This is a genomic window from Muriicola sp. Z0-33, from assembly GCF_026126425.1.
Taxonomy (GTDB): domain Bacteria; phylum Bacteroidota; class Bacteroidia; order Flavobacteriales; family Flavobacteriaceae; genus JAFMPW01.
This window is the reverse complement of record NZ_JAFMPW010000007.1, coordinates 1-57,671: the sequence shown is the minus strand read 5'-3', so window position 1 is coordinate 57,671 and position 57,671 is coordinate 1. Positions and strand designations below refer to the sequence as shown.

The 57,671-nt window shown below is 39.8% G+C and carries 52 protein-coding genes (1 of these 52 running past the window's edge); 22 read left to right on the top strand and 30 right to left on the bottom strand.

The window, feature by feature from the left end:
• The 5 genes from rplC to rpsL all read right to left on the bottom strand — a co-directional run.
• Window positions 1–368, bottom strand: the 5' portion of a protein-coding gene (rplC, locus tag J1G40_RS11080) for a 50S ribosomal protein L3 (protein ID WP_265242706.1). It extends 250 nt beyond the left edge of the window; only the first 368 of its 618 coding nucleotides appear in the window; the start codon lies at window positions 366–368; its stop codon lies off the left edge, out of view.
• A gap of 158 nt (window positions 369–526) precedes the next feature.
• Complete coding sequence (rpsJ, locus tag J1G40_RS11075) at window positions 527–832, bottom strand: 30S ribosomal protein S10 (RefSeq protein WP_007094989.1); 306 nt, start codon at window positions 830–832, stop codon at window positions 527–529.
• A 13-nt stretch (window positions 833–845) separates the two neighbouring features.
• Window positions 846–2,972, bottom strand: a complete 2,127-nt coding sequence (gene fusA / locus J1G40_RS11070) for an elongation factor G (protein WP_265242705.1) — start codon at window positions 2,970–2,972, stop codon at window positions 846–848.
• A 9-nt stretch (window positions 2,973–2,981) separates the two neighbouring features.
• Complete coding sequence (rpsG, locus tag J1G40_RS11065) at window positions 2,982–3,458, bottom strand: 30S ribosomal protein S7 (protein WP_265242704.1); 477 nt, start codon at window positions 3,456–3,458, stop codon at window positions 2,982–2,984.
• Between the two features lie 39 nt (window positions 3,459–3,497).
• Window positions 3,498–3,872, bottom strand: a complete 375-nt coding sequence (gene rpsL, locus J1G40_RS11060) for a 30S ribosomal protein S12 (RefSeq protein ID WP_138853415.1) — start codon at window positions 3,870–3,872, stop codon at window positions 3,498–3,500.
• Between the two features lie 537 nt (window positions 3,873–4,409).
• Here rpsL and J1G40_RS11055 point away from each other — a divergent pair.
• The 4 genes from J1G40_RS11055 to J1G40_RS11040 all read left to right on the top strand — a co-directional run bounded on the left by J1G40_RS11055 (window position 4,410) and on the right by J1G40_RS11040 (window position 11,687).
• Window positions 4,410–7,637 (top strand): SusC/RagA family TonB-linked outer membrane protein, encoded by a 3,228-nt coding sequence (locus tag J1G40_RS11055; RefSeq protein WP_265242703.1) that lies wholly within the window; start codon window positions 4,410–4,412, stop codon window positions 7,635–7,637.
• A gap of 12 nt (window positions 7,638–7,649) precedes the next feature.
• Complete coding sequence (locus tag J1G40_RS11050) at window positions 7,650–9,299, top strand: SusD/RagB family nutrient-binding outer membrane lipoprotein (RefSeq protein WP_265242702.1); 1,650 nt, start codon at window positions 7,650–7,652, stop codon at window positions 9,297–9,299.
• A 12-nt stretch (window positions 9,300–9,311) separates the two neighbouring features.
• Window positions 9,312–10,175, top strand: a complete 864-nt coding sequence (locus J1G40_RS11045) for a hypothetical protein (RefSeq protein ID WP_265242701.1) — start codon at window positions 9,312–9,314, stop codon at window positions 10,173–10,175.
• A 150-nt stretch (window positions 10,176–10,325) separates the two neighbouring features.
• Entirely contained in the window at window positions 10,326–11,687 is a 1,362-nt protein-coding gene (locus J1G40_RS11040; protein WP_265242700.1) for an aryl-sulfate sulfotransferase, read from the top strand.
• Window positions 11,688–11,704: 17 nt separating this feature from the next.
• Here J1G40_RS11040 and J1G40_RS11035 read toward each other — a convergent pair whose 3' ends face one another.
• On the bottom strand, window positions 11,705–13,579 hold the full coding sequence (locus J1G40_RS11035) for an FG-GAP-like repeat-containing protein (RefSeq protein WP_265242699.1): 1,875 nt from the start codon (window positions 13,577–13,579) through the stop codon (window positions 11,705–11,707).
• A gap of 83 nt (window positions 13,580–13,662) precedes the next feature.
• Here J1G40_RS11035 and rlmB point away from each other — a divergent pair, with 83 nt between their 5' ends.
• A complete protein-coding gene (gene rlmB / locus J1G40_RS11030; protein WP_265242698.1) occupies window positions 13,663–14,397 on the top strand; it encodes a 23S rRNA (guanosine(2251)-2'-O)-methyltransferase RlmB in 735 nt (244 codons plus the stop codon).
• A gap of 19 nt (window positions 14,398–14,416) precedes the next feature.
• Here rlmB and J1G40_RS11025 read toward each other — a convergent pair whose 3' ends face one another.
• Window positions 14,417–15,157, bottom strand: coding sequence for a rhomboid family intramembrane serine protease (locus J1G40_RS11025; RefSeq protein ID WP_265242697.1), 741 nt, complete (start codon window positions 15,155–15,157; stop codon window positions 14,417–14,419).
• A gap of 158 nt (window positions 15,158–15,315) precedes the next feature.
• Here J1G40_RS11025 and J1G40_RS11020 point away from each other — a divergent pair, with 158 nt between their 5' ends.
• The gene (locus J1G40_RS11020; RefSeq protein WP_265242696.1) at window positions 15,316–16,593 is read left to right on the top strand and encodes a replication-associated recombination protein A; all 1,278 of its coding nucleotides are present in this window, start codon (window positions 15,316–15,318) and stop codon (window positions 16,591–16,593) included.
• Here the strand turns inward: J1G40_RS11020 and J1G40_RS11015 are convergent.
• The 6 genes from J1G40_RS11015 to J1G40_RS10990 form a co-directional block, all read right to left on the bottom strand.
• A complete protein-coding gene (locus J1G40_RS11015; protein WP_265242695.1) occupies window positions 16,590–17,519 on the bottom strand; it encodes a hypothetical protein in 930 nt (309 codons plus the stop codon). The genes J1G40_RS11020 and J1G40_RS11015 overlap by 4 nt on opposite strands.
• Window positions 17,520–17,532: 13 nt before the next feature.
• On the bottom strand, window positions 17,533–18,987 hold the full coding sequence (locus tag J1G40_RS11010; protein WP_265242694.1) for a DUF5723 family protein: 1,455 nt from the start codon (window positions 18,985–18,987) through the stop codon (window positions 17,533–17,535).
• Entirely contained in the window at window positions 18,984–19,535 is a 552-nt protein-coding gene (locus J1G40_RS11005; protein WP_265242693.1) for a hypothetical protein, read from the bottom strand. The genes J1G40_RS11010 and J1G40_RS11005 overlap by 4 nt, the downstream gene beginning before the upstream one ends.
• 85 nt (window positions 19,536–19,620) lie before the next feature.
• A complete protein-coding gene (locus tag J1G40_RS11000; RefSeq protein WP_265242692.1) occupies window positions 19,621–20,310 on the bottom strand; it encodes a YjjG family noncanonical pyrimidine nucleotidase in 690 nt (229 codons plus the stop codon).
• Entirely contained in the window at window positions 20,303–21,550 is a 1,248-nt protein-coding gene (locus tag J1G40_RS10995) for a polysaccharide deacetylase family protein (protein ID WP_265242691.1), read from the bottom strand. Before J1G40_RS10995 ends, J1G40_RS11000 begins: the two co-directional genes overlap by 8 nt.
• A 220-nt stretch (window positions 21,551–21,770) precedes the next feature.
• Window positions 21,771–23,129 (bottom strand): UDP-N-acetylmuramate--L-alanine ligase, encoded by a 1,359-nt coding sequence (locus J1G40_RS10990; RefSeq protein WP_265242690.1) that lies wholly within the window; start codon window positions 23,127–23,129, stop codon window positions 21,771–21,773.
• 101 nt (window positions 23,130–23,230) lie between these two features.
• Here J1G40_RS10990 and J1G40_RS10985 point away from each other — a divergent pair, with 101 nt between their 5' ends.
• Genes J1G40_RS10985 through J1G40_RS10975 form a run of 3 tightly spaced genes read left to right on the top strand, consistent with a single transcriptional unit; the run spans window position 23,231 to window position 25,192 of the window.
• Window positions 23,231–24,061: a class I SAM-dependent methyltransferase gene (locus J1G40_RS10985; RefSeq protein WP_265242689.1), complete on the top strand. Its 831-nt coding sequence runs from the start codon at window positions 23,231–23,233 to the stop codon at window positions 24,059–24,061.
• A 2-nt stretch (window positions 24,062–24,063) separates the two neighbouring features.
• On the top strand, window positions 24,064–24,381 hold the full coding sequence (locus J1G40_RS10980) for a cupin domain-containing protein (protein WP_265242688.1): 318 nt from the start codon (window positions 24,064–24,066) through the stop codon (window positions 24,379–24,381).
• Window positions 24,382–24,406: 25 nt separating this feature from the next.
• On the top strand, window positions 24,407–25,192 hold the full coding sequence (locus J1G40_RS10975) for an SDR family oxidoreductase (protein ID WP_265242687.1): 786 nt from the start codon (window positions 24,407–24,409) through the stop codon (window positions 25,190–25,192).
• A 314-nt stretch (window positions 25,193–25,506) separates the two neighbouring features.
• Here the strand turns inward: J1G40_RS10975 and J1G40_RS10970 are convergent, their stop codons facing one another.
• Genes J1G40_RS10970 through J1G40_RS10955 form a run of 4 tightly spaced genes read right to left on the bottom strand, consistent with a single transcriptional unit; the run spans window position 25,507 to window position 28,807 of the window.
• Entirely contained in the window at window positions 25,507–26,034 is a 528-nt protein-coding gene (locus tag J1G40_RS10970; RefSeq protein ID WP_265242686.1) for a DUF4136 domain-containing protein, read from the bottom strand.
• Window positions 26,035–26,091: 57 nt separating this feature from the next.
• Window positions 26,092–27,093 (bottom strand): GTPase ObgE, encoded by a 1,002-nt coding sequence (obgE, locus tag J1G40_RS10965; protein WP_265242685.1) that lies wholly within the window; start codon window positions 27,091–27,093, stop codon window positions 26,092–26,094.
• A 41-nt stretch (window positions 27,094–27,134) separates the two neighbouring features.
• Window positions 27,135–27,656: a GNAT family N-acetyltransferase gene (locus J1G40_RS10960; RefSeq protein ID WP_265242684.1), complete on the bottom strand. Its 522-nt coding sequence runs from the start codon at window positions 27,654–27,656 to the stop codon at window positions 27,135–27,137.
• Window positions 27,657–27,685: 29 nt separating this feature from the next.
• Entirely contained in the window at window positions 27,686–28,807 is a 1,122-nt protein-coding gene (locus tag J1G40_RS10955; RefSeq protein WP_265242683.1) for an adenylate kinase, read from the bottom strand.
• A 135-nt stretch (window positions 28,808–28,942) separates the two neighbouring features.
• On the opposite strand from J1G40_RS10955, the gene J1G40_RS10950 reads away from it, so the two are divergent.
• The 3 genes from J1G40_RS10950 to J1G40_RS10940 all read left to right on the top strand — a co-directional run bounded on the left by J1G40_RS10950 (window position 28,943) and on the right by J1G40_RS10940 (window position 32,750).
• Window positions 28,943–30,097, top strand: a complete 1,155-nt coding sequence (locus J1G40_RS10950; RefSeq protein WP_265242682.1) for a 5-(carboxyamino)imidazole ribonucleotide synthase — start codon at window positions 28,943–28,945, stop codon at window positions 30,095–30,097.
• Window positions 30,098–30,175: 78 nt separating this feature from the next.
• Complete coding sequence (gene purE / locus J1G40_RS10945; RefSeq protein WP_265242681.1) at window positions 30,176–30,667, top strand: 5-(carboxyamino)imidazole ribonucleotide mutase; 492 nt, start codon at window positions 30,176–30,178, stop codon at window positions 30,665–30,667.
• 55 nt (window positions 30,668–30,722) lie between these two features.
• Window positions 30,723–32,750 carry a M3 family metallopeptidase gene (locus J1G40_RS10940; protein ID WP_265242680.1) on the top strand — a complete coding sequence of 676 codons (2,028 nt, stop codon included), beginning with the start codon at window positions 30,723–30,725 and terminating at the stop codon, window positions 32,748–32,750.
• A 14-nt stretch (window positions 32,751–32,764) separates the two neighbouring features.
• Here the strand turns inward: J1G40_RS10940 and J1G40_RS10935 are convergent, their stop codons facing one another.
• On the bottom strand, window positions 32,765–33,196 hold the full coding sequence (locus J1G40_RS10935) for an FKBP-type peptidyl-prolyl cis-trans isomerase (RefSeq protein WP_265242679.1): 432 nt from the start codon (window positions 33,194–33,196) through the stop codon (window positions 32,765–32,767).
• Between the two features lie 104 nt (window positions 33,197–33,300).
• The gene (locus J1G40_RS10930) at window positions 33,301–33,660 is read right to left on the bottom strand and encodes a rhodanese-like domain-containing protein (RefSeq protein WP_265242678.1); all 360 of its coding nucleotides are present in this window, start codon (window positions 33,658–33,660) and stop codon (window positions 33,301–33,303) included.
• A 72-nt stretch (window positions 33,661–33,732) separates the two neighbouring features.
• Here J1G40_RS10930 and J1G40_RS10925 point away from each other — a divergent pair, with 72 nt between their 5' ends.
• Both J1G40_RS10925 and J1G40_RS10920 read left to right on the top strand, forming a co-directional pair.
• Window positions 33,733–34,293, top strand: coding sequence for a sigma-70 family RNA polymerase sigma factor (locus J1G40_RS10925; RefSeq protein WP_265242677.1), 561 nt, complete (start codon window positions 33,733–33,735; stop codon window positions 34,291–34,293).
• Complete coding sequence (locus J1G40_RS10920) at window positions 34,290–34,517, top strand: hypothetical protein (protein WP_265242676.1); 228 nt, start codon at window positions 34,290–34,292, stop codon at window positions 34,515–34,517. The genes J1G40_RS10925 and J1G40_RS10920 overlap by 4 nt, the downstream gene beginning before the upstream one ends.
• On the opposite strand, the gene J1G40_RS10915 is transcribed toward J1G40_RS10920, so the two are convergent.
• A complete protein-coding gene (locus tag J1G40_RS10915) occupies window positions 34,514–35,338 on the bottom strand; it encodes a hypothetical protein (RefSeq protein ID WP_265242675.1) in 825 nt (274 codons plus the stop codon). The two genes, J1G40_RS10920 and J1G40_RS10915, sit on opposite strands and share 4 nt — an antisense overlap.
• Before the next feature lie 132 nt (window positions 35,339–35,470).
• Here J1G40_RS10915 and gcvP point away from each other — a divergent pair, with 132 nt between their 5' ends.
• The 4 genes from gcvP to J1G40_RS10895 all read left to right on the top strand — a co-directional run bounded on the left by gcvP (window position 35,471) and on the right by J1G40_RS10895 (window position 41,005).
• Window positions 35,471–38,326 carry an aminomethyl-transferring glycine dehydrogenase gene (gcvP, locus tag J1G40_RS10910; protein ID WP_265242674.1) on the top strand — a complete coding sequence of 952 codons (2,856 nt, stop codon included), beginning with the start codon at window positions 35,471–35,473 and terminating at the stop codon, window positions 38,324–38,326.
• A 162-nt stretch (window positions 38,327–38,488) separates the two neighbouring features.
• Window positions 38,489–39,547, top strand: coding sequence for a 3-oxoacyl-ACP synthase III family protein (locus J1G40_RS10905; protein WP_265242673.1), 1,059 nt, complete (start codon window positions 38,489–38,491; stop codon window positions 39,545–39,547).
• Window positions 39,548–39,551: 4 nt separating this feature from the next.
• Complete coding sequence (locus J1G40_RS10900; protein ID WP_265242672.1) at window positions 39,552–40,076, top strand: methyltransferase; 525 nt, start codon at window positions 39,552–39,554, stop codon at window positions 40,074–40,076.
• 77 nt (window positions 40,077–40,153) lie between these two features.
• Window positions 40,154–41,005 carry a glycosyltransferase gene (locus tag J1G40_RS10895; RefSeq protein ID WP_265242671.1) on the top strand — a complete coding sequence of 284 codons (852 nt, stop codon included), beginning with the start codon at window positions 40,154–40,156 and terminating at the stop codon, window positions 41,003–41,005.
• On the opposite strand, the gene pafA is transcribed toward J1G40_RS10895, so the two are convergent.
• Window positions 40,997–42,670, bottom strand: a complete 1,674-nt coding sequence (pafA, locus tag J1G40_RS10890) for an alkaline phosphatase PafA (RefSeq protein ID WP_265242670.1) — start codon at window positions 42,668–42,670, stop codon at window positions 40,997–40,999. The genes J1G40_RS10895 and pafA overlap by 9 nt on opposite strands.
• A 112-nt stretch (window positions 42,671–42,782) precedes the next feature.
• On the opposite strand from pafA, the gene J1G40_RS10885 reads away from it, so the two are divergent.
• Both J1G40_RS10885 and J1G40_RS10880 read left to right on the top strand, forming a co-directional pair.
• On the top strand, window positions 42,783–43,520 hold the full coding sequence (locus J1G40_RS10885) for an MlaE family ABC transporter permease (protein ID WP_265242669.1): 738 nt from the start codon (window positions 42,783–42,785) through the stop codon (window positions 43,518–43,520).
• A complete protein-coding gene (locus tag J1G40_RS10880) occupies window positions 43,520–44,287 on the top strand; it encodes an ABC transporter ATP-binding protein (protein ID WP_265242668.1) in 768 nt (255 codons plus the stop codon). Before J1G40_RS10885 ends, J1G40_RS10880 begins: the two co-directional genes overlap by 1 nt.
• On the opposite strand, the gene J1G40_RS10875 is transcribed toward J1G40_RS10880, so the two are convergent.
• The 9 genes from J1G40_RS10875 to porV all read right to left on the bottom strand — a co-directional run bounded on the left by J1G40_RS10875 (window position 44,284) and on the right by porV (window position 53,875).
• Window positions 44,284–45,750, bottom strand: coding sequence for a DUF389 domain-containing protein (locus J1G40_RS10875; protein ID WP_265242667.1), 1,467 nt, complete (start codon window positions 45,748–45,750; stop codon window positions 44,284–44,286). The two genes, J1G40_RS10880 and J1G40_RS10875, sit on opposite strands and share 4 nt — an antisense overlap.
• A gap of 2 nt (window positions 45,751–45,752) precedes the next feature.
• Window positions 45,753–46,829: a mannose-1-phosphate guanylyltransferase gene (locus J1G40_RS10870; RefSeq protein ID WP_265242666.1), complete on the bottom strand. Its 1,077-nt coding sequence runs from the start codon at window positions 46,827–46,829 to the stop codon at window positions 45,753–45,755.
• Between the two features lie 6 nt (window positions 46,830–46,835).
• Window positions 46,836–47,435, bottom strand: a complete 600-nt coding sequence (locus tag J1G40_RS10865) for a SprT-like domain-containing protein (protein WP_265242665.1) — start codon at window positions 47,433–47,435, stop codon at window positions 46,836–46,838.
• 68 nt (window positions 47,436–47,503) lie between these two features.
• The gene (locus J1G40_RS10860; RefSeq protein ID WP_265242664.1) at window positions 47,504–48,184 is read right to left on the bottom strand and encodes an SDR family NAD(P)-dependent oxidoreductase; all 681 of its coding nucleotides are present in this window, start codon (window positions 48,182–48,184) and stop codon (window positions 47,504–47,506) included.
• Window positions 48,184–49,275 (bottom strand): M28 family metallopeptidase, encoded by a 1,092-nt coding sequence (locus J1G40_RS10855; RefSeq protein ID WP_265242663.1) that lies wholly within the window; start codon window positions 49,273–49,275, stop codon window positions 48,184–48,186. Before J1G40_RS10855 ends, J1G40_RS10860 begins: the two co-directional genes overlap by 1 nt.
• 11 nt (window positions 49,276–49,286) lie before the next feature.
• Window positions 49,287–50,924 carry a pyruvate dehydrogenase complex dihydrolipoamide acetyltransferase gene (locus tag J1G40_RS10850; RefSeq protein WP_265242662.1) on the bottom strand — a complete coding sequence of 546 codons (1,638 nt, stop codon included), beginning with the start codon at window positions 50,922–50,924 and terminating at the stop codon, window positions 49,287–49,289.
• Between the two features lie 4 nt (window positions 50,925–50,928).
• A complete protein-coding gene (gene pdhA, locus J1G40_RS10845; protein WP_265242661.1) occupies window positions 50,929–51,927 on the bottom strand; it encodes a pyruvate dehydrogenase (acetyl-transferring) E1 component subunit alpha in 999 nt (332 codons plus the stop codon).
• Between the two features lie 235 nt (window positions 51,928–52,162).
• Window positions 52,163–52,645 carry a cytidine deaminase gene (gene cdd / locus J1G40_RS10840; protein WP_265242660.1) on the bottom strand — a complete coding sequence of 161 codons (483 nt, stop codon included), beginning with the start codon at window positions 52,643–52,645 and terminating at the stop codon, window positions 52,163–52,165.
• A gap of 84 nt (window positions 52,646–52,729) precedes the next feature.
• A complete protein-coding gene (porV, locus tag J1G40_RS10835; RefSeq protein ID WP_265242659.1) occupies window positions 52,730–53,875 on the bottom strand; it encodes a type IX secretion system outer membrane channel protein PorV in 1,146 nt (381 codons plus the stop codon).
• 463 nt (window positions 53,876–54,338) lie between these two features.
• On the opposite strand from porV, the gene gldJ reads away from it, so the two are divergent.
• Both gldJ and J1G40_RS10825 read left to right on the top strand, forming a co-directional pair.
• Window positions 54,339–56,006: a gliding motility lipoprotein GldJ gene (gldJ, locus tag J1G40_RS10830; RefSeq protein WP_265242658.1), complete on the top strand. Its 1,668-nt coding sequence runs from the start codon at window positions 54,339–54,341 to the stop codon at window positions 56,004–56,006.
• A gap of 310 nt (window positions 56,007–56,316) precedes the next feature.
• Entirely contained in the window at window positions 56,317–57,591 is a 1,275-nt protein-coding gene (locus J1G40_RS10825) for a UDP-N-acetylmuramoyl-tripeptide--D-alanyl-D-alanine ligase (RefSeq protein WP_265242657.1), read from the top strand.
• Window positions 57,592–57,671: the final 80 nt, after the last annotated feature.

Here is a 57,671-nt window from a genome sequence, read left to right as displayed (position 1 = left end):
CTTTTGACTACCCCCTGGAAACCTTTCCCTTTAGAGGTTGCAGACACATCTACAAATTCTCCTTCCTGGAACAGATCTGCACCAAGCGTATCACCTAATTTATGTTCACCTTCAAAATCACGGAATTCAACGACTTTCTTTTTAGGAGAAGCACCTGCTTTCTTAACATGACCCATCTCGGCCTTGTTTGCACGTTTTTCTGCCTTGTCATCGAAACCGAGCTGAAGGGCATTGTACCCGTCTACCTCTTCGGTTCTGACTTGGGTAACTACACATGGGCCAGCTTCAATCACAGTACATGGAATATTCTTTCCATTGTCATCGAAAATGCTGGTCATGCCTACTTTTCTTCCTATTAACCCAGACATACTTATTATTGATTATTAATTATTATTCTTTACTTATTTATTTAACAAAAAAACAGGGTCAAAAATAATTCGACCCCGAATCTATTTTTGTTACCGTTTTTCCTTTGCGAAACGCTCCGGACATGTCTTTGAAAGCACCGCTTTCAAATGCAATGCTATCAAACTTTTATCTCTACCTCAACACCTGAAGGAAGCTCTAACTTCATCAAAGCATCAATGGTTTTAGATGAAGAGCTATAAATATCCAATAGTCTTTTATAAGAACTAAGCTGGAATTGCTCTCTGGATTTTTTGTTCACGTGTGGCGAACGCAAAACCGTAAATATCTTTTTATGCGTTGGTAAAGGAATTGGCCCTGTAACCACTGCACCGGTAGTTTTTACCGTCTTTACAATCTTCTCGGCAGATTTATCTACCAAATTGTGATCGTAAGATTTTAGTTTTATTCTGATTTTTTGACTCATCTTCCTAAAATTTTTAAGCGGTTACTCCTTTTGCTGCTTTTACTACTTCTTCTGCAATATTAGATGGCGTTTCTGCGTAGTGAGAAAATTCCATTGTAGAAGTTGCTCTACCCGAAGACAAAGTCCTCAGCGCCGTTACATATCCAAACATTTCAGATAGTGGCACGTCGGCTTTTATCACCTTAGAACCAGCTCTGTCATCCATATTGTTAACCTGCCCTCTTCTTCTGTTAAGGTCACCAACTATATCACCCATATTCTCCTCGGGAGTTAGCACCTCAAGTTTCATAATGGGCTCCATCAACACGGCTCTTGCAGCTTTAGCAGCTTCTTTATAACCAATTTTGGCCGCCAGTTCAAATGAAAGTGAATCAGAATCCACAGGGTGGAAAGAACCGTCTTTCAACGTAATCTTCATACTGTCCATTTCAAACCCGGCTAAAGGTCCGTTCTTCATCGCCTCTTTAAAGCCTTTCTCTACAGAAGGAATGTATTCTCTAGGAATATTTCCTCCTTTGATCTTGTTTTCAAATTCCAATCCTGGCTTATCATCTTCTGCCGGTTCCATCGTAAATACGATATCGGCAAATTTACCTCTACCACCGGTTTGCTTCTTATATACCTCTCTGTGATCTGCACTTCTTGTAAGTGCTTCCTTGTATTCTACCTGAGGTTGCCCCTGGTTGACATCTACCTTAAATTCTCTCCGCAGACGATCTACAATAATATCGAGGTGAAGTTCTCCCATTCCGGAAATAATCGTTTGACCAGAAGCCTCATCTGTTTTAACCTGGAAAGTAGGATCTTCTTCGGCTAACTTAGCCAATGACATCCCTAATTTATCCACATCAGCCTTAGTCTTAGGCTCCACGGCAATACCGATTACAGGATCTGGAAAATTCATACTTTCCAAAATAATCGGATGCTTTTCAGAACTTAGTGTATCTCCGGTCTTAATGTCTTTAAAACCAACAGCTGCACCAATATCTCCTGCTTCTATATGATCTATCGCATTCTGTTTATTAGAATGCATTTGATATATTCTTGATATTCTCTCCTTGTTTCCAGATCGGTTGTTTAACACATACGAACCTGCATCCAATCTTCCTGAATACGCTCTGAAAAATGCCAAACGACCAACAAAAGGGTCAGTAGCAATTTTAAATGCAAGGGCAGAAAATGGCTCCTTTACATCTGGCTTTCTTGAGATAGGCTCATCTGTATTTGGATCTGTTCCTACAATAGCCTCCTTATCCAAAGGAGATGGAAGGTACCTGCAAACTGCATCTAAAAGAAACTGAACTCCTTTGTTCTTAAATGAAGATCCGCAAATCATGGGTATGATGCTCATATCCATTACTGCGGCCCTTAATGCTGCATGCACTTCTTCCTCAGTAATAGAATCTTCATCCTCAAAGAATTTCTCCATAAGGTTTTCGTCGTATTCTGCAACTGCCTCAATAAGTGCGGCCCGGTATTCTTTTACCTCGTCTACCATTTCGGCCGGGATATCAACCTCATCAAAGGTTGCACCCATATTTTCCTCATGCCATACAATTGCACGATTCTTAACAAGATCTACAATACCTTTAAAATCAGCTTCATCACCAATTGGCAAAACAATAGGTACAGCATTGGATTTCAACATATCCTTAACCTGCTTGCACACCATTAGGAAATTAGACCCTTGTCTGTCCATCTTATTTACAAAGCCCATTCTTGGAACTTTGTAATTGTCTGCCAGTCTCCAGTTGGTCTCGGACTGAGGTTCTACCCCATCTACCGCAGAAAAAAGGAAAACCAAACCGTCCAATACTCTTAATGAACGATTCACTTCAACCGTAAAATCAACGTGACCCGGAGTGTCAATAATATTAAAGTGGTAAGGCTTAGACGCCTCTACCTTTTTTCCATTGTCAGTAGGGAAATCCCAAGTACATGTAGTTGCAGCGGAAGTAATGGTTATACCTCTTTCCTGCTCCTGCTCCATCCAGTCCATAGTTGCAGCCCCATCATGCACTTCACCAATCTTATGACTTACTCCCGTATAATATAGAATACGTTCTGTAGTGGTAGTTTTTCCCGCGTCAATATGCGCAGCAATACCTATATTTCTTGTAAATTTTAAATCTCTTGCCATCTCTAAAAATTAAAACCTAAAGTGTGAGAATGCTTTATTTGCTTCGGCCATCTTGTGGGTATCTACTCTTTTCTTAACTGCAGCACCTTCTTCTTTGGAGGCAGCTAGAATTTCAGCAGCTAATTTTTGCGCCATGGATTTTTCATTCCTTTTACGCGAAAAGCTAATTAGCCATTTCATGGCTGTAGATATTTTTCTGTCTGGCCTGATCTGCATAGGAATCTGGAATGTAGCACCACCAACCCTTCTACTTCTCACCTCAACATGAGGCATAACATTGGATAATGCATCCTTCCAAAGTTCAAGAGCAGTTTTCTCTTCATCAGTTTTCTTTTCGTCTACAATATCTATTGCATCATAAAAAACTTTGAAGGCTACAGATTTTTTACCATCCCACATCAACATGTTCACGAAACGTGTAACCAGTTGATCATTAAATCTGGGATCTGGTAGTAAGGGCCTTTTTTTTGCCTGTCTTTTTCTCATTTCTTCTTAAATTGAAACAAAGCTATACTTTGTCTTTAATTATTTTTTAGGGCGTTTTGCTCCGTATTTAGACCTTCTCTGAGTTCTTCCTGCAACACCTGCTGTGTCTAAGGCACCTCTCACGATATGATATCTAACTCCTGGCAAATCTTTCACCCTTCCGCCTCTAACCAATACTATCGAGTGCTCCTGCAAATTGTGACCCTCTCCGGGAATGTACGCGTTTACCTCTTTCCCATTTGTTAACCTTACCCTTGCAACTTTACGCATTGCAGAATTTGGTTTCTTGGGAGTAGTAGTATAAACCCGGGTACAAACCCCTCTTCTTTGAGGGCACGAATCCAAAGCAGCCGATTTACTCTTCTTGGTAATTGTGGTTCTTCCTTTTCGTACTAATTGTGAAATTGTTGGCATACTATTATATATGTATAAAATCTACCCTTGTTTAAGGGCTGGCAAATGTAGTAATTATATATAATAATTCAAATGGTTACTGGTTAATTTTATTGATTTTTTAATATGAAGAAGTTCAGGCCCGGTTTTACCCCTCAAAAGTTGCCTTTTTATACCTTAATATATATAGTGCGCAATTCCTATATACCAGCCCGCACCATGTAAGTGCAGTACAACATCTTTATACCGGAATACTGCTTTGGCGAGTTGCCCTTGGCAGATTGGAACAGCCAGCCAGTTTTACCGGTTGAATATTTCTATAATATTCGCTTGCGTCATTTTTAGGTTTTGCGCCCAATTATTAAGTATTCTTATAATAATATTTAAATAAATTAAGGATAGTCTATCCTTTTAACACAAACACCATATAATTTCATAACAATAGCCTTTGGAATTGTTTATTTTCTTCAATTCTTTCTTAAAGTTTTATTAAAATAAGTTTGGATTATTAACATGAAATTAAGATTTTCGCTATTAGCTAATTCAAATAATCATAAAATGAGAACAAATTTAAATGGAATCCTGACGCTATTCCTGGCGTTTTTTGTGCATATATCTTTTGCACAGGAGAAGACGATTTCAGGTACGGTTACAGACCAGCAAGGTCTGCCTTTACCTGGTGTTAATATCGTCGTAGAGGGTACAACTACAGGTACTCAAACAGATTTCGACGGAAATTATGCAATTAATGCAAGTGCAGGCCAAGTATTGCTCTTCTCTTACATTGGTCAGAAAGACGAGAGACGAACAGTTGGTGCTGAAAACACCATTAATCTGCAAATGACCGAAGATGCGCAAGCGCTGGAAGAGGTGGTGGTAACTGCCCTGGGTGTAAAAAGAGAGCAAAGATCTCTTGGATACTCCATTGCCAAAGTAGATGGCGATGAGGTAACCCAAAGGCCGGAAGCTGATGTTGCAAGGTTGCTTTCAGGCAAAGCAGCAGGTGTAAATATTACTTCATCCAATGGTTTATCGGGATCTTCCACAAACATTATTATTCGTGGATTTACATCAATTACCGGTTCTAACCAGCCACTTTTTGTTGTTGATGGGGTTCCGTTTGGTAGTGATACCAATAATAATGAAGCCTTTTTTGACAATGCGACAGAATCCAGTAGATTCTTAGACCTGGATCCAAACAACATTGAAAACATTAACGTGTTAAAAGGATTAAGTGCAACCTCCCTTTACGGTAACAGGGGTAGAAACGGGGTGATCCTGATTACTACCAAAAATGCTAAAGAAGGAGCAGGTAAGACAACCGTGTCTATTAGTTCTTCTATTTTCTATAGCAATCCGCACTTACCAGATTACCAAAACGACTATGGAAATGGTTTTAACCAGGAATTCGGATGGTTCTTTAGTAACTGGGGACCAAGATTTGGAGACACCAATCCAAACATCTGGACAGGGTATCTTAGTAGTATAAAAGGCGGGCAGGTATTTTTAAATCACCCATTTGCCTCTAACCAAATACCATCTTATGCAACGGGTTATGAAGACCTGAGAGATGGTGAATATGAGTATAAGCCCTATAACAGTGTTCCTGAATTCTTCCGAACGGGAGTATTTACCAGCCAGTCTATTGGCTTAAACGGTGGTGACAGTGATTATAGCTATAATGTGACGTATTCCAGAGTTGAAGACAAAAGTTTTGTTCCTGGAAACTCTCTTAATAAAAATAACTTTGGTGTAGGTGGTTCTGCCAAGATGGGCAAACTAACTGTGAACGCCGGTATTAATATAGCACTTACTGATCTTAAAAGCCCGCCCGTTGCCGCTTCCAGGGGTAGTGGGGTTAACGGTGATGGAGCTTCTATCTTCGGGGACTTAATGTATACTCCCAGAAGTGTGGACCTCTCTGGTATACCTTTCGAAAGAATTACCGATGGAGGAAACCTTTATTACAGGGAATCTAACAGTATTCAAAACCCACGCTGGACGGTTAAGAATTCTAAAACCGGCCAGAAGGTAGACCGTTTCTTTGGAAACTTCAACATGACCTATCAGTTATCCGATAATCTGAACGCCAATTACAGATACGGTATTGATATTTATAATGAAAGTTCGTTCTACGGACAGAATGCTGGTGGACCTGATGGTAATGCATTAGGATTGTACCGAACTCAGTCTATAAGAAATGCGATTAAGGATCATAACTTTACCCTTAATTACGATAAAGATCTTACAGATGATCTAAATCTAAAGGTGATTGTTGGGGCCAACGCCAACTCCGTTCTTTTTGAGAGAGATGGTTTGGAGAGTAACAGACAGATTGTATTTGGAGTGTTAAAGCACTGGAACTTTACCGATGTTTCCTCTACAAATTCATTTAATGAAATAAACTTCCAAAGAACCGCTAAAAATAATACGGTTGGTTTCTTTGGGGATATCACCTTAGGGTATAAGAACTATTTATACTTAAACGGTGCGGTAAGAAGGGACTGGACTTCCACTCTTGAAAGCGACAATAATGCTATTACCTACCCATCTGCTAGTGTTTCTTTTATTGCAACCAATGCTTTTGAGCAGATTAGATCTGATAAATGGGGATTAAACGATCTTAAGATTAGATTTGGATATGGTTCCTCAGCAGGTTTCCCGGATGTATATAGTACAAGGAATACATTATCCTTAAGCGGAAGATCTTTTGTTAAGGAAGACGGTTCTGTAGTATCTGCAAATACAACTTCCGATATTCTTGGTAACCCAGCGCTGAAACCAGAAACGGTATCAGAATTAGAATTGGGTATAGACGCCAGATTACTTGATAGAAGACTGGGGATTAACGCCAGTATCTTTAAGAGAAAGACTGAAGACTTAATTACAAATAAGGATTTAGATCCATCTACAGGATTTACAAATTCTACACTTAACGGAGGAGATTTGGAAGTGAAAGGTGTAGAAGTTGATTTGGATGTTGATGTATTTAGAAGCCAGACAAGAGGATTTGCATGGAATACCAATATTAATTTCTATGCTGATGAATCACTGGTAACCAGATTACCAGAAGGGATAGATCAGATCATCATTGGGAACTTCTTTAATGCTGATGCAAAAAATGCCGCCATTGTAGGGAAACCATTTGGGGTATTAATTGGAGATGCCGTACGTAGAGATGCAGACGGGAATAAGATCATAACAACCAGTAACGGTTTCTATGATTTTGATCCGGATGACACGGTAATTGGAGATCCAAACCCAGATTGGACATCAAGTCTGACAAATACCTTTAAGTTTAAAGGATTTTCCTTATCCGCGCTACTATCTTACCGCCATGGTGGAGATATTTACTCTAAAACTGCTGTAACGCTCCTTAGTAGAGGTGTAATAGATTTTCCTTTTGACAGACTTGGAAGTTTTGTACTTCCAGGAGTTGGAGCTGACGGCTCACCAAACACCACTCAAATTGGTGCATCTGATATCGCATTTGAAAACTGGTTAGGTGGAGATGAGTTCGAAATTTGGGACGGTTCTACCTTAAGACTAGCAGAAGTAAGTGTTGGGTACGAATTAAGCTCAAAGGCATTAGAAAAGACTCCTTTTACTTCAATGTCCTTTAAAGTATCAGGAAGCAATTTATGGTATAAAGCCTTCAATTTCCCCGATGGAACAAATATTGACACCAATACCCTGGCCAACGGAGTAGGAAATAATATTGGATTGGAATACTTTTCTGGTCCAAGTTCTAGACGATACGGATTTAGTGTAAAAGCTTCTTTTTAAAAAAATACAACTATGAATAATATAAAAAATAAAATAACGATCGGAATCACAATGGTATCCCTCCTGTTTGGAGTAGGATCTTGTGAAACCCTGGAATTAGAATTATTGGATGATCCCAATGCTCTGAATTCAAGCAATGCCTCTCCGGATTTCTTCGTTAGCCAGATACAATTAAGTTTAAAAGACTTCTTTTTTGAAGTTACGGAACCGGGGCAGGAACTGACAAGAATGGTTCATATGTTTGGCCCATTGTACCAAAATGCATATGCTCCGAGTGATTTTGATACCGCCTGGACCATTGCTTATGCAGAAATTATGGCCGATGTAAGAAGTCTTAGGCCCGTGGCTGAAGAACAGGAGCTCTATACCCACATTGCTATTGGAGAAATAGCCGAGGCCTATGTAATTACAACCCTGGTAGATTTTATGGGTGATATTCCTTATTCTGAAAGTAATGATGGTGTAACCTTTAACCCGGTTGCAGATTCGGGAGCCAGCGTTTATGCTAATATGTTGACACTGTTGGATGCGGCCATCGCAAATCTAAACAGAAGTGAAACAAGGCTTCCAGCAGAGGATTTCTTTTACGGGGGTGATGAGGATAAGTGGATAGCTTTGGCAAATAGTTTAAAAATTAAGATCCACCTACAACAAAGATTGGTAGAGCCTGCGCAATCAGCTGCCGGGATAAATGCCATTGTTGCCAGTGGTGATTATATCACCGATAGCGACGGGGATTTCACTTTCCGCTTTGGTACAACAGATACCAATCCGGATAGCAGACATCCTATCTTTGCAAGAAACTTTACAGAAAGTGTAGGGGTAACAGACTATATGTCTAATCATTTTATGAACCTGCTTTTAAATGAAAAAGCAAGTCCGGATCCTAGAACACGTTATTACTATTACAGACAAAGAGCTACTAATGCTCAGAACACTGTAGAACAGGATTGTGTGGGTACATTACCTCCGGCCTGGTATGGTTTTACCATTCCTTACTGTAATTTAGACGGGAATCCCGGTTACTGGGGTAGAGATCACGGTTATGAATTAGGTATCCCACCAGATACGGGAATTAGAGCCACATGGGGTTTATATCCTGTTGGGGGTAACTTTGATGCCGATAATTTTGAACCAATTCCAGATAGAAATATCGGAACCGTTGGAGCTGGTTTTGAGCCAATTATGCTTTCGAGTTTTGTTGATTTCATGCTGGCAGAAGCTGCATTGGAATTAGGTACCAGTGGTAATGCGAGAGCCTATTTAGAAAGTGGCATCAGAGCAAGTATGGATAAAGTTACGAACTTTAGAACAGACCTGGTTGATGAAACGTTTGCAGCTACCGCTGCAGAGATCGATGCCTATGTAGATGAAGTTTTGGCAAGTTTTGATGCTGCAAGTGCTGATGATCAGCTAAACATCATTATTGAGGAATACTTTATTGCCTTATATGGCAACGGAGTTGAAGCATATAACTCTTACCGAAGAACTGGGAAACCAGATGACCTGCAACCCTTACTTCGTGAAGATACAGACAGGTTCTTACGTTCTTTCCTGTATCCTGATGTATATGTTAACCAGAATATTAATGCCTCTCAAAAGCCGGATGTTTTCCAAAAAGTATTTTGGGACACCAACCCGGACAATGGTTTTATTAACTAAAAAATTAATGCGATGAAAAAACTATTATCAATTTTAATGTGTGGCGCTGTCTGCTTTACATTTCTCTCCTGTGAGGACGAGGATAAAGACAGGCTAGATTTAGGTCTTATAACCACTGGCGCTATCTTAAGGACGCTTTCGAATAATAGCGCTACTGTGGATAGAAGTAACCCTGCTTCCTCAACGATGGGAGCTAAGGTGCAATTCGATGATTTTCTCAACGACGACACCTTAGAGTCTGTAGATGTATTTATTGAATTTATAGATACTACGCCGGATGAGAATTTTGAAGTTCAGACGGTACCAGAAGTATTGTTTACTAATATTCCTGGAAGTGCATTTGAAATGGAAGACAACCAACCCACTTATACTTTTGAAGTAAATATGGGAGAGGCCCTTACCGCACTTGGAATCACAATAGATGACCTTTACGGAGGTGATGTATTTATCCTTAGGTTAGCACTAAAAACTACCAATGGAGAAACCTTTACTTCTACAAACGTAGGTAATGCAATTGCCACAAGTTCTGCATTTCAGTCGCCGTTCAGATATTCTGCAGCGGTAGTATGCCCTCCTTTAGCAGGAGACTGGATACTAGATATGCAGGATTCTTATGGTGATGGCTGGAATGGCGCAAAAATGTCTGTTACTGTTGGAGATACTACTACAGATTATACTGTACAGGCTAGTGAAGCAACGGTTACCATTACTGTACCTGCAGGTAGTTCTGCTTTGGTATTTAATTATTCACCTGGAGATTGGGAGAGTGAAGTCACCTGGCAAATTACATCACCACAAGGTGAAGTAGTTGCTGATGAAGGACCAGATCCACCAACCGGGCCTGTTACATTAACTTTAGATTTTTGTACACTTTAAAGCTTAAGTAATTGAATCTTGATATGAAAAGAGTCCTGGGATAATTATCCAAGGGCTCTTTTCAGCTTTAAAGCTGTCTTAACTATCCCTATATACAAAGAGATAGATAACAGCCATTTTTACTATCTTTACATCCCAAATTCATTAAAGATGAGTTTTAAAAAAATTTGCTATTATTTACTGTTCCTTTTACTATTTCAGTGGTCCGTATCGTGTAATAATGATGATGACGCAAGCCTTGTTGAGGTTGTGGACGAATCGGAAACCGATGATGACGACCCTGATACGGAAGAGGAGAACGAAAACGAGAACGAAAATGAAGACCCGGATTCTGAGTCTCCGGTAGAATTCCTGAACAGCGAACTGGTTTATGACGGTTATGTACTTATCAATGATGCTGCCGCCAACAGTGTTTATTTAATGAACAAAGAAGCCGCACTGCTCTATGAATGGCCCTTGAATGATCAACGCCTCGGAAATGATGCTTTTCTTCTAGACAGTGGCCTTTTACTGGCCAACCTGGAAGTAGATGATTCTACTATTGGCTTTGGAGGTGTAGGAGGAAAATTGGCCCTCTTAGACAAAGATGGAATAGCCGAATGGGAATTTGTGTATTCTTCTGATGACTATATTCTTCATCACGATGCCGTAGCATTGCCCAATGGCAATATCATATCTATAGTTTGGGATAGAAAAACTGCTGAAGAAGCCGGTTTAGCCGGGTATTCAATGGAAATGGAGGTTTTTCCCGAAAGAATTATTGAAGTGAACCCCAATACAGATGAAATTGTATGGGAATGGCATTCCTGGGATCACCTTATCCAGGACAACGACATGAGCAAAGATAATTTTGGAGTGGTAGCAGACAACCCTCAATTAATTGATCTGAACTTTAATTCAAGGGAAGATGGGGATATTATGCATGCGAACGGAATTAATTACGATGAAGTAAATGATGTTGTTTACCTAAGTGTAAATTTTTATCACGAAGTCTGGGTAATAGATCATAGTACTTCTTCAGAAGAAGCTGCCACCTCTTCTGGTGGAAATTACGGTAAAGGCGGAGATTTAATTTATAGATTTGGGAACCCAATGGCCTATGACAACCCTGTTGGCGAACGATTGTTTTACAATAACCACTTTCCCAATTTACTTAGTGGTGAAGATGAAGGTAAAATGTTGATTTTTACCAATGGAAATGGCTTTGAGCAATCTACGGTCTATGAATTTGAGCTCCCGGCAAATCTTTCATTGGCCCCTAATACCGATAATGAGCCAAAAGTTATCTGGAGTTTTACAGACCCCGACTTGTATTCCGAAAAAGTCTCCGGTGCGGTTAAACTACCCAATAACAACGTATTAATAACAGAAGGGGATTTTGGTGTCTGGGAGGTAACCCAGGCAGGTGAAGTTGTATGGAAATACAGTACTCCGGGATTTTACTGGAGGGCGTATCACTATGAAAAAGAAGCTCCTGAAATTCTTTCGTTAGATCTTAATCCGATTCCTTAGTTACAGGAATTCATGTATTAGCGTCTTATCAACTTACTTGTAGTGGTGCTTTTATTGTCTGTTAAGCGCACTAAATACACCCCACTTGTTAATTGATGGAGATTTAGGTCCGGTGCTTTATCATCAACTGTCTGGGACATTACTTTTCTTCCCTGAAGATCAAATACCTCTGCTTTAAGGGTGCCATTATCTTGCTGACGGCACATCCGAAAATTACCATCTCTGGACGGGTTTGGAAAAAGTAATATCGCCTTCCCCTGACATTTTTGAACTTCTTCCTCTATTTGTTCACTTTCTTCTTCCCCGGCAGGAGGGTCTTCTGTATTTTCTTCCGTTTGGTCCGGAGTTTCTTCTTCTGATGTCTCCTCGGAAGTTTCCTCCTCAGGGTCCTCTTCGGGTTCTTCAGGAGGGCTGGCGCCATCGATTACCATTTCTACAGCTTCCCCACTACCTTCTAAAATACTGTAGTTCTTGTTGGCCGCTACCTCTTCAATCATATCTACTACGCCACTTAACCAGGTTACTTTAATATAGTCTGCCTTAGGTGCCTGCTTCAAGCCAAAAAACTCATAGCCCGAATTCTGTCCCAGATAACCCTCCCCGCATAGGGTATATCGATACTGCAACTGGCCATTTGCGAACATTTCTATCTTACTTCCTATACCCGCTTTATTGCTCTGGGTACCTTCAAGCCTTATTTTTAACCAGTTGTTATTATTGGATGAGACATTCTTCCAAAGGAAATTATCTTCAGAATCATTCATTACAATAATATCCGCATCACCATCATTATCCGCATCCCCTATGGCATTTGCAAAACTTCTGCGGGTATCTCCATCCATACCAATATTAGACCGGATATTAAACAGCCCATTAGAGTTCTCATAGAAAGCAGCCGACAATCTTCCATCTGATCCTGTAGGCATTCCGCTCACATAAAGATCAAGATCCGCATCATTGTCTGCATCCAGATAAACAGCCCCCCATCCAACACTATAAAAAGCAGTTCCTAATTCTTCTGCTACATTAGTAAAGGTACCATCTCCATTATTGCGGAAATGATAATTTCCCTCCGAGGTATTAGTAACATAAATATCTAACCATCCATCTGCATTATAATCACTAATGGTGGTAGACATGGCATCTATGATTACTCCGGTACCACTGGCAGCTGAGACATCCTCAAAGGTTAGATCCCCGTTGTTCTTATATAATTTATTAGACTTGGTGTATTTGTCGTTTGAAACATATATGTCCTGATCGCCGTCATTGTCATAATCAAAAAATGAAGCGCAAAATGAAAGGTCATTTCCCAGGTAAAGTCCGGCGCTTTCCGTAATATCGGTAAAGAAGCCATCTGTATTGAGATAGAGGTAATTTCGTTGGTTTTTTGTGAGTACATCGCGGTGGCTGAGAAAGGCATCGAGATCGCCGTCATTATCAATATCTCCAAATGCCGCACCATAGGTATACAAATTTTCCTGGTACAATCCGGAAGACATGGTAATATCCTTAAAAATCATGTTTCCATTATTCTCGTATAATTTGTTCAGCCCGGTTATACTTGTAGCAAAAAAATCATAGTCCCCGTCATTATCATAATCTACCCATAGTACCTGTTTAGTTTCGAAGGTGTCATTGATACCCAGGTCTACACGGTCATACTTTACTCCATTATTTCTATAAAAATGAGTTTCTTCACCCTCGGTTGTGGCATATGTAATATCATCCAGACCGTCATTATCAAAATCCCAAAAGGAAACCCCACCACCTAAATAGCTAAATCCGTATGAGGAGTTTACGCCCATGGAAAATGCACTTTCCTCAAAGCCAATTTGTGCTTGCCCCAGTTGTCCCAGGGTTAAAAGTAGTATCAGGATTATCTGTCTCATAGCCTATTACCAGATCGATAAAAATATTAAATAAATGTTAATTATCCTTAATAAAACTAATTAGATAGCTGTATTTTTGGGCGATGACAAAAGCAACTCAGATTTACGGTATCAGGGCAGTAATGGAAGCCATCAATGCAGATGAACCTATAGATAAGGTATTTGTCCAAAAAGGATTGCGTGGAGATTTATCAAAGGAACTGGAATTTCTAATGCGGAAGCAGGGAATAAGCTTTTCTTATGTTCCTCCGGAAAAATTAAACCGGCTATGCAAGAACAACCATCAAGGGGTAGTTGCTTCTATATCCCCTATTAGATTTCATGATCTTGAAGGATTGGTAGAAAATATTACAGCAGATAAGAAGGCTCCCTTCTTCCTTCTTTTGGATCAATTGTCTGATGTAAGAAATTTTGGTGCCATAATCAGAAGTGCAGAATGCACCGGAGTAGACGGGATTATCATCCAAAAAAGAGGATCTGCACCTGTAACAGCAGATACCATTAAGACCTCAGCCGGGGCAGTTTTTAAAATACCCATTGCAAAAGTTGATCATCTAAAAGATGCTGTTTATTTTTTACAGGCTTCAGGGATTTCAGTAGTAGCCGCCACTGAAAAAACAAATAAGTCGATCTACGATATTCCCTTAACAGGCCCTCTGGCCATTGTTATGGGAGCTGAGGATACTGGAATTTCCCCTTCCATTGTAAAAGCGGCAGATTATGCAGCTAAACTTCCTATGCTAGGTGAAATTGGATCCTTGAATGTATCTGTAGCCTGTGGTGTTTTTCTCTACGAGGCGGTAAGACAGAGGCAGTAAAAAATATAACAACCAGGTCTTAGTCCGAATTCCCAGGTTTTTCTTTGTAGTGGTAGGTAATGTTTAATGTCGGGGGTTCATTCTCAGATGCATCTTGCTTGTTTTCAATGAAATTGCCTTTCTCGTCAAAATGCTGTAGAAATTCATCCTCTTCTTCGTTATAATCTTCTTTTTCCCAGTCGAATTTTCGAACTTCAGGTATTCTGGCCTTTAACAAAATGGCCAATGCCAGACCGGCAATAAAACCAGATAAATGTCCTTCCCATGAAATACCGTCTTTTATAGGAAACATATACCACAGCATACTTCCATATATAAAGACCACCCCTAGCGATAATGCTACCAGGCGGTAATATTTTGTAAAGATTCCTTTAAAGAAAATAAAGCTGGCCAAGACGTAAATTATTCCACTGGCACCAATATGATATGAGGGGCGCCCTATGAGCCATGTCAGCAGTCCCGAAATCAGAAGGCCAAATAACAGCACTCTTAAGGAGATACCCCGGTAGAAGTAAAATAATGCAGAGGTCAATACAGCAACAGGTATAGTATTATTGTATAAATGATCTATAGACCCGTGAAGAAACGGACTTAAGACAATTCCTTTTAAACCGGATAGTGTTCTTGGATATATCCCCAATTGATTCAGATTAATCTGGAAACGAACTTCTACCCAAAAAACCGTCCAAATAGCCAAAACCGCCAACATAGGGGCAAGCAGGACAGAATTTGAAAACCTAAAGTAGTTATCTTCAGACATAACTCAATTTAACTAATAGCTATTTATCACTTCAATAAAACGGCCAGAATTTAAAAACCTGATAAATTGTCATCTAATTCTTCTTTGTAATCAGCTAAATAGGCCTCTAATTTCTTTCTAAAAGGGAAACCTTAGCAACTTTATTCTACTTTTGCAATATGAATGAACCGCTCGCCGAAAGGGTACGCCCTAAAACCTTGGAAGACTATGTGAGTCAAGCTCATTTAGTAGGAGAAGAGGGGGCGTTGACCACTCAAATCAAAAAAGGTCTTATCCCATCTTTAATCCTTTGGGGCCCTCCGGGAACCGGTAAAACCACCCTGGCACAAATTATCGCAAACGAAAGTGAAAGGCCCTTTTATACCCTGAGTGCTATTAATAGCGGGGTAAAAGATATACGGGAAGTTATTGAGAAAGCTAAACAAAGCGGGGGTCTCTTTACTTCAAAGAATCCCATATTATTTATTGATGAAATTCACAGGTTTAGTAAATCGCAACAAGATTCGCTGCTAGGGGCAGTTGAAAAGGGTTGGATAACGCTGATTGGTGCCACAACAGAGAATCCGAGCTTTGAAGTTATCCCTGCACTTCTTTCGCGCTGCCAGGTTTATATCCTCAATTCATTTGGCAAAGCAGATCTGGAAGCACTGCTGGAAAGGGCCATGAAAAGTGATAAATTAATACAATCACGTAAAATAGAATTAAAGGAAACCGAGGCATTACTCCGACTTTCAGGAGGTGATGGCAGAAAGTTGCTGAACATCTTTGAACTGGTCGTTACCTCTGAAGAAAATGATCCGATAGTGATCACAGACGATATGGTGATGTCCAAGGTTCAGAAGAATACGGTCTTATACGATAAAACCGGGGAACAACACTATGATATTATTTCAGCTTTTATAAAGTCTATTCGCGGTAGTGATCCTAATGGAGCAGTATACTGGCTTGCCAGAATGATTGAAGGAGGCGAAGATGTAAAATTCATTGCCAGAAGGCTTTTGATATCTGCTTCGGAAGACATCGGATTAGCTAATCCTACCGCCCTGGTAATTGCCAATTCTACTTTCCAGGCCGTTACCACAATCGGTTATCCGGAGGCCAGGATATTACTTAGCCAGTGCACAGTTTATCTGGCCACTTCACCAAAAAGCAATGCCAGTTATGCAGCAATTAAAAAAGCACAGCATTTAGTAAGTGAAACTGGTGATTTGCCTGTACCCCTGGCCCTCAGAAATGCCCCTACTAAACTGATGAAAGACCTGGGATATGGTAAGGACTACAAGTATGCGCACGATTTTGAAAATAACTTTGCGGACGAAGAATTTATGCCTGAGGCTATTAAAGGCACCACATTGTATACCCCGGCTAATAACACCCGTGAAAATGCTATAAAAGAGTTCCTGAAAAACCGATGGAAGGATAAATACGAATTTTAAAACTTGATATTCAGTTTTTCCGTTTTCAAAACAGCTCCGTCATAGTATTCCAAAATCCACTGCCCATCTTTTTGGTACACCAAACCGTTCCCTTTTTCATTTTCCGACAAATAAACATTAGGCATAGAAGTGGAATACATTTTGAGCCTCACTTTTGGAGAGCTATCTACCAGCTGAAACCCATTAGGTATTTCCTGAGCATACCATATATCTTTTGTTTCAGGGGTTTTCTTGGTGGCTGCCACAGGGGTTACAGCAGCGGCGGCTTTCTTTTTATCTGAAGGTTTGGGTTCCAGATTCTCATAACTTTGCCGTTCTGGAGTTGCTTCCTGACGAACAACTGCTTCGGAAGGAGTTTTGTTTTCCACAACCTTCTCTGCTACTATTGCTTTTTCAGCAACTTCCTCTTTTATCTCATTTTCCGCTTTATCCTCAGGCAACTGTTTTACATCTTCTTTAAAACTCACAGTAATCGGCTTTGGTGCGCTTTCTGTGGTAGCCGGGGTGTAGGAGTAAGAAATCTCATCAAAAGACTTGAAAGCATTCCGAATGGCTTCTCCATAAGACATTTTATATTCCTTCTCCTTACTGGTTCCTTGTTGAGTGGTATATATTTCTTGAGACTGACAGTTTATAAGCACTATGGACGCTTTGGTCATAAACATGGAAGATTCATCCTTTATTTGGGCGGTAAGCGCTAAACACCTGTCGTTGTTTAATTCTTCGGGCAAAGCTCCAGAATAAATGGCATTATATCCTTTTTCTGTAAACAAGTGTTTAACCAGGGTGCTTGTAAGGTGCTGATTCTCTCTTTTAAATGCATCGAATTTCTTCGGGACGATAATGTATTTGTAGTCATTAAGCTGTGCCTGTACACTGCCAAAACAAATACCGAAAAGTAAAATCGTAAAAATTAATTTTTTCATGGATAATCAAATATCAGTTCTTGCCCCAAGATATGATATTTAATCCTATTTGAAAAGATGCATAATGAGCATTGGCTATGTTCTGGTAGGCCAATAAATTATCCGCTATTAAGTAGAAATTTACAGGGCCTGCCTGTAGATTTAAACCCAGACCAATATTAGTCCTTGAAAACTTGTCTATGGTATAGGTGGTTTTAAGTGCCATTGCCCTACCAAACCTTCTAAGATAAAATGCGGTTAACGCCATCTGCGGCCCTCGTGGTCTGTTGATAGCATATAATTGTCCGCCCAGGCTATTTGCATATTTAATAGCACTGGTTTTCTGTCCTGTAGTTCTATAGTCGCAATCGCAAGGTGCTCCCGATTGCTTTGGTTCCCCAAAGTTATAGCGGATAGAAGAATGCAATTTAGTGGGCCTGAAAGTGATATAGGCATTATTATTTTCTTCAAACGGCACCAGGGCTTCTATTTCATCTACTAATTCCTGCCAAAAATCAGCATTGGGATCAGAAAGTGCATCGGGCAAAATAATTTCAACTCCTTCAACGGTAGCACTTCCATTAAGGGTAAAGTTTCTGGTAGCCCCGCTATGGTAGATAAATCCGAGATCTAAAAGACTGGCTGTTATAACGGTTTGCTCATTAAGATTGTAGCTAAATCCAAGATCTAATCCCAGTCCAAGATCTCCTCCTAAAAAACCTCTCTTTGTTACCAGTTTACGAATCTCTGTGGCTTCATCGGCGGCATCGTCATCCAGAGCTGCTCTGAATGCGTCAATTCCGGAAGTTCTAAGTTGCATATCGGCAACTATAGTATTGGCCAGTAAATTATTCTGTCCTACATTGGTTACAAAATGCCCATCGTTACTGGTAGAATTAAAATCGATGATGCCCGAATATATTTTCGCTCTTGCCCCAAGGGTAAGTTTATTGTTCATTTGTCGGTTGACACCAAAGTGAAAGACATTCAAGATTTCGCCCCTGGTCTTTAAATGACTCAAATCAAATTCTCTTCCAAGCTGATCGGCATTTCCCTGGTAAGCCAGAATAGCCAGGTCTTTGAACCAATACCCAATAGCATCTCCCTCATGATAAATTCCAAATGAGTAAAAATCTGATGGCCTTTTTTTTCCTCTAAACCCCCCATTAAGTAAATCTATTTGGTGGGTACCGCTTAATTCGTCTGTAATACCCATGCCAAAAATGGCTTTCTGGCGGATCTTTTCATTGATGTCGACCCCATCATCGGCAAAAATATCATGTACCGTTAAACCACTAGAGCCGGCCTGTATAGATATCCCAGAAAGTGCAGGAAGACCTGCATACCATTGATAATCTGTTTGCATTCCCGGATTTAACAATAATGCCTGTGGTATTTCGGTAAAATCGTACAAAACCTGCTTGTTCTGTGCATACAAGCTGGCAGATCCCATGAGTAGGGTTAATAAAACAATTTTGATGTTTTTCATTTTAGACGGATCCTGAATTTGGCGCTGGAACGCAAAACAATTTTAGGATCCGGAAGGCTTGATGTACTGGTATTATCCCCTAGGTTTTCAGCACTAACCCGAATACTTGATGTATTTCTTATAATATCAATACTACGTCCTGTGGTACCGCCATAGGCGATTTCTCTCCTTAACACTGCGGTAGGGGCAGGGTCTATTGCAAAACTTTCGATATCCAGGACATTATCGGCAGCATCCAAAAATTCTACAGAGATATTCAGCTGCTTACTGGTAGTGTTTTCTACTTCGTAAATCACTACCCCATCCAGCACACGTTCTGCTATAAAATCTTCGCTAAATGCATCAAAATTGAAAATCTGGGAGTAGAAGCTAATTCCTACAATCTGATTGATTATCCTCTCGGGAGTTTCTACGTAAAGGATACTGCCCTCTACGGTAGGAGTTACGCTAATGTCGTCGTATTGATCAAAATCCTGTTTCTCGGTGCAGGAACAAATTAGTCCCAGGCACAAAAACAGTACAAAAGAATGTAATGAGATATTTTTCATTGGTTTATACCTTTTATAAATGGCTGTGTTCAGATTGGTGACCATTTCAATGGTATTCAACAATAATGCTATCTCCTATATAACTCTATAAGTACATTTTTATTTCACTTAAATCGTGAATCATTTTACAATAATCGTGAAGTGGATCATTATGTGCGTTAAAATGCAGGGTATGGAACCCCACAGCCTGTGCTCCAAGGATATCAGCTTCCAAATTATCCCCTACCATTATAGCATTTTCCGGATGCGCCCCTGCCCTGTTCAGGGCCAATTGAAAGATATGAGGATTGGGTTTCTTAACACCTGCCATTTCCGAATTGACCACATGACTAAAATAATCTAGTATCCCGGAATTTCTCATCTTCTTTTCCTGTATTTCCTGAAAACCGTTGGTAATTACATGGAGTTTGTATTTTGGTTTTAAATACTCCAGTATATCTATAGCATTGGGAAACAAGTGATTGAAACTGGAAAGATGCGCAATATAGTCATGCGACAAATTATCTATTTTGTCATCCTCAATTGGAAATTCCAGTTGATCAAAGGTAGTTTTTAGCCTTTGATATCGCAGTTCTTTTTTGGTAATTCTCTCTTCCCTGTAAAGCTTCCAATACGCCAAATTCACAGGAACGTAAATGGCCAAAAATTGCTCAATATCCACAAAGATACTTTGCTCATAAAGTATCTTCCTGAAGGTGAGTGCGGAGTTTTTATCAAAATCCCACAGGGTATGATCAAGGTCGAAAAAAACATCGGTAACGACTTTACTAAACATGATATTTTTGAATCAACTTTGCATAAAATTTTAACCAGTCTACTTTCTGTTCCCCGCCCAAAAGTTCGTTAGAGAAAATAGAAATAAATCTCCCGTTTACCTTTTTGACCTCGTTATACAGCTGATCTAATTCCCCAAAAATCTGTTCTTCCTTTCTATAGTTGACCATCGCATAATCATGAAAGGCAAAAGGGTGAATTCTTATTGGTTGCTGCAACTCCAGATTGATATCATACAGGCGGAAGGGATAAGAAGTTCCTGCTCTAAAACCAATCTCATGGGTATATCCCATAGTGTAATCATTAGTAAATTCAGCTTCTACCAAATTTCGATAGGTTTCCGGAACATCTACCCTGTTATAGCGCATTCTGGAATTGGTAACCGGTCTGTTAATAACTGAAGACAGTCGCATCTTTTCCTCCTTCAACAATTCATTATCTCTGAAAGAACTATAAGAGGCGGCCAAAGATACCGTACTGTAATCCGCTACAGATTTTATCAGATATTTAAATCTATTGCTATTAGGTGAAACATTTTTATCATAAGTGGAATATTCGGCAAACTGGAAAAAGAACATGCTTTTTACCTTGAATTTCTTGTGCAGCGCAATAAGCCAGCTAAAGTTATTAAACGGGTCTAATTTTGGATTAAACCAAACTCTTATTCGCCTTGCGACCCTTTTTAACTTAAAAGTCCCAAGATCTAACATCAAACCTGCAAAACTCCGGACAAAACCCCGGTAGGCATAGCAATGAGAGGTAGTGACATCTATCACTGAACAGTAATTGTAGGCTTTTAAATTATATTCGAGGTCCGGGAACTTCTCTTTGAGTTTTTCCAAAAGTTTAAATGTCCAAATATCCACAACGGGCAACCTTAGAAATTTGTGCTTGTAGGCAATACTTTCAGAGGGAGGAAAACGACCGTGAATATCTTTTACATGTGGCAGGTATTCTTCATATCTGCTAAGCATATAAAAACTAGCGGAAAAAATATCAAATGGCAGATTACTTCTTTCCCCGGTTTTAAAAAAGCAGGGGACACCTTCCCAATCGGCAATATTTATCTGAAGATCATTAATCCCTTGCTCAAATAAGAGATCATTGCTCCGGACAAAAAATTCGTTTTGCAAAGGTTGTTTTGTGTAGGTAATCTTAGGGCCGGAATGCTTAATAAAGTCCTCCACCTTAGTAGAAAAAGACACATCTATACCTAGCATTTTTGTGAAGATGTGCTTCATGGTGTAGCTGAAGCGCGACGTTATCTGATGGGTATAGATTAGTAACATATTACTTTTGAATGCCAAAAATACAAATTCCAATCACCAATTAAATGTTTCATCTCCGGTCTGGTGTTCATAGGAGATATTGTTAAACTTTCTGGCCATACAATAAAGATAGCGTATCTGGGCAGACTTAAAATACTTTCAACTTTGAAAAATTAATCTAGCCTAACACCTGTTATGCCTTAACAAGATTTTTTAATTCTTCCATATCTAATCCGCCATAATTCCCAGAACTCATCAAAAGCAATACTCCGTTTTGATATTCCATATTAAAAACAAATTCTTTAAAAGCTTCTGCCTCAGTAAAAATCTTAAGATCAGGACGATTAAACGCTTCCGAAATCTGAGTAGGGGTTACTTCTTTGAGTTTCTTGATCTTGACAGACTCTGGCAGATAAAAAACAACCGCTTCATCGGCCGGATCCAAAGCTCCTTTGTATTCTTTTAGGAAATGGGGGTTGAAGCTGCTGTAAGTATGCAATTCCAGGCATGCAATTACTTTTCTGTCCGGGTATTGTTCTTTAACGGCCTTTGTTGTTGCCGCCACCTTACTTGGGGAGTGTGCAAAATCTTTATAAATGACTGAAGTATTCGTCTCGGCGATTTTCTCCAACCTTTTTGAAGCTCCACTAAAGCTGGCAATGGCCAAATAAAAATCGTCTTCATCTACCCCCATGTTTTGACATATCCACTTAGCCCCCGCCAAATTACTAAGATTGTGTTGGCCAAAAATTTCTATAGGCATATCGCCTTCCGGAGTTGCTAAAAGCGTTTGCCCATCTTCTACAGTATATTCCGGGGTGGTATAAGGAAATTTTCTAATTGTATTTTGCGATCTTTCCACCACTTGTTTAACTTCAGGATCCTCGGCATTGTAAGTAATGCTTCCCCCCTTAATAATGCTATCCACAAAAATGCTGAATTGTTCAATATAGTTCTCAAAGGTTGGAAAGACATTGATATGATCCCAGGCTATTCCACTGAGCAGTGCAATATTAGGCTTGTACAAGTGAAATTTTGGTCTTCTGTCTATGGGAGAAGACAAGTATTCATCCCCTTCAAGAACAATAAAATCGTTCTCCTCTGTTAGATGTACCATCCTTTCAAAGCCATCTAACTGAGCCCCTACCATATAATCAACACTTCTATTATGATACTTCAGGACATGCAAAATCATTGAGGTAATTGTTGTTTTGCCATGACTTCCTCCAATCACTACACGCGTCTTATTTTTAGACTGTTCGTACAAAAACTCCGGGTAGGAATAAATTTTAAGTCCCAGATCTTTTGCTCTCTCTAGCTCAGGATTATCTGGTTTAGCATGCATTCCGAGAATTACAGCTTCAAGCTTATCATGAATTTTCTTGGGAAACCACCCAAATGCCTCTGGGAGAAGACCTGCCTTTTCCAATCTGCTTTTTGAGGGTTCAAAAATTACGTCATCGCTACCGGTAATACTATATCCCTTATGATGTAGGGCCAGCGCCAGATTATGCATGGCACTTCCTCCAATAGCTATAAAGTGTATTTGCATTTGCTATAAATTATTTGGTAAAGATAGGGATAGAAAAGTGCTTCCCAAACCTTTCATATACCCTCTAATTCTTTTTATCTTCGTAAGACACAGTCATACTATTGAGCAAAAAAATAGCCATACACGAGACGGCCTTTGTTACCTCAGCCTTCCGAGCTGCAGATAAGAATCTGAGCAAGGATATGTATGCCCATTTATGGCCTGGTGATATTACTAAAAAACACGCCGAAGACTACGCCGGAAATGTCTCGAAACATGAACCTTTTGCGCACTGCCTTCGCAACAGGTATTTCTTCGAGACAATACAAGATTTGGTTGCTATCCATGAAATTGAATACCTGATTAATTTTGGATGTGGTTTTAGTATGTATCCCTTTGTCCTATCTAAGAATTTGAAACATATTGAAGTAGACAAATCCGATGTTATTGCATTTAAAAAAGATCGGATATCGAATTGGATGACGCAAGAAATATTACCCTATCGGGAAATTCAGTATATAGCGGCCGATTTTAATAATGAGAATTTCGACGAACTCCGCACTAAAATAACTACTATCCTAAAGGGGTCATCTTCTTTTATTTTAATAGAAGGCGTACTATTTTTCCTTGGAAAGGACGATACTTTGAGATTATTCAACTTGTTCAATAGCATACAGCAGCCAAATGACTACATTGGAAGTGTCTCTTATCGTCCGCAACTAGAGCAAACTATGGTATTTCAAAAATTGATATCCTTTGTTGAAGGCAATCTGGATAAAAATGCGCAATTTAATTATCAGACGATCCCGGATGAATATTATTCCTCATTGGAGAATTACAGCTTGACAGATCACCAGCATACCTTGAATCTTGCTAGAAAATATGCTCCCGATACCACTATTGAACCTAGTGAAGTGCTTAACGAACACATGTATATTCTTAAAAAAAAATAATTATGGATATAAAACTATCCGAAATTGATGCTAAAGAAATAATACCCGGATATCACGGAAAACTTATTCATTCTCAAAATATGACTATTGCTTTCTGGGAAGTAGAAAAGGGAGCGGTTGTGCCCGAGCACGCGCATATGAACGAACAGATTATGCAAGTATTAGAGGGCGAATTTGAATTTACAGTGGCCGGGGTAACCAAAGTTTATAAGGCCAATGAATTGGTAGTGATACCGGGGCAGGTAGCTCATGGTGGCAGGGCCCTTACTTCCTGCAAATTAATGGATGTTTTTAGTCCGGTCAGGGAAGAATACAAGTAGAATATACATTAAAATTGAACCTTATATGCGAATTTCACTTAATGGTAAGAAAGCTTTAATTGGGGGTAGTAGTGGTGGTATTGGAAAAGCCATTGCCGAACAGTTGGCCAATAGCGGGGCAAGTGTTACGCTTTTGGCAAGAAATGAAGAAAAGTTAAGATCTATTGTTAAAGATCTACCCACCGATACATCTCAAAAGCACAGTTATCTGGTAGTTGACTATGCAGATTTTGAGGCCTATAAAAAGATCATTAGCAGCTATTTTGAAAATCATTCCATAGATATCCTGGTAAACAACACCCAGGGGCCGGCATCGGGAGGTGCTCTGGATAAAGGTATTGAAGACTATCAGCAGGCTTTTGACCTACTTTTTAAGTCGGTTGTATTCACCACGGAATTGGCCTTAAATAATATGCTTGCCAATAAGTGGGGGAGAATAATTAATGTGGCGTCTGTTTCTGTTAAAGAACCTCTGTCTTACTTAGTATTATCTAACAGTATACGGGCTGCCGTAGTCACCTGGGCGAAAAGCCTGGCTATTGATGTCGGGGCATCGGGGATAACGGTGAATAACGTCCTTACCGGATACTTTAATACCGATCGTATAACGCAGTTAAATGCTATAAAGGCACAAAAGTTAGGAGTCTCCGAGGAGGAAGTACTCCAGGCTATGGAAGATTCCACAGCGGTAAAACGCATTGGTGATCCAAAGGAATATGGCTATCTCGCCACATTTCTTGCTTCCGATCGTGCCAGTTTTATTACAGGAACTAATATTCCGATAGACGGAGGTTATTTGCGTTCTTTATAGCAGATTGAGCAGAGCAAATAATACTACACATAAAGCAATTGGCAGATTATTTTTGGTTGTCCGTATTACAGGTTTTAAGCTACTCGCTGATTTCTTTGCAACTTTAAGTCAGTAATTACTAAACTAAATTCCAGGAATTCAACGGTTCCGACATAGCGTTAGAATCGTTTTTTTATATACTCATTTTATCCTTGAAAATATAAGATTGCCTGCGAGATACTTCTATATCAATATCGTTGTTAAGGGTAATTTTAACTTCCCGTTAAACCAGGGAACTACCTTTTGTTAAGTACAAAGAGATCAAAAGAGCGTGGCTAATTACTTTTGGAAGGTGGGTATTTGGAAAACACCTTATTGACAATTTCATATAATTTCTCCTCCTTCACTGAAGGTGAGGCCCCTTCTCTAAATGGCGTATCACTAATGGCTTGCCATACCAACATGTCTTTCTGACTATCAATAAGATCAAAAACTATTTCGCGCTCTACATTAGGCCTGTTTAGGGGAATTCCAATAGAAACGCCACCACCTACATTGCCGCTGGTTCCGCCTACACCAACACCTACATTGCTACTTTGAGGGGTACGGAAATCCCTGCTTTGGATATTGATAAGTAAGTCTGGCTCCTCAGAAAAGAGTATTCCTTTTTGTTGCATTACCTCATCTACAGCATTGAGTAATCTTCTGGCATCGAGTTGACTCATCCCGGTTTCCATATCAGGATAGTAGCCATATGTTGTATAATTAGAAAATTGGGTCGTTTTATCGTAATCGTAGACCACCCTCACGGAGCTGCATGAGGTGCAGAACAGAACAAATAGTAGTATAGCCAGGCCTCTCATCTTGGCGTTTTATATAAATTTAATGAAAAAATAGGTGCTAATTGACTGTGCAGTAATTTAATCGTTGAGTGACTGCCACAAGCGGTCTTTAAGTTCTTGTAAACCAAATTGTGCCACGGAAGAAATAAACATATAAGACACATCCTTAAGATCCTTGTCGAGCTCAACTTTCATTTCATCCATTAACTCTTCGTCCAGCATATCGGATTTGGAAATGGCAACTATCCTTTCTTTGTCTAAAAGTTCCGGATTATACCTTCGCAATTCATCGAGTAGAATTTCATACTCTTTACTTATATCAATACTATCTGCCGGAATAAGAAACAAGAGGATAGCATTTCTTTCAATATGCCTTAAAAAGTAATGTCCAAGACCTTTGCCTTCTGCGGCTCCTTCAATTATCCCTGGAATATCGGCCATGACAAAACTCTTAAAATCGCGATGCTGAACAATGCCGAGGTTGGGCTTTAAGGTGGTAAATTCATAGTCTGCTATCTTAGGTTTGGCCGAAGTTAATACCGATAATAAGGTAGACTTCCCGGCGTTTGGAAAACCTACTAATCCAACATCTGCAAGGACTTTTAATTCCAGGATCAGTTGTCTTTCCTGACCAGGAATACCCGGTTGTGCATATCTGGGCGTTTGGTTTGTGGCGCTTTTAAAATGCCAGTTACCGCGGCCGCCCATGCCACCTTCTGCAATTACAATTTCTTCCTGATCTTCTGTTATTTCAAACAGCACCTCATTGTTTTCGGCATCGCGTATGACGGTACCCAAAGGTACATCAACATAAACATCCTGGCCATCTGCCCCGGTGCTGCGGTTTTTGCTTCCATGCTCTCCATGACCAGCTTTAAAATGCCTTTTAAACTTGAAACTGAGTAAAGTCCATAAATTTTTGTTCCCTCTCGCAATAATATGCCCTCCACGGCCACCATCACCTCCATCCGGGCCTCCTTTGGTAATATATTTTTCCCGGTGCAAATGTACGGACCCCTTGCCTCCATTGCCGGAAGAGACATGCACCTTTACGTAGTCTACAAAATTACCTTCGGTCATCTTTTACTATAGTTTTAAGGGATATATCTAACTAATAACTACTACTTAATTGCCTTATTTATGAGGTAAGTTAACCCATCTCCCTGCTCCAAAACCCAGGTATGTCTATATTCCAATGTTATCATAGCTCCTATTTTTTCCAATGCTCTTTGCGAACGGGTATTCCTTTCATTGACATAGAACACTACCTTTTTAAAATACTGAAGCGCATAATTTATCATAAGCTGCTTCACTTCGCCGTTATAGCTCCCTCCCCAATATGTCCTTTTCAGGAATGTCCAACCAATTTCAACAACTCCTTCTTTTTTGTCAATAATTTTAAACCTTGAACTTCCAATAACACTTTTGTTCTTTTTATCCAGGATACATAATGCGCCCAAAGATGCCATTGATTCGTTAAAGAAATGTGTAAATCCCTCCAGAGTATGTCTTTTCTTATCCTGATGCTGTTCCCAAATTGAAACATCTGAAGCGGCCTTGAACAAAGGTTCAAAATCCGTATTATCCAGGGGTCTGATGTATATTAAACGGCCTTTTAAATGGGGTTGCAAATTAATTTTCATATCCCGGCCGCCAATTACTACTAATACCTTTATTTATTTACGGTTTGCAGTTTATCAATCAGCTGCGTAAGTCGTTCTGTAATTTCATGAATCTCTCCTATTCCATCAACTACATGGAGTTTCCCCTGCGACTCATAATACGTTCTCAGAGGGGCCGTTTTTTGATTGTATTCATCAAATCTGTTTCTGATCTTGGTTTCGTCCTGATCATCGGACCTACCACTTACCTTTCCCCTTTCGAGCAAGCGCGCAATTAATACTTCATTGTTCGCTTCTAAAGCAATGGTAGCATCAATCTGCATGTCTTTTGACCCCAGAAAGTTATCCAGAGCTTCCGCCTGGGCGGCGGTTCTGGGAAAACCATCGAAAATAAAACCGCTGGCATCCGGATTGTTGTCCACTTCATCCTGAAGCATCTTTATGGTTACCTCATCCGGAACCAAATCACCTTTGTCCATATAAGACTGTGCCAACTTACCTAGCTTAGTTTCGTTTTTAATGTTATAACGGAAAACATCTCCTGTAGAAATGTGTTTCAGGTTGTACTTTTCCTTTAGGAAAGCTGCCTGGGTTCCTTTACCGGCACCCGGCTTTCCAAATAAGACAATATTTATCATTCGGTTTTGGTTTAGTTGGTATACTGCTCTTAAATTTCTGCCCATTTCCTTGTAATCCAAACCATAGCCCACTATAAATTTATCCGGAATTTCCATCCCAAAATAGTCTATGGTATACTCCCCGTTATAGAGTTCTGATTTGTAAAAAAGGCTGGCAATTTTAAAATCCTTTACATTGGTATTGCTAAACAGATGCACCAGCTTCTGTAGGGTGCGACCTGTATCTATTATATCCTCTAAAATAATAACACTTCTTCCGCTAATGTTTTCCGGCACATCTAATAGTGTTTCCACTATCCCTGTGGAAGTAAGGCCACTATAAGAACTGAGTTTCACAAAAGAAACTTCGCAGGGGTAAGGATAATTCTTCAGAAAGTCTGAGGTAAACATAAATGCACCGTTGAGCACGCCGACAAAAATGGGGACTTTGTCCTTATAATCTTCGGCGATCTCCGCGGCCATCTTCTTAATGGCCCCAAGTATTTCTTCCTCAGAAAGAAACGGTACAAATTGTTTGTCTTTAAGCTTTACCAATGGTTGTATTCTTAAGGAACTGCGAAGATAACATTTTGATTTCTCTTTTTTAGGTGTCTCCTCAGGGTTTCTGAGATTTAGGTGTATTTTTGTACCTCGATAAAGGCCGCTTTTTAATGGCCAAAAACGCGAAAAATGAGCTATTTTTCATCAGATTTTAAGCTTGGTATTCTGGGAGGAGGGCAACTCGGAAAAATGTTACTCTATGATACACGCAAATGGGATATTACCACTTGTGTTCTGGATCCGTCGGATGATGCCCCATGTAAAATAGCTTGCAACGAATTTACGGTAGGGGATTTACTGGATTTTGATACGGTTTACAATTTTGGAAAGGACCTGAATCTGGTAACTATTGAGATTGAAAATGTAAATTTAGCTGCCCTTCAAAAGTTGGAGCAGGAAGGTGTGGAAGTCTACCCTCCAAGCCATACTTTGGAAGTTATTCAGAATAAGGCTTCGCAGAAATTGTTTTATAAAGACCATAACATTCCCAGCGCGCCTTTTGTTCGTTTTGCCTATACAAGCGAAATACCCGACAGCATAGCCAATGGAGGCCTGGACTATCCTTTTGTATGGAAAAGCACCAAATTTGGTTATGACGGGCAGGGTGTAAAAATTGTAAAAAACGCTGATGATCTTTCTGATCTCCCGAATGTCGAGTGTATCACGGAAGAGCTTATCCCTTTTAAAAATGAATTGGCGGTTATTGTTGCCAGGAACAAACAGGGAGATGTGGTTACCTATCCCGTGGTTGAAATGGAATTTCATCCCGAAGCCAACCAGGTAGAGTATGTTATTTGCCCAGCACGCATAGGCCATGAAGTGGCAGAAAAAGCCCGCCAGGTTGCTTTAAAGGTTTCTCAGGGCCTGAAACATGTCGGAATATTAGCCGTGGAGCTTTTTTTAACGAAGGAAGATGAAATATTGGTCAATGAAGTGGCTCCAAGACCTCATAACAGTGGACATTACAGTATCGAAGCCAGCTATACCAGCCAGTTTGAGCAACATATCAGGGCCATACTGGGCTTACCTCTTGGGAAAACCGAGAGCAAATTGGCCGGAATTATGGTAAATTTGGTAGGTGCAGAAGGGCACACCGGGGATGTCCTTTACAAGAACATTGAGGATATTCTTGGTATGGCAGGAGTTACACCTCATATTTATGGCAAGAAACAAACAAGGCCTTTTAGAAAAATGGGTCATGTAACCATTGTTGATGAAGATATTGACAGTGCCCGGGAAATTGCAGAACAGGTGAAAAAAACCATTAAGGTAGTGAGTAAGTAAACACTTGGTGAAATTGAGGTTTTAATAAAGCTGTTGGCACTTAACGAGGTATAATTTATATTATTAAATAAGAATTTTATGAAAAAAGTTGCAGTTGTAATGGGAAGTACCAGCGATTTACCAGTCATGCAAGATGCGGTTGACATCCTAAAAGGGTTCGACATTGAAGTGGATGTGGATATAGTTTCGGCACATAGAACACCTGAAAAATTATTCGATTTTGGTAAAAATGCTCACGAAAACGGCTATGCTGTTATAGTTGCAGGTGCTGGTGGTGCCGCCCACTTACCCGGAATGCTGGCAGCCCTTTCTCCCCTGCCGGTAATAGGGGTGCCAGTTAAAAGCAGTAACTCTATCGATGGCTGGGATTCCGTACTTTCCATATTGCAGATGCCCGGAGGGGTCCCCGTAGCCACAGTAGCACTGAATGGGGCTAAGAATGCCGGGATACTTGCGGCCCAAATTATAGGTAGTGGCGATCAATGTCTTTTAGATAAAATTGTGCTTTATAAAGAAGGTCTTAAACAAAAGGTCGTCGATGGTGCAGCAGAGCTTCGGAAAGGCAAATAACATTATAAGAAACACTTCATCTTCCTGATTACCAGTATTTAATTATTTATAAAATATGAATCCCCTTTTAACTTCTTTCGATACCGCTCCTTTTTCCAAAATTGAAAATTCGCATTTTAAACCGGCATTTTTAAAGGCCATGGAAAATGCGCGCAAAGAGATAGACGGTATTACTGCAAATGAAGCAACCCCCACCTTCAGTAATACCATTGAGGCTCTTGAGTTTGCCGGTCAACAATTAGATAGGATATCGAGTGTTTTTTTTAACCTAAATTCTGCTGAAACCAATGAGGAAATCCAGAAAATAGCTCAAGAAGTTTCGCCCTTACTTTCAGAATTTAGTAACGATATCACTTTAAATGAGGCCTTATTTAAAAAGATAAAGGCGGTATATGAAGAAAAAGATCAGCTAGAACTATCTAAAGAGCAAGATACTTTACTTGTGAAAAAATACAAGAGCTTTAGCAGAAATGGGGCTAATCTTACAAATGAGAAAAAAAAGGAGTTAAGAGAAATAGATAGCGAACTTGCCAAACTGAAATTGAAGTTTGGAGAAAATGTATTGGAGGAGACCAATAAGTTTGAAATGCACCTTACTGATGCTGAGGACTTGGCAGGGCTTCCTGATAGTGCTAAAGAAGCAGCGGCATTACTAGCTAAAACAAAGAACGTAGAGGGTTGGATATTTACCTTAGACTATCCGAGTTATATCCCTTTTATGAAATACGCCAAATCACGAGGTTTGAGAAAGAAATTGGCACTGGCCTTTGGAAGTAAAGGATTTCACAATGATGATTTAGACAATCAACAGCATGTTTTAAGGATTGCCAATTTGCGCTTTCAACGGGCACAACTGTTGGGCTACCAGACCCATGCACATTTTGTTTTGGAGGAGCGTATGGCAGAAACGCCGGATAAAGTACACGAGTTTTTAAATGAATTGTTAGAAAAAGCTAAGCCGGCAGCGATGCGCGAATTGCAGCAATTGCAAGACTTTGCTAAAGAATTAGACGGAATAGAAAGCCTGGAGAAATGGGATTCCGCCTATTATTCTGAAAAATTAAAACAACAATTGTTTAATCTGGACGATGAAAAACTCAAACCCTTCTTTAAACTAGAAAATGTAATCTCCGGGGTATTTAAAGTTGCTGAAAAACTTTTCAATATACGTTTCGAAGAAGTTAGTGATATAGACAAATATCACCAGGATGTTAAGACCTACAGGGTTTCGGATGAAAAGGGAGATCTTGTCTCTTTATTTTATGCCGATTTTCATCCACGAAAGGGCAAACGCGGCGGGGCATGGATGACTTCCTTTAAACCTCAATATTTAAAAGATGGAGAAAATGTGCGCCCACATATTTCCAATGTTTGTAATTTCACCCCTTCCACTCCAAGCAAGCCCTCTTTACTTACTTTTAATGAAGTAACCACATTATTCCATGAATTTGGACATGGCTTACACGGCATGTTAGCCAATACTACCTATCCTAGTTTATCTGGAACATCCGTATTCTGGGATTTTGTTGAACTGCCAAGTCAGGTTATGGAAAACTGGTGTTATGAAAAAGAAACACTTGAGTTATTCGCCACTCATTATGAAACAGGAGAATTAATTCCCATGGAAATGGTAGAGAAAATAAAAGAATCTGCCACTTTTCTTGAAGGCATGGCAACTCTCAGACAGCTGAGTTTTGCATTTCTGGACATGTCATGGCATGGAACAGATCCTACGAAAACCAAAAGTGTCAAAGACCATGAGGTGAACGCTTTTAAGGGCACCCAACTATTTCCGGATACCCCGGAGACCTGCATGAGCACTTCCTTTTCACATATTTTCCAGGGTGGTTATGCATCTGGATATTACAGTTATAAATGGGCAGAGGTCTTAGATGCAGATGCTTTTGCCTACTTTAAAGAAAATGGAATATTCAATACGGAAATTGCAGCCAAATTTAAGGAGCATGTTTTATCTAAAGGTGGAACCGAAAAGCCAATGGTACTTTACAAACGCTTTAGGGGCAGTGAACCAAAAATTGAGGCATTATTAGAACGGGCAGGTCTAATTAAAAAAGCCGGATAAGACTTCTAGACGGTTTAGTTTACAGTCAATAGTTTTATGGTGTATACCAGTGTTGAATCCGGGGATAGGAAATCCGGGTAAACTTCCCTTTTACTCAAATGAGGTGGAACGATTATTTTCCTCACTTCTCCCATCCGCATACCTTTTACACCTTGCTCTACTCCTTCTATGACCATTCCGGCCCCTAATACAAATCTTGGTTGGTTTACCCCTCTGTCTTTAGAACTATACAGCAGCGTACCATCCTCATACCCCATGGTTTCCTCTATGATAACCTCGTTTCCGTTGGCAGCCACTCTGCCCTTACCCGGGCTAATAATTACATATCGCAAGCCAGACTCTAAAGTTACCTCCTTGCTTTTGTTATCCTTACAGGCCAACAACCCTCCTATTAAAAGTAAAGTACCGAGTAGGTGCCTGATGGAACCCTTTAAAATATAATTCATAAGATATTTTGATAATTTAAATTTCGAGTTTAAAAATATTCAAAGGTTTTCAAATCTTCCAAATGAAACTGGTCTCACCTGCAATTAATGCAATTTCGTACACTCTAATCTTTGTTCAACTTTTCGAGAAAAGCGGTATATCCTCCTTTAAGATCTACCACCTTAAACCCTAATGAGTCTAAGACAGAAGCTGCTTTTGCACTTCTTCCACCCATCTTGCAATAAAGGTAAATTGTCTTTTCCTTGTCTATTTTGCTGAACTTATTAATAAACTCAGGGTCGTACCAATTGATATTAACAGCATTTTCCAAATGACCGGCATCGTACTCTTTTGCTGTCCTCACATCCACTAAAACCATACTTTTAGTATCGTTTTGTGAAAATTCTGTGATAGGTTTTGACTTTATTTGCGAATAACTTAAGTTCACAAAAAGTAACATTATTAGAAAAAGGGTAAATTTCATTGGACTTAGTTATATCATAAAAATAAGCATATTCACTAAATTCCACTAAATTTGATACTGACAAAAAAAAGTATGACGACGCACCAATTGCAACCTGATACCTGGGTAGACCTATACGCAGATTATCTTTTTAATTATGCTATGGCGAGGGTGAGTGATGCAGAAATCGCTAAAGATCTGGTGCAGGAAACATTCTTTGCGGGTTTAAAGTCGGCTAAAAATTATAAAGGTACTGCGGCAGAAAGAACCTGGTTAATTGCAATTCTAAAGCGCAAAGTAATTGACTATTATCGCAAAATCAACTCAAAAAAAGGGAAGGCCGAAGTGAGAATTAATTATAATTCTAACAGCGATTCTGATGGCGATTGGTTAGAGGAACAGGTAGCAGACCCATTTAGTTTAAAGGAAAATGATGCCGTTGAGAACAGGGAATTGGGATTGGCAATACAAGAATGTATTTCTAAGCTTCCTAAAAAACAATCGAGAGTATTCACAATGAAAACCATACAAGGCATAAGCACTGAAGATATTTGTAAAGAACTTGGCATTAATCCGTCTAACCTTTGGGTAATGGTGCATAGAGCGCGAACGGCGCTTATGGGATGCCTTAATGAAAATTGGTTTAGAGTATGATCTCTTGCGAGCAAGCAGCAATAATTTGCAATAAAAGTCAATATCACGAAGCTTCATTTTTAGAGAAAATAAAGTTTCGCATACACCTTTTTGTATGTAAGGCATGCGCCGGATTTACTAAAAAGAATACACAACTTACCGCCTTATGTGAAAAGGCACAATTACAGCAGCTATCAGAGGAAGACAAACGCCTGATGAAAAAAGAGCTGGAAAACAAATTCTAGAGATACCTGAAGAAGGTCCATACCACTCCCCACCAAAAAATAGGAATAGCCTCTACCCAAAATGAGGCAAAATACTTCGACTGGTTTCTTTTCGTAATATAGATCACCCATCCAAGCACAAGAAATAGCACTCCACTACTGACGACTTCATGGGTACTAATATCATCCTTTAAATAAGTAAGGCTAAAAAAGATTACTGTGGCGAAAGCACCAAATATCCTGGTATTGGCAACACCAATCCGCTGGGGCAGGGTATTTAAATCCGGGTTATCATAAGCCAAATCACGTATTTCAAAAGGCAGAAGAAGTACAATAACTAATATAAAGCGCTGAACAGTTTCTACTCCGAAGTCCCACGATAGGGGTTGATTAACAGCCAGATTGGGAAGCACTACAGTTGTTCCCGCCCATATTAAACCTACCAATGCTATTTTTAAAAGACCATGGCTGCGTAATTTAATTCCCATTGGTAATATCGGCAATGCATATAATCCTGTGAGCATCAGAAGTATTCCAATAGCTATCCAGGATTGTAGATTTAAGAAGTAAGCATGATAAATAGCAATACCAAGGCATAAAAAACTAAAAAACTGGATGTTTTTATGATACCTGTTTGCGACTAAAATGTACTTTTCTGCCTCAACTCCATATTTAATAAAATTATAGCAGGCTATAGTTCCAAAAAAGACATAATAAGACAAGTGATTATCTGGTGATATATTTAAAAAAACCACTGTTATCTGAATTAGGCAAAAGACTGCTAAAGCAACATGGATGCTGGCATCAAGATAAAAATCGAAGATTTTTTTAAATAATTTCATTAAACAAAAGTAGCCAAAGTGTCAATAACCTCCGATGTAGGGAAAACTTTAATTTACAACGGACGAAAAAACACATTTTAACGGAATAAATTCCTAATTTTGTGCACCTTAAAATTACAATAAGATAGCAGTATGAGGACAGACGTGTTTGCATCTCGCCATATAGGCATTAGAAAGGAAAATCTACCAAAAATGCTCGATACTATAGGCGTTGAAAATCTAGAGCAACTTATCCACCAAACAATTCCTGATGATATCAGGCTAAAAAGCACCCTTGAATTGGATGCTCCGATGAGTGAAGACGTTTTCTTATCGCATATCCACCAGCTTTCAAAGAAGAATAAAGTTTTCAAAAGCTATATTGGTCTCGGTTATCACGAGAGCCATACTCCTTCTGTAATTAAAAGAAATATTCTTGAAAATCCAGGTTGGTACACGGCCTACACCCCATACCAGGCAGAAATTGCTCAGGGCAGGTTAGAAGCACTATTAAATTTTCAAACCATGGTTTGTGATCTTACAGGCATGGAACTGGCCAATGCTTCCCTGCTCGACGAAAGTACAGCGGCAGCAGAAGCAATGACAATGATGTTCGATCTAAGGAGCAGAGATCAAAAGAAAAATGACGTCTTAAAATTCTTTGTGTCTGAGGAGGTATTGCCACAAACCTTATCATTGCTAGAAACAAGATCTGCCCCCCTGGGGATAGCATTGGTAATTGGAAATCACAACGACTTCACTTTTGATGGTAGTTTCTTTGGGGCATTATTACAATACCCCGGCAAGCACGGTGAAGTATATGATTACACCGGGTTTGTCGCCAAAGCGAAGCAACAGCAAATGAAGGTTGCTGTAGCGGCAGATATTCTCAGCCTGGTAATGCTTCAGCCTCCGGGTGAATTTGGAGCAGATGTCGTTGTAGGTACCACCCAGCGCTTTGGAATTCCATTGGGATATGGAGGTCCCCATGCTGCCTATTTTGCCACCAAAGAGGAATATAAAAGGCATATCCCGGGCAGAATAATTGGTGTCACCAGAGATACAGATGGCGGCCAGGCTTTAAGAATGGCATTGCAGACCCGAGAACAGCATATCAAAAGAGCAAAGGCCACCAGTAATATTTGTACCGCTCAGGTGCTATTAGCCGTTATGGCCGGTGCATATGCGGTTTACCACGGCCCGGGCGGGCTTTCTTATATCGCAGAACAGGTACATACTAAAACGAAAATATTAAGTGAGACATTAGAGAAATTGGGTTATGAACAGTCTAACACCCACTTCTTTGATACTATTACGATTACATTAGACAATACTCATAAATTAAGAGAAATAGCTGAAAAAAATGAAATTAACTTCAACTATATCAATGACAATGTAATGTCTATTTCTATAAATGAGGCCACCACCATGACCGATTTAGAAATGATAGTAGCTTGTTTTGAACAATTGTCTGGCAAGAATACACCCTTATTGGATATTGCCGCTGCTACCGATGCAATCCCTGAATCCTTAAAAAGGACTTCGGCATTTATGGAAAATGAGGTGTTTAATTCCTATCATTCTGAGACAGAATTGATGCGTTATCTTAAGAAATTAGAACGCAAGGATCTGGCACTCAACCACTCTATGATCTCATTAGGGTCCTGTACAATGAAGTTAAATGCAGCCACCGAGATGTTACCTTTGAGTATGCCGGAATGGGGAAATATACACCCCTTTGTACCTGTAGAGCAGGCAGAAGGGTATTTAACCGTACTTACGGAATTGGAGAAAGACCTTAATGTTATTACAGGATTTGCTGGCACCTCTTTGCAACCTAATTCTGGTGCCCAGGGAGAATTTGCGGGATTAATGACCATTAGAGCATATCATGCTTCGCGGGGTGAGACGCAAAGAAATGTATGTATAATTCCTGCCTCTGCCCATGGTACAAATCCTGCTTCTGCCGTAATGGCCGGAATGAAAGTAGTGGTTTCCAAGACCGATGAAAAGGGTAATATTGACCTCAAAGATTTAGAAGAAAAGGTGCAATTGCATTCGGAGAATCTCGCGGCATTAATGGTAACTTATCCTTCCACCCATGGCGTTTTTGAATCATCAATAAGACAAATTACAAGCTTAATTCACGAGCATGGCGGACAGGTATATATGGACGGAGCCAATATGAATGCACAGGTAGGATTGACAAATCCGGCAACTATCGGAGCAGATGTATGCCACCTAAACCTTCATAAAACCTTTGCGATTCCACATGGTGGAGGCGGACCTGGAGTTGGACCCATTTGTGTAGCAGATCAGCTGGTGCCCTTCTTACCAGGTAATCCGATAATAAAAACCGGCGGCGAAAAAGCAATTTCGGCCATTTCATCTGCCCCCTGGGGAAGTTCATTGGTATGTTTAATTTCATATGCCTATATAAAAATGTTAGGTGAGGCAGGATTAACCAGCTCTACTGAAATTGCCATACTTAATGCTAACTATATTAAACATAGACTAAGCGGTAAATTTGATGTTCTCTATTCTGGTGAAAATGGCAGAGCTGCACATGAAATGATCATTGATTGCAGACCATTTAAACAAAAAGATATTGAGGTAACAGACATTGCCAAACGTCTTATGGATTATGGATTTCATGCTCCCACTGTTTCTTTTCCCGTGGCCGGAACCATAATGATAGAACCAACAGAGAGTGAGAGTTTAGCTGAATTGGATAGGTTTTGTGATGCCATGATCGCTATAAGGGAAGAAATTGATAGTATTTCTGAAGATACAGCCAACAACTTGCTTAAAAATGCACCTCATACCCTGGCTATGGCCACATCTTCCTCATGGGATTTTCCATACAGCAGAGAGCAAGCTGTCTTTCCACTGCCTTATGTTGCTGACAATAAGTTCTGGCCAAGCGTAAGAAGAGTGGATGATGCATATGGTGATCGCAACTTAATATGCACCTGTACACCCATTGAAGCATATGCAGAAGTTGAATAGCTTTTAAAGTTAGTTTACAATAAGAATATCTATTCTATAACGCTGTGCTTTAATGTTTTACGACACCGAAAGCTTTGATGGGCATCGTAATTTAAATTATGCGCGCATAGTAACATCTTTGATATTTATTAACTTGTTGACCACTAACGGAAAAGAATTACGATGAAAATAGGTATTACCGGTACAGGATGTTATATACCTTCTGTGATTACCACGAATAAGGATTTTGAGGAAAGTAAGTTCCTCGATAACGAGGGGGCTTCTTTTCGTCATCCCAATACCGTTATCATTGAAAAATTTAAAGCGATAACAGGTATCGCGGAAAGAAGGTATGCAAAGAAAGAATTGAACACCTCAGATTTAGGATTTCTTGCTGCCGATTCGGCCATAAAGGATGCCGGCATAGACCCCGAAACTTTAGATTATATAATATTTGCCCATAATTTTGGTGACATCCCCTATGGTACCTGTCAGGCAGACACTGTGCCTAGTTTAGCAACGCGGGTGAAACATCTCTTAAAAATAAAAAATACTAAATGCGTTGCTTATGATATGCTGTTTGGCTGTCCGGGCTGGATAGAAGGTGTAATACAAGCACAGGCTTTTATAAAAAGTGGGTTAGCCAAAAAATGCCTGGTGATTGGTGGCGAGACGCTTTCAAGGGTTGTAGATCCCCACGATAGAGATTCTATGATCTATTCTGATGGCGCCGGTGCCGCTATAATTGAAGCAACGGATACCGATGGTGAAATTTTGGCCCATGGCTCGGAAACCCATGCTAATGGGGAGGCCTATTTTCTGTTTTTTGGGGACTCATATGACAAAAACACAGACGAAGACAAACGTTTCATAAAGATGTACGGCAGGAAGATTTATGAATTTGCCATTACTCATGTACCAAAGGCTATGAAGGCCTGTCTGGATGAAAGTGGAATACCGATTGCTGATGTAAAGAAGATATTTATTCATCAGGCCAATGAAAAAATGGACGAGGCCATAGTTAAACGATTTTATAATCTATATGACCTTGAAATGCCGGATAAAATTATGCCAATGAATATTCAAAAAATGGGTAATAGCTCCGTTGCTACCATTCCGACTTTATATCATATGGTAAAAAATGGAAAAATAGAGAATCAGAGCATCGAAAAAGGAGATGTTGTTATCTTTGCAAGTGTGGGCGCCGGAATGAATATCAATGCCTTCGTTTACAGATGTTAACACTATGTACGAAAATACCTTTCCCAACAAGCGATTTAAGCATACTTTAAATTTTCTCCAAAAACACATCGCTACCGAAGAGGCAATTTTAGACCTCGGGGTAGCTAATCCATTTTCTAAAATCATGACCACTGCGGGTTATAAGGTGACTAACACCACCGGGGAAGATCTGGACTTGAATATTGAAAATGTAGTAAATAGCAATGCCGAAGTTGTAACAGCCTTTGAGATCTTTGAGCATATGTTATCTCCTTTCCCGCTATTGAAGTCCGTAAATGCAAATAAATTAGTAGCAAGTATTCCTATGCGCTTATGGTTCGCAAAGGCCTACAGAAGTAAAACAGACCCATGGGACAGGCACTATCATGAATTTGAAGATTGGCAATTTGATTGGTTGTTAGAAAAAGCCGGATGGGAAATAAAGGACCGTCAGAAATGGACCAATCCCGTCCGTAAATTTGGTATCAGACCCTTGTTGCGCAGTATAACACCCAGATATTATATTGTCTACGCCGAGAGGAAAAAATAGCATGAAATAATGGAGAAGCTGTTATCATGTTGGGAAATACTTTATAAGCTGATGTTTTAAATTAGGCAAATCTATCAATGAATTATTACATCATCATCCCTGCACACAACGAAGAAGCATTCATTGCAGATACCCTGAATTCTGTTATAGCGCAATCCCTTTTGCCCAAAAAGGTTGTTGTAGTAAATGATAATTCTACCGATAATACACAAGAAATAATAAATCAGTTCAGCAATCGGCACTCTTTTATCACATCGGTGAAAATAGATACGAACCCAGATCATATTCCCGGAAGCAAAGTTATATATGCCTTCCAGCAAGGGTTAAAAGAAATTGATGATGCCTATGACTTTATTGTAAAACTAGATGCAGATGTCATCCTCCCAGAGCAATATTTTGAAAAGATCGCCTTTATTTTTTCCGGTCATCCTGAGGTGGGGATTGCTGGTGGTTTTATATATGAACAGGACAACAATGGCAACTGGAAACTAAATCACCCGATGAACAAAAAACACGTAAGGGGAGCCATCAAATCTTTCTCAAAAACTTGTTTTAAGGCAATTGGGGGATTAAAAGTTGCAATGGGATGGGACACGGTAGATGAATTATTGGCCCAGTATCATGGCTTTGAAATTTATACAGACCCGGAATTAATAGTAAAACATCTCCGCCCGGTTGGAAAAAATTATGATGAAAAAGCAAGCCTGCTCCAGGGTGAAGCCATGTATTCCATGCGCTATGGATTTTGGATAAGCATTATAGCCTCCCTGAAAATGGCCTGGAAGCAGAGAAGTATAAAGGTGTTCCAGAACAACTTTTTTGGTTACAGTAAAGCCAGCATGGACAACAAACCCTTTTTGGTAAACGAACAGCAAGGAAAATTTATCCGCAAACTTCGATGGAAAAACATTAAGTCGAAGCTATTCTAGTACCATTTCAATGGGCGTTCCACTTGCGCCACTTGGAAAAGCCATCCCCAATAAGGCCGAGATAGTGGGTGCTATATCCGGTATTTCTGTTCTTGCAACCGAACTGCCCTTTCTTATGCCTTTCCCATAAAATAAAAGTGGTACATGAGTATCATATATCTGTGGCGACCCATGTGTTGAACCGGTCTTTGGGTATTCTATAAACCCGGGGTTAAGCACCATAAGTATATCGCCCGAGCGATTTGGATTATATCCATTCTGCAGTATATAAGGGATCCCATGAGTATATTCATTCTGTTGCATCTGATAAGCAGTATATACCTTATCGTAAATATCATAGCTCAATAATTCCTCTGCAAGGGATTCCTGAACTTCCTTTATTCCGAGTTCCAGGTTTTGAATAGCCTTATGATCTAAAAATATCTGGTTGTTAGAAGTATTCTTTACCAGTTCTGCTGATCCGTACTTGAATTTCAAAAACTCTCTGAATTTGGGAAAATACAGGGAGCGGACAAAATAACCGGCAGGGATTTTTTGATCTTCCAAATAGGCGGGCACATTAATGGCCCCATGATCTGAGGTAAGGAAAAGTGTGTATTCCCCTTCGCCAACCTCTTTGTCTAACTCTTTTAATAGTTTTTCCAGCTCCAGATCCAGCCGAAGATAGGCATCCTGAATTTCCTTGGAATTAACCCCGTATTTGTGGCCAATATAGTCGGTACTGGAATAACTGATGGCCAGAAAATCTGTAACCTCATCTTTCCCCATTTCTTCGGCTTTCAAAGCCTCCAAAGCAAAATTTGTTGTTATACTGTTACCGTAAGGGGTGGATTTAATAATTTCAAAATCGGCCTTTTTATGGAGCAGATTTGGCGTACTATGAGGGAAAGTCGGGGTAATTTCGGTCTCAAACAGACCTTCATACTCATTATCGTCTGGTCCGCTTTCCACGTAGGTCCTAATATTTTTTAAGGTGGTCCAGGGTTTTTTATAATTTTCAACATCTCTAGATTCGTTATACTTCTTTACCCACCTGGGGAGTTCTGACATATAGTAAGAACTTGTAATCCAATTGCCTTCATGACTTCCACTGAACCAATAAGCGGCATTGGCCGTATGGCCTCCGGGTAGCACTGCTCCCCTGTCTTTAATGGCCACGGCAATTACTTTACCCCGCATTTGAGTATGTAGACGGAGCTGATCTGTCATTGTGGTGACCATCATTCTATGCGGAGACATTTTCCCGGCATTAGAAAGCGTCCCTACTGAAGTTTGAGTGTCATCCCCGGCACAGTAGGCACTGGCATTGTTCTCCTTATCGTACCATCCGTTACCAATTATTCCGTGTGTAGAAGGCGTTGCACCAGTATACACAGAAGCATGCCCCGGGCCAGTGCTGGTAGGCGCATAATTAAAATGATTGTTTTTACAATTAAATCCTTCATTTACTAATCTTTTAAAACCACCTTCCCCATAGTGGTTCCAGAATCTGGTAAGATAGTCATACCTCATCTGATCTACCACGATCCCTACCACCAGTTTTGGGGTAACAAAAGGTTTTGGCTCGGCGTTGTTTGAATTAGTTCTATTCTGGGCATTACTTAGGTTGATACCCAATGCCAGGGTACATCCAATAAGGAAGAGGAAATTTATTTTTCTTTTCATGATAGTATACGGTTGTACTCAAAAATAATTAAATAAACTCTTAAATAAATAATTCCAGATCAAATGATGCTTAATATTGTTATTTTTACAATTAGAAGACGATAAATACTACATGAACTACATAGCATCTATTGGCAGTTATGCGATTATGGTTCGCGAGGTTTTTAAGAAACCAACTAAGTGGCCAGTAATGAAATCGCTGATTTTAAAAGAAATAGATGAGTTGATCTACGGATCCATGGGGATAATCATCTTTATTTCCTTTTTTATCGGGGGAGTTGTTGCCATACAGACGGCACTTAACCTCACCAACCCATTAATTCCCAAAAACCTTATTGGCTTTGCCACGCGCCAATCTGTAATATTAGAATTTGCACCCACCTTCACCTCCATAATCATGGCAGGTAAGGTAGGTTCATATATTACTTCGAGCATTGGCACAATGAGGGTTACCGAGCAAATTGATGCCCTTGAAATTATGGGTGTAAATTCTTTGAATTATCTGGTATTTCCAAAGATTATTGCAATGCTTCTATATCCTTTTGTTGTGGCTATTGCCATGTATATTGGTATTTTCGGTGGGTGGACAGCAGCCATTTTTGGTGGACATACCTCCAGTGCTGAATTTGTGGAAGGGCTGCAACTGGATTTTATTTCCTTTCATGTAACCTACTCCTTGATAAAGTCGCTCGTTTTTGCAATGGTTATTGCAACTGTACCCTCCTATCATGGATATTATATGGAGGGCGGGGCATTAGAGGTAGGTAAAGCAAGTACAACTTCATTTGTATGGACCAGTGTGGTCATAATTATTTTGAACGGGATACTCACACAACTTTTATTGGGCTGATGATTGTAGTAGAAAATTTACATAAATCGTTCGGAGACGCTCATGTTCTCAAAGGTATCACCACAACCTTTGACAAGGGCAAAACCAACCTGATTATTGGTCAGAGCGGTTCGGGAAAGACAGTTTTCATTAAATGCCTTTTAGGCTTGTTGACTCCGGAGGAAGGAACTATAGCTTATGAAGGCAAGATATATTCAGAACTTACCGGGGATGAAAAAAGAGACTTAAGACAGGAAATGGGGATGGTATTCCAGGGTAGCGCGTTGTTTGATTCGATGACGGTAGAGGGTAATGTTATGTTCCCTTTAGATATGTTTACCAGACAATCAAAATCTGAAATGCAAGATCGGGTAGATTTTGTTCTAAAGCGGGTTAATTTGGTGGATGCAAATCACAAATATCCTGCGGAGATTTCAGGAGGAATGCAAAAAAGAGTTGCTATTGCCAGGGCAATAGTGATGAATCCAAAATTTCTCTTCTGTGATGAACCCAATTCCGGCCTGGATCCTAAAACTGCTATTCTCATAGACAATCTGATTCAGGAAATTACACAGGAATATGGCATAACCACGGTCATTAACACCCACGACATGAATTCTGTGATGGAGATTGGTGAAAAGATTATTTTTCTTAAAGATGGTGTTAAAGAATGGGAAGGCACCAACAAAGAGATTTTTAAAACAGACAATGCCGCCGTTACCAATTTTGTATACTCTTCTGAACTTTTTAAGAAGGTAAGACAGATGTATATTGAAGAACGAAATTAATTTTCACTTGTCTTAATCTGTACCTTATTATTTTTTAACCTGAGTTTAAGCCACTCGTTTAGCTTTCTGGAGTCGTTTTCAATCTTACTTTTTGTGATATTGTCGTTCCAGACCACTTCAAAAACAGGGATGGTATCTAACTTATTAAAATCTGTGATTATCGTATAAGAGAAGCCCATACTAACCAAATCTTCATAATTTGTTTTGGCCTCCTTACTTATCTCACCAAAAGGAATCTGCTGCGATGCAAGTTTACTTAACCTCGCTAATTCAACTTCCAAAATTTGAATTCTTTTATCTTTATTGACTAGTTCTGCTTTCTTGGTCTCGTACAATTCACTTACGTATTTTAATTCCTGTTGGGAACTGTTTTTTGATCCCTGAACAATTCGAAGTTCACAATCCTGTAATCTTTTAAAGTTATCCATTTTGGTGTTCCAGGTAGCAATTATATTGTCTGGAATAGTTTCGTTCCCCATAAAGACAAGTTCTATTACAGGGTTCTCACCATCGTTGTACTCAACATCTGTAAAATCTTCGAGATACCTTCCTTCTCCTGCAAACTGGTAACTGGCAATATTTTCCTCGATAAACTGGGAGGCATCATTTCGGAAACGACTTTCCTGCCAAACCTTGAAGAAAGTATACCCTGCAGGAATCATAACAGCAATGGCAACCAAAGATGCAACTCTCCCTATAAATCTCCTTTTATGAGAATTGGCATATTTCACCATTGGAAATCGCAATAATTTCAAAACCAGAAATGTGGCAAATGCTATAAATATGGTGTTAATGGTGAACAAATACATAGCTCCATAGGCGTATTCCCAATTTTTTACGGCCAGTCCAAAGCCTACTGTACATAAAGGAGGCATTAAGGCCGTAGCAATAGCCACCCCAAAAATTACTGTTGCAATTGTTCCTTTTTTAGCCCGTGCTATAACAAGGGCCAAGCCACCAAAAAAAGCAATGAGTACGTCCCGGATATCCGGGGCAGTACGCGCCAGTAATTCTGAAGATTCATCGCGCAAAGGGAATAATGCAAAAAACAAATAGGCCGTAAGTACACTTAGTACCACCATGACAGCAAAATTTTTCAAAGAGCGCCGTAATGTATCAATATCATTGATGGCCAAAGACATACCAATTCCCAAAATGGGCCCCATCAAAGGTGAGATTAACATAGCTCCTATCACCACAGCGGTAGAATTAGCGTTAAGGCCTACCGAAGCAATAAAAATTGAACATATTAATATCCAGGAAGTATGTCCTTTAAAAGGAATATCGTTAATAATCGCTTCCTTGGTCGACTCGCGATCCGTATTCTTGCGAATATCCAGCAGATCGGATAGAAACCTTCTGGTACTTCCAAGCAAGCCCTGAAAGTCTTTTCTAATTTCTTCTTTATTCTGTTCTTCTGCACTTTCGGGACTTAGTCCGCCCCCATTTTGATCCTGGTTCATAATTATCCGTAATGTTCACCAAATTTTTTCTTTACCCTGGCCAATACTTCTTTAATATGCTGTTCTTTGGCTTTAGGCATAATCATTAACACTCCTTCAATATCTACTATAATATAGTCTTTGAGGCCATCAATTACTGCCAATTTCCCCTCAGGTAATCTCACCATATTACCATCGCTGTTTTCCGCCAGCATTTTGCCGTTCACCAGTACATTCTCCTCATCATCATTTTTGAGTTTGTCATAAAGAGAGCCCCATGTCCCCAGATCGTTCCAGTCGAATGATGCCGGCAGCACATAAATGGCATCCGATTTCTCCAGAATAGCATAATCTATTGAAATATTTGCAGCCTTAGGGTAATTTTCGTTAATAAATGCCCGCTCCTCAGCAGTGTTATATATTTCTATCCCAGCCTGAAACAGGGTGTATTGTTCTGGTTGAAACTTTTTAAAAGCACTAATGATGGTATTTACACTCCATATAAAAATACCAGCATTCCATAGGTAGTTGCCCTGATCCAGAAACTCTTTTGCAGTGGCATAATCTGGTTTCTCTGTAAACTGAGCGACTTTTTTTAAAAGAGCATCGCTTTTATTATATTCAATATAACCAAACCCTGTATTGGGAAAACTGGGGGTAATGCCCAGGGTACAAATAACATCTTCTTGCTGGCTTTTCTTAAAACATTGTTCAACATCTGAAGCAAATGCCTTTTCATCTTCAATCCAATGATCACTGGGGGCAACGATCATAGTAGCCGCCGGATTTTCTTTCTGTATCTTCAAGGCAGCATACAGTATACAAGGAGCCGTGTTTCTCATGGCAGGCTCTAATATCACCTGTTTTTCTGAAATCTCGGGCAATTGTTCTAAGGTGAGCTGATTATACCTTTCATTTGTCAGTACAAGAATATTTTCTTTTGGAATAAAGGAACTTAGCCTTTGGAACGTCTTTTGGATAAGCGTTAATCCACTACCAAGCATATCATGAAACTGCTTGGGATTCTCTGTTGTACTCACCGGCCAGAATCTTGAACCCACTCCGCCTGCCATCAATATGGCGTAATAATTTTTATTCATAAGTCATTATTCTTTTACTAATTCTACCTCAGCATTTGGCTGAAATAAATAAAGCCTTCCTGTAGTCAGCTCGACACATTCATACCTTTTAACACGTTTATTTCCCCTTTTAAATAGCTTTCCATTGTACAAACGGAAAATGCTCCCCGCTGGCAATTCAAAAATGTAGTTTTTGTTAGTCCGGGCATCATACGCTTTCAAAGCTATCGATAAATTTGCATCCGTACTGCTACTGGCCTTCGGATTCCTGAAATGTGTCGCCAAAAGGGGTAATACCTTCGGTGGAAATATCTCGGGCCTTATAAAAGGCAACATCAAATGTTGGAATGTCCTTTTCCATTCTGCTCCATGGGGCTTTATTTGCCTTCCATATTTTTCAAAAGCTACCAAATGAGCAATTTCATGTACCAGGGTAATTAAAAATCGGTATTTGTTTTCTGTGGCATTAATAGTAATCTGATGACCTCCATCGGCCAATTTTCTATAATCTCCGTGCCTGGTTACTCGTTTGTTAACCACCTTTAGATGAACGGCATAATCCTTAATTAATTCAAAACAGGGAATAACCGCGCGCTCGGGAAGGTATTTTTGAAGAGTGGTATTCATCAAAACAAAAATAGGATTTATCCTCCTTCCACAATTAAAAGAAAAGATTTAATTGCCGTATTTTAAACTTAGGGGGTACTGTTAGAAACTTGCAGTAATTTCCCGTTGTAGTATTTATGGCCGGTCAGGGCAAAATCCATAATATATTCTGCCATTTCAATTGCCGATACAGGTGCTATATAACCAGGGAATGCTTCTTCTAACATCTCGGTTTGTACCGCTCCAAGGGCCAGAACATTAAATGAAGGACCTGTTTTGCTATATTCTTCGGCAAGAATTTCGGTCAGTGTAATAACGGCTCCCTTACTGGAACTATAAGCTGCGAGTCCGGGAAACTTCATACTGCCCTGTACGCCTCCCATAGAGCTTATAGAGAGGACATGGCCATCCTCTGGCATAAAGGGTAATACTACTTTTATAATCTCCGCTACACCAAGTACGTTAACCTTGTAGACTTCTTCAAAATCCTGTGCGCTTGTCTCTTTAAAGGGTTTATTTAATATTTTCCCGGCATTGTTTATTAATATATCAATCTTACCCCAACTATTTTTAAGATGAGAGCCGAGATTAAGCAAATCTTCCTCCTTGGAGATGTCAAATGAAAATGTTGATATTCCCTGGCTGTCCAATTCCTCTATAGTAGCCGTATTTCTGGAAAGTGCCAAAACATGGTGCCCATTATTGGCGAACAACTGGGCCAATTGGAACCCAATACCTCTGCTAGAACCCGTTATAATTACGTTGGCCATTATTGGTATTTAATTTCCTTCTCATCTGCATTAGTAATTCCTTCAATTACAGGAATCATTTTATTGACTACAGCAGCCATATGATCAAAATCCATTAAGGACACTTCATCACCTACTTTGTGATAATGATTAAAGTTGGTAAAATCGAAGGTGCAGAAAGTCTGAGAAGGTACGTTAAACACATCGTGAAACGGGTAATTGTCCGAACGCTGGAAGAGGTTAAATTCCTGTGCGGTTTCTAAAAACCCAATAAGGTTTTCTTCTGCATATTTATTACTTACTTCTGCTAAATTAGATTTATTGTAACCCGTGACATACATAAAGTAATCTTTTCCTGCCAGGGGAACCCCGGTCATTTCAAAATTCAGCATTGTATAAAGATCAATATTCTCTGCCTTTAATCGCTCCGCCAGATGCCTTGCGCCCAGCAGTCCTTTTTCTTCGGCACTGAAAAGTGCGAATATCAAACTTCTTTTATTATTTCCAGCATTTCCAAAATACCTGGCCAGTTCCAATACTGTAGACGTTCCTGAAGCATTATCATTGGCTCCATTGGCTATAGTATCCTTACTAATTGCAGCCTCAGCAATTACCGTAGAATCTTTCTTTGCTTTTATAATTCCTATATGATCATAATGGGCTCCAATTATTATGAATTCATTTTTTAGTTGCTCGTCATTCCCCTCAATGACACCAACTATATTATAAGCTGGTTTGGAGAAATTAGACAAGGTATCTTTATAGGAACTGAAATAAGGTTTTAAGTTATTCTGCTTAAAAATATCTTCTATAAAGCTGGCTGCTTTTTCTATCCCCTCACTTCCGGAGTCTCTTCCTTTAAGATCGTCAGAAGCCAAAAAATTCATTATACCACCTATCCTTGTTTCATTTGAAAAGTTTTCTGCGGATATCGGGGTATTTATTTCGGCAACTTTGGCGGATGCTGATGATTCCTTTTCAGACACCATCGCAATACTTCCTTTTACACCTTCAGGGGCATTCTCATCTGTCTTTGTAGTTGATTTATTTACTCTTGAAGCTCCACAAGCCACCAGCATGGTGGCAAGGAGAATAAGGATACCATTCTTCATATTTCTTGTTTTTAGGCCAACATGGTTACCGGATTTTCCAGGTAAGCCCTAAGTGTTTGTAAGAATTGAGCTCCGGTAGCTCCGTCTACAGTTCTGTGGTCGCATGCCAGGGTAACCTTCATAGTATTCCCCACTGCAATTTCTCCATTTTTTACCACAGGTTTCTGTACAATAGCCCCAACAGACAATATTGCCGAATTGGGTTGGTTGATAATAGAAGTAAACTCCAATATACCAAACATCCCCAGATTAGAAACGGTAAAGGTACTGCCTTCCATTTCGGCCGGAGTTAACTTTTTTATCCTGGCTCTTCCTGCCAGATCTTTTACCGATGCTCCTATTTGGGTAAGACTCATCTGATCTGTAAACTTAAGAACCGGCACCACCAAACCGTCCTCCACAGCTACTGCAACCCCAATATGCACATGCTGATTATAGCGAATAACATCAGGGTTCCAGGTAGTGTTTACCTGAGGGTGTTTTTTTAATGCCATAGCGCATGCCTTAACCACCATATCATTGAAGGATACTTTGGTATCTGGCAATTCATTAATTTTTGCCCTTGACGCCATTGCATTGTCCATGGCTACTTCAATGGTAAGATAATAATGAGGTGCGCTGAATTTAGATTCACTTAAACGCTTGGCAATGACCTTGCGCATTTGAGAATTCTTGACTTCTTCAAATCCTTCCTGACCTGTAGGCAGGTTTACAGGAGTTACAGGGGCAGCCACCTCTGCTACCTTAGTTTCAGGAGCTGCAGTAGTACTTGGAATTTGAGAAGGTTGATAATTCTCAACATCCCTTTTCACAATACGGCCATTGTCTCCTGAGCCCTTGATATCGGATAGGGGGATTCCCTTCTCTTCGGCAATCTTTTTAGCTAAAGGAGAAACGAAAATGCGCTGCCCTTCTTTTACCGCTGCAGTCTCAGTTTTAACAGCCTGGGGCTGTGAAGCTGCTTCAACTTTATCTTCGGTACTTGCTGCTTTGGCTTCAGCAGGTTTAGCGGATAAGACAGCATCCACGTCTGTGCCTGCAGGGCCTATGACGGCAAGGACGTCATCAACAGGGGCCGATTCCCCTTCCTGGATACCGATATATAGCAAGGTCCCGGAATAGAACGATTCAAATTCCATGGTAGCCTTATCGGTTTCTATTTCGGCAAGGATATCTCCTTCTTCTACCGTATCCCCAATTTTTTTCAACCAGCTGGCGACTGTCCCTTCCTCCATGGTATCGCTCAGACGTGGCATTTTTATAACCTCAACACCTTCCGGAATTTCGGCAGTGGCAGTTGCGGCCACCGGCGTTGGAGCACTATCACTTTGTGTATCAGCAACCTCTACTGTGTCTTCCGCCGCTTTTGAACCGGAAGAAGCTCCGTTTAAGAGCCCGGAAATATCTTCACCTTCTTCGCCTATAATGGCAAGTAAAGTATCTACAGGAGCCCCATCCCCTTCATCTATTCCAATGTGCAGCAATGTACCTTCATGAAAGGACTCAAATTCCATGGTGGCCTTATCGGTTTCTATTTCCGCCAGGATATCTCCTTCCTCTACCTTATCACCTACTTTCTTTAACCATTTAGCTACGGTGCCTTCCTCCATGGTGTCACTTAGCCGGGGCATGTTTATTACTTCTGCCATTTTCTTATAATTTGTGTTTTAAAAATGGGTAATCTTCCTGCTCATAGACCATATCGTATAATTGTTGCTTTGGTGGGTAGTCTGACTCCTCTGCAAACTTCTCACATTCTTTCACCCTTTCCTTTACGCTATTGTCTATCTCCTTGATCTCCTCCTCCGTGGCATATTTCTTTTCTTTAATAATATCCAGCACCTGGGTTATGGGATCTATTTTTTTGTATTCTTCTACCTCTTCCTTTGTTCTGTAATGTTGCGCATCAGACATGGAATGACCACGATATCTGTACGTCTTCATTTCCAGGAAAGTTGGTCCGCCTCCGCTTCTGGCCCGTTTTATAGCCTTACTCATTTCTTCTGCTACGGTAACAGGGTCCATCCCATCAACTGGCCCACATGGCATCTCATACCCAAGGCCTAATTTCCAGATTTCTGTAGCATGAGAAGTCCTTGCCACTGAAGTCCCCATGGCATATCCATTATTTTCACAAACAAAAACAACCGGTAATTGCCAAAGCATGGCCAGGTTAAAGGATTCGTGTAATGAGCCTTGTCTTACAGCACCGTCTCCCATATAACATAAAGTGACAGCATCTCTTTTAAAGTACTTGTCACCAAATGCCAATCCTGCACCAAGAGGAATTTGCCCTCCCACAATACCATGACCTCCATAAAACCTGTGTTCTTTGGAAAAAATATGCATAGAACCTCCCATACCTTGTGATGTCCCGGTTACTTTTCCGTATAATTCGGCCATCACTCTTTTAGGGTCAACACCCATACCTATGGGTTGTACATGGTTCCTATAGGCAGTGATCATTCTATCCTTGCTCAGATCCATTGCATGAAGTGCCCCGGCAAGTACGGCTTCCTGTCCGTTATAGAGATGCAGGAAACCTCTAACTTTTTGTTGGATGTAAACAGCTGCTAATTTGTCTTCGAACTTCCTCCAGAAGAGCATATCCTCATACCATTTGAGATAAACTTCCTTGGTGATTTTTTCCATATGCTATACTTTGTGAATACTATTTAATTGCCAAACGCTTTTGAAGTACTATTTCAAAGGGAGCTTAGCCTGGTATAAATTACATTATTCTGCAAGCACAAATGTAACATATAAAATAAAGGTGGAAAAATGAAAAAACCCATCTATACACCAGAAATTAAAAAAACTATTTTAATCTTTTAAATTCTGTTTTATAAATCGGGATCAATTGTAGTACAAGGCCCAATTTAAATTTTCAGAGATAAGAATTATCGAAACCAAGAGGAAGCAGTTCCGCTATCGCATTGCAGTTATATACCTGTCCAATTTCGCCCATCATTAATAGCCTGATAGTTCCTTCCTGTTTTTGTTCGTATTCGGCGATAGACTGTCTGCAGTTACCGCATGGCGCAGCTGGCCGGTTTACCTTGTAGTTCTGAGAACTGGCACTAATGGCTATAGCAGTAATCGGTATTCCGGGATAAAGGGCTCCGGCCTGAAAAACGGCTACGCGCTCCGCACAAAGCCCAGATGGGTATGATGCATTTTCCTGATTACTCCCAATAACTATTTCACCAGTACTCATCAGTACGGCAGCTCCTACTTTAAAATTGGAATAGGGGGCATATGCATTTTTTCTCGCTTCCACAGCGGCATTCATTAACAATTGATCTTCCTCTGATAATTCATCCAGGGAATCATAAACCGATAATTCAAAACCAACGTTTCTCTTTTGCATATACCAAGGGTTAATAGCGTAAGCCTAAAATAATAAAACCTGCGCTAAGGCAGGTTTTATTATTCAATTTATATTGTATAATTACTAATCATTAAAAAATTCTTCTCCCAAATTAAATGTAAGGGAAAATCTAAGCGTATTCTCCAAAGGATTTCTCACTTGTGATGTGGAGAATAAATAAGAAAGATCTACCTGTGCAGCTTTGAATTTAAATCCTGCACCAAGTGTAAAGAACTTTCTGGATCCCTTTTCCTCACTTTCATTGAAATATCCGGTCCGGATCATGAAAGCATCCTGATAAATATATTCAGCTCCCAACGCCCAGGTAAATTCTTTTAATTCTTCACTGAATCCATCAGGGGCATCATTGAACGACTTAAAGACTCCGTTGAAAAAAGTAATGTCCTGATACTCCAGATTATCATCTGCATCAACATCTCCATCACCATCAAAATCCTGAGGAGTAGGTACTAAAAGTTTATTGAATTCAGTAGTAACACCTATAACATTATCCTGATCTAGTATAAAATCAAAACCACCACCAAATTTTAGATTGGTAGGAAGGAAGTTTTCCTGGCCTCCTTCGTCGTACTTGATTTTTCCTCCGAGGTTAGACAAGTTAAAACCTGCTCTCCATCGACCATCAAAACTGTTATAAGCAATTTCCCTGGAGCGGTAATAACCGGCGACATCTACAGCAAAAGAGCTGGCAGCCTGAGAATCTATATTCTCGTCCTGAGGAAGTTTTAAGTTAGACCTGATATACCTACCGCCAACGGCCATAGAGAACGTAGGACTCAACTTTAAAGAATAAGAACCATCTATTGCTAATTCATTTGGCTTGGCGAGGGTTCCGGGATCATTAGCAAATTGCCTTAATTCAATTTCACCTAAGGTAAAATACCTAAGGCTCATAGCAAATGCACTCTGATCATTAATTTTGTTATAAAAATTACCGTTTAACAGCGCAATATCCGTAATAATGCTCTCCAAATAGGGCGTGTAACTTACACCAATACCCATCTTACGTTCTGCGAAAGCAAATTTGGCAGGGTTCCATTGTTGGGAAAAGGCATCAACTGAAGTTGCTACTCCCATATCTCCCATACCAGCCGCTCTAGCATCGGCGGCTATTGTTAAAAAGGGTACTGCGGTGGTAATTACTCTATCTTCCTGTGCAGATATTTTACAGACTAGAGTCAATAAGACTATAAGCAATAATTTTTTCATTTCTTCCTCTTAGAGTTTATTTGGGACAAAAATCTTAATTAAAAATTAATTCCTCAAATATATTAGTTGTATTACATGTAAACGACCATTTTAAAAATATCTTGTACACTGAACTGATTTATTTTAACTATTACCGATAAACCCCTTTAAAATATGACTTAAGTGGGTAATTGAACGTCGGCAAAACGCCTAAAATCGTTCAGCTTGAATTCAACGCACTTCAAACCTGACTAAAAGAATGTATTTCATCCATACTAGAATGTATTTTGAATCGTTATGAAATTAAATAGTTTCCCTGAAGCTATTGGGCATTACCGCGTTACAGAAATATTTTTCAGAACTATAAAATATTATGTGTAAATCATCGTTTTATATGCCGAAAGTGACACATAGATTAAATATAATGCAAATAACAGTCCTATTAGAGTCAAGGTCTGTTGTTGAACTTAAGTCCTAAATACAGATGAAAAAACAATTTATCAAAGTTGTACTCTCTTGTGCAGTAGTAGCCGGAGGTTTAACAGTAACAAGCTGTAAAAAATCTTCATCATCTTCAAAAAATGTATCAAGAGCCACTGGCTGGAAGATCAATGCCAAAGAAGGTGGCTTCCAATATAATTCAGATTTTAAGGAGCAGGAAACTGCACCTGGCCTTGTTTTTATTGAAGGAGGAACATTTACCAAAGGAAAAGTACAAGACGACGTAATGCACGATTGGAACAATACCCCTACTGCGCAACACGTTCAGTCCTTTTATATGGATGAAACCGAAGTAACCAACGTGATGTATCTGGAATACCTGGACTACCTCAAAAGTGTTTATCCTCCGGAAAATCCTAAATACGCCAATATTTACAAGGGAGCTTTACCCGATACTCTCGTATGGAGAAACAGATTGGGCTTTAACGAAACAATGACCAACAATTACCTAAGGCATCCTGCTTATGCAGAATATCCTGTAGTTGGTGTTAACTGGGTTCAGGCCGTTCAATTTGCGGAATGGAGAACCGACCGGGTTAATGAAGCCATGCTAGAAAGAGAAGGATATCTTGCCAAGGACGCAAAATACAAGGCAGTAACCGGGGAGGTTGAAGGTACTTTTAATACCGAAGCTTATTTAAACAGACCAGAATCTGTTTATAATGGTCAGATAGATTCTCTACAGGGAAAACAGAAAAAAGATTCAGTATCGAACTTTGCTAAGCGAAGCAGTGGAATTATAATGCCGGAATATCGCCTACCGACGGAGACAGAATGGGAATATGCCGCAGCAGCACTACAAGGCTCCAGAGAGTACAACAATTACAGGGGTAGAAAAAAATATCCTTGGGAAGGTGATTATACAAGAAACGGACAACGTGTAGGTAGAGGTGATCAGTTAGCCAACTTTAAACAAGGAAAAGGAGATTACGGCGGAATTGCCGGATGGTCCGATGACGGCGCTGATATCACTGCCGAAGTTAAATCGTACAAACCAAATGATCTTGGACTTTACGATATGGCTGGTAATGTTGCCGAATGGGTGGCTGATGTATACCGTCCTATAGTGGATGACGAAATAAGTGATTTTAATTACTACAGAGGTAACATTTATATGAAAACTGCCATAGGTGAGGACGGAAAAGTCAATATCCTGAGAGACAGTATTATGTATGATACCCTGCCCAACGGAAAAATAGTTGCCGTGAACTTGCCAGGTGAGATCAAGATGGTTCCTGTTGATGAGAAAGAAACTTATTTAAGAACAAATTTCTCTAGCAGTGATAACAGAGGATACAGAGATGGTGATCCGGGGTCTACAAGATTCTTCGACAGATTTGCTGATGAGGACGAATCCAGAAACAGAAAAATGTACGATTCTCCAAGACATAAAGTAGAGCGAGATTCTATCGGTAATATCGTCAGAGGTTATGACGAATCTAACAACAGAACTTCCCTTATAAATGACGAAGTACGGGTATTTAAAGGAGGTTCGTGGAGAGATAGAGCGTACTGGCTGGATCCTGCACAAAGAAGATACTTACCACAGTACATGGCTACGGATTACATTGGATTCCGATGCGCTATGTCTAGAGTAGGGTCTAAATCTAAGACTAAGAACAAAACTGTTAGAGGCAAAAGAGCCAAATAGTTTAAACTGATATACTACTATAAAAACCCTGTCCTAACGACAGGGTTTTTTGTTGGCCTTTAATAGCGATTTCAGCAGAGGACCAATTAAATTTAGCTAACTCCTAAAGTATTACGGGAAACTTTAAAGCTTTTAGCATGATGCAATTTGCCACTGTAGATAAAGAAAATTAATGCATTAATGGCATTTTAGGCTATTTTTTCATTTCTCAGAAAGCCTTTATGGGGTTTTATAGGAGCAATAATTCCAGTAACTTTAGTGGCTGAACTATTTGCCTTCAAAAAGCGACAATGAAAACCCGAAGCTGTAAATGACAATACAAGAATTGCACAGGCATTTCCTGAAGCACCCTCAGATTAGTACAGATACACGTAAAATTGAATCTAATGCTATATTTTTTTGCCTGAAAGGTGAAAATTTTGACGGGAACACCTTCGCTAAAAATGCCCTGGCCAAGGGTGCTTCCCTGGTTATTGCTGACGATCCCAGCTACGCTAAGGATGATAAGATTGTGCTTGTAGAAGACGTGCTGTCCTGCCTTCAGGAGTTGGCGAGTTTTCACAGAAACTATTGCAAAGCAAAGGTAATTGCCCTGACCGGCAGTAATGGCAAGACGACAACCAAAGAGCTCATTTATGCGGTTCTCTCTAAAAAGTACAATACCATAGCTACCAAAGGGAACTTAAATAACCATATTGGCGTACCCCTAACTTTACTCAGCATACAGCAAGACACTGAAATAGCAATCATAGAAATGGGGGCCAATCATCTGAAGGAAATTGAATTTTTGGCGGCTATTGCGCAACCCGACTTTGGTTATATTACCAATTTTGGGAAAGCGCACCTGGAAGGATTTGGAGGAGAGGCCGGAGTAATAAAAGGTAAATCGGAACTCTATGAGTATTTAATGAGCCATAACAAGCATATCTTTCTCAATGCCGACGACCCTATACAATCTAAAAAATTAGCTGAGTACATAAAGAAGTTTGGGTATAGCCAGGACGATCCCAAATACTATAATATTAAATTAGAGGCCGCTGATCCCTTTGTTTCTTTAGCTGTGGAAGACATAACCATTACTACCAAATTGATAGGAACATACAACTTTACCAATTGCTGTGCCGCTGTTTTAATTGGGAAATACTTTAATGTAGAAAAGATCGATATTAAAGAGGCATTAGAAGAATATGTTCCCACAAACAACCGTTCTCAACTTCTGGTAAAAAGCGGACATAAGATAATTTTGGATGCCTACAACGCAAATCCTTCAAGTATGCAGGTAGCACTGGAAAATTTTAATCAAATGAAAGCTTCCTACAAAATTGTTTTTCTAGGAGACATGTTCGAATTAGGGGGTGTAGCAGAAGAAGAGCATCAAAAAATTGCGGATTTGGCCGACAATATGAATTTTAACCAGGCCTTCCTTATTGGCGAAAATTTTAATAACACCAAGACTACCCTGAAGAAATTCCGGACTTTTAACGATTTAAGCCAGTATCTTGAAAAACAGCAGTTACCGCCTGCAGATCTCTTAATTAAAGGTTCCCGGGGAATGGCTCTGGAAAGGATCCTGGATATTCTTTAGTACCCTGGTGCAATTAGGGCCGAACGCAAAGCAAAGGTCTGGCAGACCTTTGATAGTGAGGAGCCAGGCGGTGCGATGGC

What these genes read in the sequence shown, in the direction of transcription:
- rpsJ (WP_007094989.1), bottom strand. Translation starts at nt 832, where the DNA reads ATGAGTCAAAAAATCAGAATAAAACTAAAATCTTACGATCACAATTTG.
- fusA (WP_265242705.1), bottom strand. Translation starts at nt 2,972, where the DNA reads ATGGCAAGAGATTTAAAATTTACAAGAAATATAGGTATTGCTGCGCAT.
- rpsG (WP_265242704.1), bottom strand. Translation starts at nt 3,458, where the DNA reads ATGAGAAAAAGACAGGCAAAAAAAAGGCCCTTACTACCAGATCCCAGA.
- rpsL (WP_138853415.1), bottom strand. Translation starts at nt 3,872, where the DNA reads ATGCCAACAATTTCACAATTAGTACGAAAAGGAAGAACCACAATTACC.
- J1G40_RS11055 (WP_265242703.1), top strand. Translation starts at nt 4,410, where the DNA reads ATGAGAACAAATTTAAATGGAATCCTGACGCTATTCCTGGCGTTTTTT.
- J1G40_RS11050 (WP_265242702.1), top strand. Translation starts at nt 7,650, where the DNA reads ATGAATAATATAAAAAATAAAATAACGATCGGAATCACAATGGTATCC.
- J1G40_RS11045 (WP_265242701.1), top strand. Translation starts at nt 9,312, where the DNA reads ATGAAAAAACTATTATCAATTTTAATGTGTGGCGCTGTCTGCTTTACA.
- J1G40_RS11040 (WP_265242700.1), top strand. Translation starts at nt 10,326, where the DNA reads ATGAGTTTTAAAAAAATTTGCTATTATTTACTGTTCCTTTTACTATTT.
- J1G40_RS11035 (WP_265242699.1), bottom strand. Translation starts at nt 13,579, where the DNA reads ATGAGACAGATAATCCTGATACTACTTTTAACCCTGGGACAACTGGGG.
- rlmB (WP_265242698.1), top strand. Translation starts at nt 13,663, where the DNA reads ATGACAAAAGCAACTCAGATTTACGGTATCAGGGCAGTAATGGAAGCC.
- J1G40_RS11025 (WP_265242697.1), bottom strand. Translation starts at nt 15,157, where the DNA reads ATGTCTGAAGATAACTACTTTAGGTTTTCAAATTCTGTCCTGCTTGCC.
- J1G40_RS11020 (WP_265242696.1), top strand. Translation starts at nt 15,316, where the DNA reads ATGAATGAACCGCTCGCCGAAAGGGTACGCCCTAAAACCTTGGAAGAC.
- J1G40_RS11015 (WP_265242695.1), bottom strand. Translation starts at nt 17,519, where the DNA reads ATGAAAAAATTAATTTTTACGATTTTACTTTTCGGTATTTGTTTTGGC.
- J1G40_RS11010 (WP_265242694.1), bottom strand. Translation starts at nt 18,987, where the DNA reads ATGAAAAACATCAAAATTGTTTTATTAACCCTACTCATGGGATCTGCC.
- J1G40_RS11005 (WP_265242693.1), bottom strand. Translation starts at nt 19,535, where the DNA reads ATGAAAAATATCTCATTACATTCTTTTGTACTGTTTTTGTGCCTGGGA.
- J1G40_RS11000 (WP_265242692.1), bottom strand. Translation starts at nt 20,310, where the DNA reads ATGTTTAGTAAAGTCGTTACCGATGTTTTTTTCGACCTTGATCATACC.
- J1G40_RS10995 (WP_265242691.1), bottom strand. Translation starts at nt 21,550, where the DNA reads ATGAAGCACATCTTCACAAAAATGCTAGGTATAGATGTGTCTTTTTCT.
- J1G40_RS10990 (WP_265242690.1), bottom strand. Translation starts at nt 23,129, where the DNA reads ATGCAAATACACTTTATAGCTATTGGAGGAAGTGCCATGCATAATCTG.
- J1G40_RS10980 (WP_265242688.1), top strand. Translation starts at nt 24,064, where the DNA reads ATGGATATAAAACTATCCGAAATTGATGCTAAAGAAATAATACCCGGA.
- J1G40_RS10975 (WP_265242687.1), top strand. Translation starts at nt 24,407, where the DNA reads ATGCGAATTTCACTTAATGGTAAGAAAGCTTTAATTGGGGGTAGTAGT.
- J1G40_RS10970 (WP_265242686.1), bottom strand. Translation starts at nt 26,034, where the DNA reads ATGAGAGGCCTGGCTATACTACTATTTGTTCTGTTCTGCACCTCATGC.
- obgE (WP_265242685.1), bottom strand. Translation starts at nt 27,093, where the DNA reads ATGACCGAAGGTAATTTTGTAGACTACGTAAAGGTGCATGTCTCTTCC.
- J1G40_RS10960 (WP_265242684.1), bottom strand. Translation starts at nt 27,656, where the DNA reads ATGAAAATTAATTTGCAACCCCATTTAAAAGGCCGTTTAATATACATC.
- J1G40_RS10950 (WP_265242682.1), top strand. Translation starts at nt 28,943, where the DNA reads ATGAGCTATTTTTCATCAGATTTTAAGCTTGGTATTCTGGGAGGAGGG.
- purE (WP_265242681.1), top strand. Translation starts at nt 30,176, where the DNA reads ATGAAAAAAGTTGCAGTTGTAATGGGAAGTACCAGCGATTTACCAGTC.
- J1G40_RS10940 (WP_265242680.1), top strand. Translation starts at nt 30,723, where the DNA reads ATGAATCCCCTTTTAACTTCTTTCGATACCGCTCCTTTTTCCAAAATT.
- J1G40_RS10935 (WP_265242679.1), bottom strand. Translation starts at nt 33,196, where the DNA reads ATGAATTATATTTTAAAGGGTTCCATCAGGCACCTACTCGGTACTTTA.
- J1G40_RS10930 (WP_265242678.1), bottom strand. Translation starts at nt 33,660, where the DNA reads ATGAAATTTACCCTTTTTCTAATAATGTTACTTTTTGTGAACTTAAGT.
- J1G40_RS10925 (WP_265242677.1), top strand. Translation starts at nt 33,733, where the DNA reads ATGACGACGCACCAATTGCAACCTGATACCTGGGTAGACCTATACGCA.
- J1G40_RS10920 (WP_265242676.1), top strand. Translation starts at nt 34,290, where the DNA reads ATGATCTCTTGCGAGCAAGCAGCAATAATTTGCAATAAAAGTCAATAT.
- J1G40_RS10915 (WP_265242675.1), bottom strand. Translation starts at nt 35,338, where the DNA reads ATGAAATTATTTAAAAAAATCTTCGATTTTTATCTTGATGCCAGCATC.
- gcvP (WP_265242674.1), top strand. Translation starts at nt 35,471, where the DNA reads ATGAGGACAGACGTGTTTGCATCTCGCCATATAGGCATTAGAAAGGAA.
- J1G40_RS10905 (WP_265242673.1), top strand. Translation starts at nt 38,489, where the DNA reads ATGAAAATAGGTATTACCGGTACAGGATGTTATATACCTTCTGTGATT.
- J1G40_RS10900 (WP_265242672.1), top strand. Translation starts at nt 39,552, where the DNA reads ATGTACGAAAATACCTTTCCCAACAAGCGATTTAAGCATACTTTAAAT.
- J1G40_RS10895 (WP_265242671.1), top strand. Translation starts at nt 40,154, where the DNA reads ATGAATTATTACATCATCATCCCTGCACACAACGAAGAAGCATTCATT.
- pafA (WP_265242670.1), bottom strand. Translation starts at nt 42,670, where the DNA reads ATGAAAAGAAAAATAAATTTCCTCTTCCTTATTGGATGTACCCTGGCA.
- J1G40_RS10885 (WP_265242669.1), top strand. Translation starts at nt 42,783, where the DNA reads ATGAACTACATAGCATCTATTGGCAGTTATGCGATTATGGTTCGCGAG.
- J1G40_RS10880 (WP_265242668.1), top strand. Translation starts at nt 43,520, where the DNA reads ATGATTGTAGTAGAAAATTTACATAAATCGTTCGGAGACGCTCATGTT.
- J1G40_RS10875 (WP_265242667.1), bottom strand. Translation starts at nt 45,750, where the DNA reads ATGAACCAGGATCAAAATGGGGGCGGACTAAGTCCCGAAAGTGCAGAA.
- J1G40_RS10870 (WP_265242666.1), bottom strand. Translation starts at nt 46,829, where the DNA reads ATGAATAAAAATTATTACGCCATATTGATGGCAGGCGGAGTGGGTTCA.
- J1G40_RS10865 (WP_265242665.1), bottom strand. Translation starts at nt 47,435, where the DNA reads ATGAATACCACTCTTCAAAAATACCTTCCCGAGCGCGCGGTTATTCCC.
- J1G40_RS10860 (WP_265242664.1), bottom strand. Translation starts at nt 48,184, where the DNA reads ATGGCCAACGTAATTATAACGGGTTCTAGCAGAGGTATTGGGTTCCAA.
- J1G40_RS10855 (WP_265242663.1), bottom strand. Translation starts at nt 49,275, where the DNA reads ATGAAGAATGGTATCCTTATTCTCCTTGCCACCATGCTGGTGGCTTGT.
- J1G40_RS10850 (WP_265242662.1), bottom strand. Translation starts at nt 50,924, where the DNA reads ATGGCAGAAGTAATAAACATGCCCCGGCTAAGTGACACCATGGAGGAA.
- pdhA (WP_265242661.1), bottom strand. Translation starts at nt 51,927, where the DNA reads ATGGAAAAAATCACCAAGGAAGTTTATCTCAAATGGTATGAGGATATG.
- cdd (WP_265242660.1), bottom strand. Translation starts at nt 52,645, where the DNA reads ATGCAAAAGAGAAACGTTGGTTTTGAATTATCGGTTTATGATTCCCTG.
- porV (WP_265242659.1), bottom strand. Translation starts at nt 53,875, where the DNA reads ATGAAAAAATTATTGCTTATAGTCTTATTGACTCTAGTCTGTAAAATA.
- gldJ (WP_265242658.1), top strand. Translation starts at nt 54,339, where the DNA reads ATGAAAAAACAATTTATCAAAGTTGTACTCTCTTGTGCAGTAGTAGCC.
- J1G40_RS10825 (WP_265242657.1), top strand. Translation starts at nt 56,317, where the DNA reads ATGACAATACAAGAATTGCACAGGCATTTCCTGAAGCACCCTCAGATT.